This window comes from Neorhizobium sp. PAMB6716 (assembly GCF_058242805.1).
Map to the genome: position 1 here is coordinate 2,139,837 of NZ_CM177835.1, position 56,627 is coordinate 2,196,463.

Here is a 56,627-nt window from a genome sequence, read left to right on the forward strand (position 1 = left end):
GCGCAGCCTGCGGCTCGTCTCGGCGGGCCTGGTGCTGGTGGCGGTGCTGAAAGTGTTCCTCATCGACATGGCCAATCTCGAAGGCATTTTACGCGCGCTGTCCTTCATTGGTCTGGGCGGCGTTCTGATCGGCATCGGGCTTTTCTACCAGCGCATTCTGGCGCAGAAGAACCGCAAAGAGACCGTCTCCGAATCGGAAAAAGCGGCTGATGCCTGAGGGAAACGTGAACCCCATCGTGGCGCGTTTTGCGCCTTATGAAACTCTGGCCGATACGCTTCTGCACCATGCGGTGCAGGAGGAGGATGGCGCCCACGATATCGCCCATATCGTGCGCGTGTTCCACAATGCCCTTCGCATCCAGGCGCAGGAGGGCGGCGACGGCGAAATCCTTGCCGCGGCCGTTCTGCTGCATGATTGCGTGTCCTTGGCCAAGAACCATCCCGAGCGGGCACAGTCGTCCCGGCTTGCCAGCGAAAAGGCAAGCGACATCCTGGCTGGATTGAACTGGCCACCAGCGCGGATCGAGGCGGTGGCACATGCCATCCTCACCCACAGTTTTTCGGCGGGCCATGCGCCACAAACGCTCGAGGCAAAAATCCTGCAGGATGCCGACCGGCTGGATTCGCTTGGTGCCATCGGTATTGCCCGCACCTTCTATACGGCCGGCCGCATGGGCTCAAAACTCTACGAGCCGGCCGACCCGAAAGGAGAGCACCGCGCGCTGGACGACAAGGCCTTTTCACTCGATCATTTCGAGACAAAGCTGCTGCGGCTGGCCGATGGTTTCCAGACGCCGACCGGCCGGCACCTTGCCGGCGAACGACACCAGCGGCTGGCCCAGTTCCGCGATCTGTTTCTCGACGAAATCTGAGGATTTTCCATGCGCGTCTCCGCCCTCAACATCTTCCCCTTAAAGAGCGGGCGCGGCATCTCGCTCCGCGAAAGCCCGATCGATGCCTGGGGCCTTGGCCATGACCGACGCTGGATGGTGACCGATCCATCCGGCAGTTTCATCACGCAACGGCAGCTGCCGGCGCTGGCGCAGATTTCGGCAACACCCGGCGCGCATCTGACCCTGTCGATGGAAGGCCAGCCGCCGCTCGCGGTCACGCCGCCACCGGTTGATGATCGCATGGATGTGACGATCTGGGATCAGACGGTGAGTGCCGCCGTGGCCGACACCAGGGTCAACGACGCCCTGTCGGCCTTTCTCGGCCGCCCGGTCAAACTGGTCTATTTCGACGCGCAGTCGCGCCGAACCGCAAGCGCAGACTGGGCAGGCCCCGGCACGCCGGTCGCCTTTGGCGATGGTTATCAGGTTCTGGTGACGACGACCGGGTCGCTGACCGCGCTCAATGCCGACATGGCAGCCCATGGCGAGGAACCGGTCGGCATGGACCGTTTTCGCGCCAATGTGGTGATCGACCATGACGAGCCCTTTGCCGAGGATGGCTGGGGCTCGATCGAGATCGGCGGCGTCGTGCTTTATCTCGTCAAACCCTGCGCGCGCTGCATCATGACGACGCAGGACCAGCAGACGGGCTCACGCGACGGTGCAAGCCCGATGCCGGCCATGGGCCGCATCCGCATGTCGGCGGACCGACGGGTGCCGGGACCGCTGTTCGGCTGGAACGCCGTGCCGGTGGGTTCGGGAACGATTGCCGTCGGAGATGCCGCAAAAGTCCTCGACCGGCGCGACACCTGGCCGATCAAGCGCCGCTGACACCTTTCCCACCGCGCGTGCGGCCCGGCGGGAAAGGCGCATGAACGCCTGGACGTTGCCTTCAACCGATGTCGGCGATCAGGCCTCTGCCTGCTCGGGTGCCGGTTCCACCGGGCGCTGCACGCGCTCGGACGGATCGCGGCCGATTTCGGCCTTCAGCGAGATGAGGTCGATGAAGTGATCCGACTGGCGGCGCAGGTCGTCGGCGATCATCGGCGGCTGGGTTGCCATGGTCGAGACGACGGAGACCTTGCGGCCCTTGCGCTGCAGCGCTTCCACCAGCGTGGTGAAATCACCGTCACCGGAAAACAGAACCAGGTGGTCGACAGTTTCCGACTGTTCCATTGCATCGATGGCAAGCTCGATATCCATATTGCCCTTCACCTTGCGGCGGCCCAGGGAATCGGTAAATTCCTTGGCAGGCTTGGTCACGACCTTATAGCCATTATAATCCAGCCAATCGATCAGCGGCCTTATGGACGAATATTCCTGATCCTCGATCAGCGCCGTGTAATAATAGGCGCGCAGCAGATAACCGCGCTTCTGGAACGCCTTCAGCAACTTGCGGTAATCGATATCGAATCCAAGGCTACGCGATGCGGCGTAAAGATTGGCGCCATCAATAAAAAGGGCAATTTTTTCCCGTGGGTCAAACATGGTTTCCTCCATTCATTCTCAAAATGTTTTTGAACTGCCAGCCTCTCCCCAGGCGCCCCCATCTTAAAAAAAGGGGCAGGCTGCTCTCTTACATTACCATATCTTCATATACGAAGTGTTTAATTCACGATTCGGCTTTATCCAAGCGATTTCGCCTAGTTATCCATAGAGATTTGGTCGTAGACACCATCACACACAAGGGCAGACGAGGAAAAACTTGAATTCCTCGCCCATTGCCTGTATCCGGCGTCCTAATCACATGAATACCGATCGCAGAAGGACAGGCAATGGCCCGCGTCACCGTAGAAGATTGCATCGACAAAGTCGATAACCGTTTCGAGCTGGTGCTGCTCGCCAGCCATCGTGCCCGCCAGATTTCGCAGGGTGCCTCGATCACCATCGATCGCGACAACGACAAGAATCCGGTCGTTGCGCTGCGCGAAATCGCCGACGAAACCCTGTCGCCCGACGACCTCAAGGAAGACCTGATCCACTCGCTGCAGAAGCATGTGGAAGTGGACGAGCCCGAGCCCGATCCGTCGACGATGATCTCGGCCAATGCCGGTGCCTCCGCCGGCGCCGAAAAGGGCATGGACGAAGACGACCTGCCGGAAACGCTGACCTTCGACCAGATGACGGAAGAAGATCTTCTCGCCGGCATCGAAGGCCTGGTACCGCCGGAAAAAAGCGACGATTACTGAGGGATCAAAGACGATTACCGATCGTCAATGATCTCGCCATAATCTTGTTGTCTGCATAATGATGGCTGCGCCAATCTCACGGTTGGCGCGCCTTTTTCTTTTTGTTCCGGCTTGTTCAAAGGATCTTCCACAGCATGATGCGGCAATACGAGCTTGTCGAGCGGGTCCAGAAATACAAGCCCGATGCAAACGAGGCTCTGCTCAACAAGGCGTATGTCTATGCGATGCAGAAACACGGCCAGCAGAAACGCGCGAGCGGCGACCCCTATATTTCGCATCCGCTGGAAGTGGCCGCCATTCTCACCGAGATGCATCTCGACGAGTCGACGATTGCCGTCGCTTTGCTGCATGACACGATCGAGGATACGACGGCCACGCGGGCTGAAATTGACGAACTGTTCGGCGAGGACATCGGCCGCCTGGTCGAGGGGCTGACCAAGCTCAAGCGGCTGGATCTCGTTTCGAAGAAGGCCAAGCAGGCGGAAAACCTGCGCAAGCTTCTGCTCGCCATTTCCGACGATGTGCGTGTACTTCTGGTCAAGCTTGCCGACCGCCTGCACAACATGCGCACGCTCGAGCATATGCGCGACGACAAACGCGCCCGCATTTCCGAAGAAACCATGGACATCTATGCGCCGCTGGCCGGCCGCATGGGCATGCAGGACATGCGCGATGAGCTGGAAGATCTCTCCTTCCGCTACCTCAACCCGGAAGCCTATGAGACGGTGACCAACCGGCTGGCCGAACTGTCGGCTCGCAACGAAGGCCTGATCGCCAAGATCGAGGACGAGTTGCGCGACCTGATGGTGGCAAACGGCCTGTTGAACGCCACCGCCAAGGGACGCCAGAAAAAACCTTATTCCGTCTTCCGCAAGATGCAGTCGAAGTCGCTGTCCTTCGAACAGCTGTCGGATGTCTATGGCTTCCGGCTGATCGTCGATGACGTGCCAGCCTGTTACCGAGCGCTTGGCATCGTCCACACACGCTGGCGCGTCGTGCCGGGGCGGTTCAAGGATTATATCTCGACGCCGAAGCAGAACGATTACCGCTCCATCCACACCACGATCGTCGGCCCGTCGCGCCAGCGCATCGAGCTGCAGATCCGCACCCGGCGCATGCACGACATTGCCGAATACGGCATTGCCGCCCACAGTCTCTACAAGGATGGCGAGGGCGGCGAACCGGGCGAACTTCTGTCACGGGAAAGCAATGCCTATTCCTGGCTGCGCCACACGATTGAAGCGCTCGCGGAAGGTGACAATCCGGAGGAATTCCTCGAGCACACGAAGCTCGAACTGTTTCAGGACCAGGTGTTCTGTTTTACGCCAAAGGGCAAGCTGATTGCGCTGCCACGCGGGGCAACGCCGATCGATTTTGCCTATGCCGTGCACACCAATATCGGCGACACCACGGTCGGCGCCAAGATCAACGGCCGCATCATGCCGCTGGTCACCCGGCTTGCCAATGGCGACGAGGTAGAGATCATCCGCTCGGGCGTGCAGGTGCCGCCGGCGGCCTGGGAAGAAATCGTCGTGACCGGCAAGGCGCGCTCGGCCATCCGCCGCGCCACCCGCATGGCCATCCGCAAACAATATGCAGGCCTTGGCCACCGCATTCTCGAGCGTACCTTCGAGCGCGCCGGCAAGGCTTTTTCACGCGAGGTTTTGAAACCTGCGCTGCATCGCCTCGGTCAGAAGGATGTGGAGGATGCGATCGCATCGGTCGGACGCGGCGAGCTGTCTTCGCTCGACGTGCTGAAGGCTGTCTATCCGGATTTCAAGGATGAACGCACGACCATCAAGCCGGCTGCCGACCAGGGCTGGTTCAACATGCAGAGCGCATCGGGCATGATGTTCCGTCTGCCCGGTGCAGAACGCACGGCGCATGACGCAACGAAGGCCGCGGGCGAGATCGATGGCCCTGATCCGCTGCCGATCCGCGGGCTCTCGGGCAATATGGAAGTGCATTTCGCCCCCGCCGGTGCCGTGCCGGGAGACCGCATTGTCGGCATCATGGACGAGGGAAAGGGCATGACCATCTACCCGATCCAGGCCTCTGCGCTGCAGCGGTTCGACGACCAGCCCGAGCGCTGGATCGACGTGCGCTGGGATCTCGATGCCGCCAACAAGCAACGGTTCTCGGCAAAGGTCGCGATCAATGCGCTGAACGAGCCGGGGACGCTTGCCACCATCGCCCAGAAGATCGCCGGTCTCGACATCAATATCCGCACCATGACGATGGGACGGGTGGCGGCAGATTTTTCCGAGCTTGCGTTGGAAATCGAGGTCTGGGACCTGCGCCATCTCAACCAGCTTCTGACGCAGTTGAAGGATCTCGACTGCGTGTCTACGGTCAAGCGCGTCTACGATTGATCACCTGTTAAGCACTGCGGCAGGATGATGTCCTGCCGCTATGCACTACACGCACGGCTGATGAGGGAAGGTCGCGTTGGTGGAAAGGTCTGGCATCGACTATATGTTGTGCAACGCAACATTAGGAGATAACAATGTTCAAGCCGCTTCGCACCATCGCCCGCGCCCTTCGCGCTCCCTCTGTTCAGGATCGTGAAATGGCCTATCTGAATGAATCGCACGATGCGATCGAACTCGAATATCGCATGCGCCAGATCGACCGCGGTATGTTCCGTAAGGGCCTCTGATCGCGCAAGCGAAGCGCCGGGCCCTGCCGGCAAGGACCGGTAGTCACTCATGCGCGCTTTCATGCCGTTCAGTTTCTTGAAGAAAGCTCATCCCGCCCCTTCCCGCGGGTTGAAGAACAGACGACGCAAAGGCCTCTTGCGGACCCTGCGTTATGTCAGGGCAAGGGCCTTGCGGATGGGTGGTTCACCGCATGCGGTCGCAGCGGGTCTGTCTATCGGCCTGATGTCGGCCTGGACGCCGTTTTTCGGCTTTCACATTGCCATGGCGCTGGCCATCGCCTTCCTGCTGCGGGCAAGCCTGATTGCCGCAACGCTTGGCACCGCCTTCAGCAATCCGCTGACCATTCCCTTCATTCTGCCGATTACCTGGCAGATCGGCCATGAAATGCTTGGCCGCGAGCCCAGTGCCGCCACCTCCACGGCTGACCTTCTGCATCTGCTTGAAGGTTTTCACGTGCGCGAACTGTGGCGGCCGGTTTTCGAACCGCTGGCGATTGGCGCACTTCCTCCCGCGATTTTGACTGGCCTTTGCTGCTATATCGCCACTTTTGTGGGGATCAGAAGGTATCGTGCCGCACGACGGGCAAATTTCGTCGCGCGCCGCGAAGAAGCCGCAGCGGTCGATACGCAGAGTGCGCCCTGACATCTCGGTCAGACTGGCAGCAGGGAGAATGGGCATGATCATTGGCATGGGCAGCGACCTGATCGATATCAGACGGGTCGAAAAATCCATCGAGCGCTTCGGCGAGCGTTTCACGCACCGCTGTTTCACCGAAATCGAACGCAAAAAATCCGACGGGCGCAAGATGCGCGCCGCCTCCTATGCCAAGCGCTTCGCCGCCAAGGAGGCCTGTTCGAAAGCGCTCGGAACCGGCCTTGCGCAGGGCGTGTTCTGGCGTGACATGGGCGTCGTCAACCTGCCCTCGGGAAAACCGACCATGGCGCTGACAAATGGCGCTGGCGAGCGGCTGAAAAGCCTTCTGCCTCCCGGCCATGAAGCGGTTATCCACCTCACCATCACCGACGAATTTCCCTATGCGCAGGCCTTCGTGGTCATCGAAGCCCGTCCGGTCGTTGCGGCCTGAAAAGGCCCGCACGGTCAAGGCCATTGCCCGCATGGGGTTAAGAGTTTAGAGAAGCGCAAAACGCTGGAAACGAAAGACGCACACGTGGCAGAACGAACCGAAAAGAAGCAGAACGCCCTTTGGGAAAATATCAAGGTCATCATCCAGGCGCTGCTGCTTGCCATGGTGATCCGTACCGTGCTGTTCCAGCCCTTCACCATCCCCTCCGGCTCGATGATGCCGACCCTGCTCGTGGGCGATTATATCTTCGTCAACAAGTTCGCTTACGGTTATTCGAAATATTCGCTGCCGTTCTCGCCGAACCTGTTTTCTGGCCGCGTCCTTGAGTTTTCGCCGCCCAAGCGTGGCGACGTGATCGTCTTTCGCCTGCCGACAGATCCGGACGTGGATTACATCAAGCGCCTCGTCGGCCTGCCCGGCGATCGTATCCAGATGATCAACGGCGTGCTGCACATCAACGGACAGCCGGTGCCGAAAATGGCCGATGGCAGCTTTACCTCCGATTATCGCCTGGATCCGGGTGCCGACGTTCCGGTGTTCCGCGAGACCCTTGATAACGGCAAGACCTACGACACACTGGACCAGTCGCCCGTCTCGCGCGGCGATAACACCCGCGAATTCATCGTGCCCGAAGGCCATTATTTCTTCATGGGCGATAATCGCGACAACTCTCTCGATAGCCGCTTCGATGTGGGTTATGTTCCCGCTGAAAACCTCGTGGGTCGCGCCAGCGTGATCTTCTTCTCGCTCGGCAACGATACCTCGTTCCGCGAGATCTGGAACTGGCCGGCCAACATGCGCTGGGATCGTCTGTTCAAGGTGGTCAACTGATGAAGCCGACATCGCTATCCGGGGAAGAACGCCAGAGGCTTGAGAAAGTCATCGGCCATGCTTTCTCGGACAAGCAATGGCTGGACCGCGCGCTGACCCATGCCAGCACCGGCAGCGCAAAGGTCGCCAACTACGAGCGCCTGGAATTTCTGGGCGACCGGGTTCTCGGCCTTTGCGTGGCCGAAATGCTGTTCACGACCTTCCGCAATGCCACCGAAGGCGAGCTTTCCGTGCGCCTGAACCAGCTGGTCAGCGCCGACAGCTGCGCAGGCATTGCCGATGAGCTGGGCCTGCACGAATTCATCCGCACCGGCGCCGACGTGAAGAAGCTCACCGGCAAGCGCATGCTGAACGTGCGCGCCGACGTGGTGGAAAGCCTGATTGCCGCACTCTATCTCGATGGCGGCCTGGAGGCGGCACGCGGTTTCATCCTGCGTAACTGGCACGACCGGGCGACCCGTGCCGATGCCGCCAAGCGGGATGCCAAGACCGAGCTGCAGGAATGGTCACATGCCCGTTTCGGCACCACGCCGCTTTATACGGTTGACGATCGCTCCGGCCCGGATCACGATCCCCGCTTTACCGTGACCGTGTCAATCAAGGGCGTTGCCCCTGAAACCGGCGTCGAACGCTCCAAACGCGCAGCCGAACAGGTGGCGGCGACCAAAATGCTCGAACGTGAAGGCGTGTGGCAAAAGCCCGCCAACGAAGGCTGAAGGACTTTATGACCGAAGAAGACAACATTCCCGCCGAAGACGCCGTGGCCGAAGTTGAGACGCCCGTGGTCGAGCGCCCGACACGTTCCGGTTTCGTGGCGTTGATTGGTGCCACCAATGCCGGCAAGTCGACGCTGCTGAACCGGCTGGTCGGCGCCAAGGTGTCGATCGTCAGCCACAAGGTGCAGACGACACGCGCCATCGTGCGCGGCATCGCGATCCATGATCGCACCCAGATCGTTTTCATGGATACGCCCGGCATCTTCAAGCCGCGCCGCAGGCTGGATCGCGCCATGGTGACCACCGCCTGGGGCGGCGCCAAGGACGCGGACCGTATCATGCTGTTGATCGACAGCGAGCGCGGCATTCGCGGTGATGCGGATACGATCCTGGAAGGCCTGAAGGACGTTTATCAGCCAAAGATCCTGGTTCTCAACAAGATCGACCGGGTGCGCCCGGAAGACCTGTTGAAACTGGCGCAGATTGCCAATGAGAAGGTTGCCTTCGAGCAGACCTTCATGATTTCGGCAACGACCGGATCGGGCTGCACGCACCTCATGGATTATCTGGCCAAGGAATTGCCGGAAGGACCGTGGTATTATCCGGAAGACCAGATTTCGGACCTGCCGATGCGCCAGCTCGCCGCCGAAATCACCCGCGAGAAGCTGTTCCTGCGCCTGCACCAGGAGCTTCCTTACGCCTCCCACGTCGAAACCGAAAAGTGGGAAGAGCGCAAGGACGGTTCCGTGCGCATCGAACAGGTGATCTATGTCGAGCGCGACAGCCAGAAGAAGATCGCGCTCGGCAAGAACGGCGACGCGATTAAGGCAATTTCCACCGCATCACGCAAGGAAATTTCCGAAATCCTCGAGCAGCCCGTCCATCTCTTCCTGTTCGTGAAGGTGCGTGAAAACTGGGGCGACGACCCCGAGCGTTTTCGCGAAATGGGACTGGAGTTCCCAAAAGGCTGATCACCCGACCTTGCCGTGCCGATCTGGCTTCGGCGGTCAGGCGACCCTCACGTCATCCGATCCTTGAAGGGGCCCTGTGGCCCCTTCTCACTTCTGGCGATCCATCAGCGCCTTGACTTCGAGATAACGACGGCGCTGTTCCGGTTCCTGTTCCGTTGCCGAATAACAGGTGTTGGAAATGCAGAAGCGCGTCAGGCCGAACGGCGCTTCGGCCTTGTTGAACTCGCACTCGATCTGATTGGTGAAATCGACCGGCTGCGGATTGTCGCGCGTGGCATAGGTCAGCCGCGCGCCGGGCGGATCAAGCTCCGGGAAGGACTGCACGATACCGGTCGTCAGCTTCGGCGAAAGAAGGAAGTTTTTTGCCACGTTGACGCAGGCCTGCTCCAGGGCCGGCGATTGGGCGGAAGCCGGCGGCGCTGCAACAACGATCGTCGGGATAGCGAAAAGAAAGATGGCGGCAGCGGCGTGGCGCATGGGAACTCCCTCATTTGTTTCGCGCCAGCAACCCCCAAACCCGGCAGTTTGTTCCATTGGCGAAGAAGCAAGCGGATAAATCGGTTCATCAGCGCGTTTTGATGCGCTAACATGCGGATAAACTGACAGGAATTTGGCCAGAGCATGCAATGGCAGGACGAAGGCATCATCATCGGCGTTCGCCGTCACGGGGAAACCAGCGTGGTGGCGGAACTGATGACGCGTGCCCGCGGCAGGCATATGGGGCTGGTGCGCGGCGGGCGCTCACGCAGCATGCAGCCGGTGCTGCAACCGGGCAACCGGGTGGAGGCTGTGTGGCGGGCGCGGCTCGATGAGCATCTCGGCGATTACAAGCTGGAACCGGTCAACCTGCGTGCCGCCCGGCTGATGGAAAGCGCCACCGCGCTTTACGGCGTGCAGGCCATGGGCTCGCTCCTGCGGCTTCTGCCGGAGCGCGATCCGCATCCGCATCTGTTCGAGGCGCTCGATATCATCCTCGACCACATGGACGATCCGGCAGGGGCTGGAGAACTGTTCGTGCGCTTCGAGCTTGCGGTACTGAACGATCTCGGCTTCGGGCTGGACCTTGCCGAATGTGCGGCGACGGGGACGCTGGAGGATCTGGTCTACGTATCCCCGAAGAGCGGGCGGGCGGTCAGCCGTGCGGCCGGCGCGCCCTATGCGGATAGGCTTCTGGCTCTGCCGGCGTTTCTGGGCCCCCAGTCAAACCGCGGCGTCGATCCGCAGAGCCTGGCGGCTGCGTTCCGCCTTAGCGGTTTTTTTCTCAACCGCCACGTCTACGAGCCGCGCGGCATCACCGAAAACGCCGCCCGCGATGGCTTTGTGCAGGCGGCGCTGAAGGCGCTTTCGCGCCTTTCCACCGGGCCACAGGACTGAGGTTTAAACCGCAGGTGCCAGCGGCCGGTCCACCGGACGCTCGCGGATCGGCCAGTGAACCACGGCGGCAAACAAACCGAGCACCACGCCAAGCCACCAGACGGCATCATAGGAGCCAAAACGGTCATAGAGAAAACCGCCCATCCACACGCCCAGAAACGAGCCGATCTGGTGCGACAGGAACACCATGCCGCCGAGGAGGCCAAGATGGCGCGTGCCGAACATGATGGCGACCAGCGCATTGGTGGGCGGGACGGTGGAAAGCCACAACAGACCCATGACGATGGCAAAGATGATGACCGATAGTGGCGACTGCGGCAGGAGCAGGAAGGCCGTGACGGCAATCGAGCGGCCGATATAGATCAGCGCCAGAAAATACGGTTTCGAATAACGCTGGCCGATCACACCGGCGGCCAGTGAACCGATGATGTTGAAAAAGCCGATACAGGCCATGGCGATCACCGCATAACGGGCATCGATGCCGATATCGCCGAGATAGGCCGGAAAATGCGCGGTGATGAAAGCCACCTGGAAACCGCAGACGAAAAAGCCGCTGACCAGAAGCAGAAAACTCTGGTGGGCAAAGGCTTCCTTCAGCGCCCCCGCCACGCTCTGTTCGAACTGCGCCTTGCTCTGCGTGCCCGATGAGGCATTGCCGCGCAGCGGAAAGGCCAAGAGCGGCACGGCAAGCATCATCACACCCATGATGACAAGACTGTCCGACCAGCCGTAGGTGCTGATCAGCGTCTGGCTGATCGGCGCAAACAGGAACATGCCGGCAGATCCCGCCGCCGTGCCGATGCCAAAAGCCATGGAGCGCTGCTGCGGGGTAACGTTGCGGGCAAAGGCCGACAGGATGACACTGAACGAGCCGGCGCCGATGGCGGTGCCGACCAGCACGCCACCACCAATATGCAGCCAGAGCGGTGCTGCCGCATGCGCCATGACGAGAAGGCCGAGCGCATAAAGCACGCCGGAGGCAACCAGAACACGACCGGTGCCGTATTTATCCGCCATCGCCCCGAAGAACGGCTGGCTGAGGCCCCAAAACAGGTTCTGGAAGGCCATGGCAAGGCCGAAGGTGGATCGATCCCAGCCCTTGTCCGCCAGCATCGGCAGCTGGAAGAAGCCCATGGCCGAGCGTGGTCCAAAGATGAGCAGCACGATCAGCGATCCGCTGGCAATGATCAGCCAGGGCAGTCCCGGCGCGGTTTTCTCGGACATCAAGGTGCTCCCCCATTTAAATTGACAATAACGAAGCAAATGGAGAAGCCAAGCGCGTTTTGGTGAGGACACCTATCAGGCAAATTGATGCTGCGCCAAAAAGTGGCCTGCCTTTAATTGAACAGCGACAGAATGTTTTGCGGCTGCGTGTTGGCAATCGACAGGGCTTGGATGGCAAGCTGCTGCTGTGTCGTCAGCGCCTTCAGGCGCGTTGCTTCCTCATCCATCTCGGCATCGATCAGCGTGCCGATGCCACCCTTCATCCAGTCGCGCAGCTTGGACGTATAATCGAGCTGCAGCGCCACGCGCGATTGAACCGAACCGATATTGGCGCCGGCGTCCGCCATCATCTGCAACATCTCCTCGACCACGGTGATCATGTCATCCAGTTCATCACTGGTGGTCTCCCGGGTCAGCGCGATCTCGACACCTGATGTGCTGTTACTCTGGTTGACGACCAGCACATAATTGGCACTTGCTCCGGAATCGATGGCAAACTGGGTGTTGGTAAAGATGCCGGCGCCGCCATTGGTGCTGGTGGAACGGTTGTCGACAAGCGAAGTGATGGTGCCATCACTGGCCACCAGATCGAACTCGATCATGTCCATGAACACGCTGCGGTCGAGGTCGCGGTAAAACGAGGCAGCCACCTTGGCCGTGGTGTCAGACCCGTCATTGAGCTTCAGCCAGTTGACGCCGTTGAAGCTTGCCGCATCGGTGATGGAGACAAGTTGCTGTTTCAGCTGGTCGATTTCCTTGTCGACCTTTTCCTTGTCGACGCCGGGTTCGCGCGCGGCAATCAGCTTGGACTTGATTTCATCCACCACGTCGATGGAGGCACTCAAGCCCGCATAGGCGGTGTCTGCGGTGGCAGCGCCAAGGTTCATCGCATCCTGGACAGCGGCCAACGCCTTGTCATCGGATTTCATCGTGGCGGCAATAGACCAGTAAGCGGCATTTTCCGAGGACTGGCCGATGCGTACGCCGCTCGCCATACGCCCTTGGGTCGTCTCCAGGGCACGATTGATATCGCGCAGGGTGGCAAGCGCGGCCATGGCACCCGTGTTGGTGATAATACTCGTCATACTACGCTCTACTCGACACTAAACGCGAACGGACAGGCGGCGCCGGCATGAAAACATGGTTACCGGTTTCGTAAATTCCTGATGTCCAAATTTATGCCTTGCTAACCTTAATGGCCATTTAAGGCGCGGCTATAATTATGATGACCGGCGCAAACGGACACGCAACGCGCACCGTGCGCGGCGTCGTGGCGAGCGTCGCGCTGCGCCACGGACGGCGCAACTCGGCGCCCGCGGCGGCGGAATGCCGCGCCCGCTGCGATCAGTTGTCGTGATGCATGATATTCAAAACATTCACTGGACGAATGGCTTTGTCTGCGACAGTTTGCCGCCTGTCGCAGAGGCGACACCCCGGAAACCCCCAACCCATCACCGTTGCCCGCTGCCCGACCGGCAGAGCGGGAACACTATTTCGTGCCTCATCGACAAGGAGTGAGCCATGCGCACGATCGACCAGACCGTTGAAATCTCCGCCGTTACCGAAACGATGCCGGCAAGCCGCATCCTTCGCCTGTTCGGCCTTTCCGGCTTCCTCTCGATCGTTCGCCGTCGCGCCGCCCGCAATTCCACCGTGGCGCTGGATGATCATCAGTTGCGCGATATCGGCCTCATCGGCGGGCACAACGAGCCCTATGACGGACGCGGCCGCGCCGCCCGGCAGGATGAACTGCTGCGCGAGGCACATCGGGCAGCAGCGATGATGGCCATGGGCTTCAGCGGCCGCTGAACGAACGGCCGGCCGCACATCATGAAAAAGCCGTGGAGCCAAAATGCTCCACGGCTTTGAAAAAATCGCAGTGACGCGGCAAAATCCTCAGCCGGTTTTCAATAGCCGGCTCTTCTGCCGGTTCCAGTCGCGTTCCTTCTCGGTCTCGCGCTTGTCATGCAGCTTCTTGCCCTTGGCGAGCGCCAGTTCGAGCTTGGCGCGGCCCTTTTCGTTGAAATAGATCTTGAGCGGGACCAGCGTCATGCCCTCGCGGTTGATGCCGACACGCAGCCGGTTGATCTCGCGCTTGTTGAGCAGAAGCTTGCGCCGGCGGCGCGGCTCGTGGTTGAAGCGGTTCGCCTGCAGATATTCCGGAAGATGCGAGTTGATCAGCCAGATTTCCTGGCCCTCGTCGGACGCATAGGATTCGGCGATATTCGCCTTGCCTTCGCGCAGCGACTTCACCTCCGTGCCGGTCAGCATGATGCCCGCCTCGTAGGTATCGATGATCTCGTAGTTGAAGCGCGCCTTGCGGTTTTCCGCAACGATCTTGTTTACGACGCGCTGGCTGCCCCTGGGTGCCATGGAAGCTGGTCCGATCCGTCAAAAGTCTCAAAAAATTCGGCCGGCAAATGGCCGGGCTGTCACACTAATGTAGTGTGCCGCTGGCCAGATGGAAAGCCGGCAGCGCAAAACTGCCGGCGTATTCGTATTAAGGCGGCTGTCAGTTCAGCAGGCCGGCATGGCGCAGCGCCTGATCGATGGCCGCTTCCGTCGAGGCTTCAAGGCTCGACATCAGCGGCGAGCGAACGGTGCGGTTCAGCCCCCGAATACGCGACAGGGCATATTTTGCCCCGCAGACGCCGGGCTCCATGAAGATTGCCTTGTGTAGCGGCATCAGACGATCCTGATAATCGAGCGCTTTGGCGTAATCGCCCGCAAGCGTTGCCTGCTGGAATTCGGCGCAAAGCCGCGGCGCGACATTGGCCGAGACGGAAATACAGCCGACACCACCATGGGCGTTGAAGCCAAGCGCCGTTGCATCCTCGCCAGACAGCTGCACGAAGGACGGTCCGCAGGTCATACGCTGCTCGGAGACACGCTCGATCTTTCCGGTCGCATCCTTGACACCGATGATATTCGGATAGGCCTTGACCAGCGCCCCCATCGTCTCCGGCGTCATGTCGATGACCGAACGGCCCGGAATATTGTAGATGATGATCGGCAGCGACACAGCCTCGGCGATCGCCGAATAATGCGCGATCAGCCCCTTCTGCGTCGGCTTGTTGTAATAGGGGGTGACGACCAGCAGGCCATCGGCGCCGGCCTGTTCGGCGTGCTGGGCAAGCTCGATTGCCTCGCGCGTGTTGTTGGAGCCGGCGCCGGCAACGACCGGCACGCGCTTTGCCGCAACCTCGATGCACAGCTCGATGACACGCTTGTGCTCGTCATGGGACAAGGTTGGCGATTCGCCTGTTGTGCCGACCGGCACCAGGCCGGTGCTGCCTTCGGTGATCTGCCACTCGACGTGAGCGGCAAAAGCATCCTCGTCCACCGCCCCCGAATCGGTGAAAGGCGTGACAAGCGCGGGCATGGACCCCTTGAACATGCAATAACTCCCGAACGGCCGATCTTCATGCTTCGGCCGTATTGTCTGATAATGTGGCGGGCACCATAGTGCGGCCAATAGGTTGAAACAAGCAGGGTCTTTTCGGTTTCGCACCGGATCGTGATCAAGAAATCCGGTCACGACCGCCGTTCGGTAAGCCTCTGTTAATCATCACGTCAACTAATAGGATAGAAGAGTTCGTGCCGCAGGTTGAGGGATGAGAAAGTCGGTTCTGTTAAGCGGCCTGGGGCTTTCGCTTTGCGCGGGAAGCCTGTGGGCAGCCCCCGTGCCGGACGGCCCCGTGCCGCTTCCGCTCTCGCGCCCGGCACCGCTGGAACGCGTTTCCGTGCCGGAATATACCGGCTCCATTCCGCCTCGCCCCACCTCCCCCACAGAACCGACACTGCCGACCACACAGCTGAAGGCGGGGCTGGATTTCCTGTCGAGCAACGACGCAACCGATGCGCTGGCCGTGCGCGACCAGCTTGCGCCAGGGTCGCTCGACCGCCACCTCTTAACCTGGGCCATCGTCACCTCCGGCCTGCGCGACGTGCCCTCGCACGAAATTGCCTTGGCCGGTAGCGAGCTGCAGGGCTGGCCGGGCCTTGGCCGGTTGCGCGGCAATTTCGAACGGGCGCTTTTCCGGGAAAATCCGGCGCCATCAGAGGTGCTGGCAGCCTTTGGTCGCAGCGCACCGGAAACGCCGCAGGGCGCGATCATTCTTGCCCGTGCGCTGGTTGCCTCCGGAAGGACACCACAGGCGGGCGCCATTCTGCGACCGTTCTGGATCGGCACTGCGCTCGACAAGGATCTGGAGGACCGCCTCCTGCAGGAATTCGGCGGGCTCCTTACCGTAGCCGATCACCGGGCGCGGATGGATTATCTGATGTATCGCGGCCGCACCGCGCAAGCGAAGCGATTCGCCGAGCTTGGCCATGCGCAGCCGCTCCATACGGCCTGGAGTGCCGTTTCAGCCAAGGCCAGAAATGCCGGCGCGCTTCTCGATGCGGCTGGCTCTGCCTTTGCAAGAGACCCGGCCTATCTGTTTGTCCGCGTCGAATATCTGCGCCAGCAGGATCGTTATCCCGAGGCGGCAGCCCTAATGGAGCGGGCACCGCGCGACCGGTCGCAACAGGTAAATGCCACCGAATGGTGGAATGAACGGCGCATCATTGCGCGCGGCCTTGCCGACAAAGGTGATTTTCGCGAAGCCTATCGCATCACGGCCAGCCATGACGCCAAGAGCACGGTCGATATCGTCGACGCGGAATTTCATGCCGGATGGTATGCCCTGCGGGGGCTCAACGATCCGGCAACGGCTGCAAAACATTTCGAGCGGATCCTTGCCGCTTCCTCGCGGCCGCTTTCAGCCTCGCGCGCGCTCTACTGGCTTGGCCGCGCCGCAGATCAGGGTGGCCCGGGCCAAGCGGCGGAGTTTTACGCAAAGGCTGCCGGCTATCCGGCAACCTTCTATGGCCAGCTGGCCGCCGCCCGGCTGAAGACCAAGACAATCAATGTCTCCTATCCCGCCCCGACACCGAGCGACCGGCGGACCTTTGATGCCCGCGAGGCCGTGCGCGCCATTGACCGGTTGGATGCCGCCGGCCACAACGAGCGCGCAGACGCCCTCTACCGGGCGCTTGCAGACCAGCTGACGAGCCCGGGCGAACTGGCAATCCTGGCCGCCCGCGCCGAGCGCAACCTCAACCATGCGCTGTCGCTGCAGATCGGCAAATCGGCTTTCAACCGCGGGATCGATGTCGCAGCGCTGGCCTTTCCGGTCGGCGTCATTCCCGCCAGCGCCCATATCGAGGGGTCCGGCAAGGCGCTTGCCTATGCTATCGCGCGCCAGGAGAGCGCCTTTAACCCGGCAGCCATTTCGTCTGCCGATGCGCGCGGCCTGCTGCAGATCCTGCCGGGCACGGCAAAGGGTGTTGCAACCCGCCACGGCATGACATTTACGCCGGCACGGCTCACTTCCGACCCCGGCTACAACGCCACTCTCGGCGCACACTATCTCGGCGAGCAGATCGACAGCTTTGGCGGTTCCTATATCCTCACCTTCATAGCCTATAATGCAGGTCCGCGCCGGGTGCCGGAATGGATCGAGCGTTACGGCGACCCGCGCGGCAAATCGCTGGACGACGTCGTCGACTGGATCGAGCGCATCCCCTTTCCGGAAACCCGCAACTATGTGCAGCGGGTGATGGAAAACTATCAGGTGTATAAGACGCGCCTTGGCCAGAGCGCCGATATCGAGGACGACCTGCGATTCGGCAGGCGCTGACAGGCGACGTTCCAGAAGACGCTTTGCGCATTTCTGCCTGCCCTTCCCCGCGGTGATCGGCTACCCTGTCGAGGCAACCGGAGGGCAGCGCATCATGGAATGGCTTCAGCAATTTGCAACGGCAGGCGACGGCATCAGGCTCGGCTACCGGATCTATGAACCCGCCGATCCATCAACAGCGCATCCCGTCGTGTGCCTGCCGGGCCTCACCCGGAATGCGCGGGATTTTCATGAGATTGCCGGACTGATCGCCCATGACACCGCAAAACCCCGGCGGGTCATCGCGATTGATTATCGCGGGCGCGGCACTTCAGAGCGGGCAAATGACAAGGCGAGCTACACGCCGGGTCAGGAAGCGTTGGACCTGCTGATGGTGCTGGATGTCTGCGGTATCGACCGGGCCACCTTCATCGGCACGTCTCGGGGCGGGCTCATCCTGCATGTGCTGGCGGATCTCGCCCCGCAAAAAATGTCCGCCGTCATCTTCAACGATATCGGGCCGGACCTTGCCATCGAGGGCCTGCGGCAGATCCAGGATTATCTGCGCGCGCCGGATATGCCAGCCACGTGGCCGCAGGCGGTGGCGACGCTGAAACAGGTGCATGGCCCCGCCTTCCCGCTACTCTCGGACGACGACTGGACGGCTTTTGCACGGGCGATCTACCGGGAAAGCGACGGGCGGCTGGCTGCCGATTGCGATCCCGCCATCGGACAAGCCTTTGCCGCACTGGATCTGTCCCAACCCCTGCCGTCGCTCTGGACACAGTTCGATCAGTTCCCGCAGGGGCCGATGATGGTCATCCGGGGAGAAAACTCAAAGCTCCTGACATCGCAGACGGTGGAGCGCATGCGGGAAAAGCGCCCGGCACTCTTGTGCGTGACCGCCAAGGGTCAGGGGCATGCGCCGCTGTTGCATCTGGACGGATTGCCCCGGCAGATCCTCGACTTTCTGCGCGACGCCGACTGATCCATTCCAGGTGATATCCACGCACAGCCCAAATAACCCGTTCCATATCGAAAAACCCGCCCTTGTGAGGCGGGTTTCAAATTTTCAGACACTGAAGGCATCAAGCCTCCCTGAGGTTAACCTCAGAAACCGCGCTGCAGACGGAAGAAGCCGGTCCAGCTGTCGCCACCGCCGTTAGCCGACGAACCATCGATGTCCTGATAGTTTGCAGCGATCTTGGTGGTGAGGTTTTCAGCCAGCTTGTAGTCCAGGGTCACGCCAGCGCGCCATGCATCACGGCTGCCGGTGAAGTCGCCCGAGGAGTTGACGTCAACCGTGCCGAAATACTGGAAGCCGGGGGTGATGCTGAGCTTGTCGTTGACGGCAAGAGCGTATTCAGCAGCAACCGTCCACTCGGATTCTTCGTAGTAAGCGTTTGCGCCGCTGGCCCATACGCCGGCGATGCTTGCAGTGCCGGGGCCGATCTTGGCCGAAGCGATACCGCGCACAGCGCCGTTTTCAGCGTCGGTGTCGTAAGAGCCGATAACGTTTGCCGTAACCGGGCCCATGGCGAAGCCGATGGTGCCGCTTACGCCGACGTTGTTGTCGGATTCAGCAGCGTAGAAGCTTGTGATGCCGAGGTTATTGCCGCTACCAGCCAGCTGGCCTTCGAGTTCTTCAGCAGCGATACCAGCGTAGAAAGCGCCTGCCGTGTAGGTGTAACGGACGGCATTGTACTGGGTCGTGTGCGACGACAGGACATCGGTTTCGCCCGAGAGATCGTCATCCCACCAGCTGTAGAAGTAACCGACCTTCAGGCCGCCAACTTCGATGAAGGCCTGGTCGACGTTTACACCACGAGCGCCGGAAGCCGAGCTGTCAGCATTGCCGCGCAGGCCGATGAAGCCGCGCACAGCGCCCAATTCGGTGTCCGAACGTGTGTCGAGGTCGAGCTGAGCGCGAGTGAAGCTGTCCCAGTCAGACGAACCGGACAGAGCGCGGCCGAAGTCGGTTTCGAAACGAACGTAGCCGCCGATCTTGAGGCAGGTTTCCGAGCCCGGGATGTAGAAGAAGCCGGCGCCGAAAGCGTCGCAGACACGGACATATTCCATGGGCTCAGGTTCAGCAGCCACGATGGCATCAGCGGCGTAGGAGGCGGAGCCGAAAGACAGTGCGGCAACCGAGCTCAGGACGACAGCTCTAAAGTTCATGATTTTTCCTCGGGACGTTGTTTAGAAGACATCAGGTAACGAACCGTCGCCTGAATTGCTGTTATCTAACCACCGATCGCCGGACGGGGAAAATTAAAAATGTCACGAAAAGGGCAGCGGCGTGGTCGCTGGATCGCATGTGTTGCGCATTCGTGACAGGCCAAGGTCTTGCCGCTCCTTTTTTAGGCAGAACGACCCATTGCCGCGCAGAAACGGGACACAATCCCGCCTAACCCGTTAAAATTTATCAATATATTGTTCACCTTTCGGCGACTGTGCGGATCAGCCGTTCATCAATACCGGACGCATTTTGTCATTTTTGTCAGGAATTCCGGGGAACCCGACTCAGACTGCCGGACAATGTTGGTTATGATTCTCGGACAGAGAGCATTGCGTTTCGAGTCGCAGACCAAGCCCGCCGTATTTTTGGACAGCCGAGCAAATTTGGGGACGTCAGCCGATCGACCGCGGCAGCGGTCGGGGATGCCATCATCAATGCCGTTAAACAGACCGGCTCGATGCGGGGGCGTGTCCGCACGCCACCGACGATGTGATCGCCCGAGTCTTCCGCACTCTGTGAAATCCGTGCACTCCGGTAACAATTAGCCAAATCTTCTGGCCAATCGTCAAAGCAAGCAAGCGTGGAGAAATGCTCTCCGGAGCGGTCGTTCCAGCGTCCAGCGTTCCGAGGATCGATTCGCTGCAGCACCTGCATTTCTGTGGACCTTGATTGGCATCCGACTCGGCACATCCCGGACAATCTTCGGGTATTCCGCTCAATGGCCAAAAAGGCGCAAGGGGGTGGCGGGTGCGGCGTAACCTCTCCAGCACGGCAAGAAGGTGTCAGGCGACGGCATGACAAAGCCATATCCCGCCTTCCGGTTCCATCGGCCTGCGCCAGACCGCCGCATTTTGCCGGGATTCATCGGGAGCCATGAAAGGCCTTACACGAGCCCCGCACATATCCCCGCCAGCCATACCGCTGCCGGCGGCCGCTCTTAGCGACTACCAAACGCAAAAAGCCCGGCTAAGAGCCGGGCTTTCCGTCAATCCGATTTAAATCAGATCAGAATGCGCGCTGCAGGCGCAGGTAACCAGACCACGTCTCGTCAGCATTGTCCGGATCGTAGTACTGAACCGAAGCCTTTGCCGAGAAGTTGGTTGCCAGCTGGTAGTCAACCGTGAGACCAGCCTTCCAAGCATTTGCATCGCCGAAACCAGCAGTGTTGCTGGTCTTCAGACCGTCGAAGTACTGAACCGCCGGGGTGAGCTTGAGCTTGTCGGTAACCTTGACAGCGTATTCGCCAACAACAGTCCACTCGGAGTTATCGTAGTAAGCGTTAACGCCGCTGGCCCATACGCCAGCAAGACCGAGCGTGCCCGGGCCGAGGTCAGCGGTCGCGATCAGGCGAACTGCGCCTTCGCTCTGGTCCGTGTCGTAGCCACCGAGGAGAGCGAGCTTGGCCGGGCCAACTGCACCACCGATGATGGCTTCGATACCGACGTTGTTGTCGGTTTCGCCGTTGCCGCGCGAGAAGCCTTCCAGTTCGTCAACAGCTGCACCAGCGTAGAATGCGCCAGCGGTGTAGGTGTAACGAATGGAGTTCTGATGCGCTGCATCCGTAGCAAGAACGTCGGTTTCGCCAGAGAGACCATCGTCCCACCAGGTGTAGAAGTAACCGACCTTCAGGCCACCAACTTCGATGAAGGCCTGGTCGACGTTGACGCCACGAGCGCCGGATGCCGAAGAGTCAGCATCGCCACGCAGACCGATGAAGCCACGCAGTGCGCCGAATTCCGTGTCCGAACGAGTATCGAGCTCGAGCTGAGCGCGAGTGAACGAATCCCAGTCAGACGAACCCGAAGAGTCCTTGCCGATGTTCGTCTGGAAACGAACGTAACCACCGATCTTGAGGCAGGTTTCAGAACCCGGGATGTAGAAGAAGCCGGCGCCGAAAGCGTCGCAAACGCGAACGTATTCCATGGGCTCCGGCTCAGCAGCGACGATTGCGTCAGCGGCCTGTGCGCCAGATACTGCAGCGAGAGCTGCAGCGGAGCCGAGAAGAAGGCTCTTGATGTTCATATTGACCTCCAGTCAAAGTTTCGTAAGGGTCTGGGTTTTTTGGCTGAAGGACAGCATTCCCTGCCCCATCCCCGTCGGTTCTTTAGAAGACAACGATCCACCGCCGCTTCTGATTGTGAACATACAAGAGAGGGTCGTTCATGCAATCGTGAACTGGAGCGGTTTCGATCTGGCACAGGCGCTTAGGAAACCCCTGTTGCGAAAAGGACACAAAAGTATGAGGCGGAGCTAACGGAAATTTACTTTTGATTAAGAAAGCCCTTAAGCCACAGGATCTTACGCAGATGGCGCGTCAGCCTATGCTTTGCCTACAATCAGTGCTTGAAGTTTAGATAAGCGCGATGATCAAGAAGAACATCGGCGGCTCTGGCGGCGCTTGCCCTACAACCAGAACGTGGCGGAGAGGATGGGATTCGAACCCACGATACCATCTCTGGTATACTCCCTTAGCAGGGGAGCGCCTTCGACCACTCGGCCACCTCTCCGGTGGGGAGGTGATTATTGCGGACGGCTGGCGATTGCAAGGCATTTTGCGCTTTTTGGCGCATTTCCCTTGGGGAAAGCCTGCAAATGCCGGAAAAGCCCTGTCACAGGGGATGTTTTCAGGCCAGTAGCAGCTTCAGGTCCGCCGCCGCATCGGCCAGAATCGCTTTATCGGGCTGGCGTCCGAGGTCGAGCAGCTTCTTGCCGGTCACATAGGCTTTTGCGTCGTTGATGGCATCTACCGCGATGAACCGGCCCTTGGCGAAATACCAGACGGAAACGGCACCGTCGCGCGCGCCTGGCCGCACCAGCGTTTCGTCATAACCCTGGTTAAAGCCGGCGATCTGCAGCTTGACGTCATACTGATCCGACCAGAACCAGGGTTTGGGCTGATAGGCCTGCCCTCCCCCGGCAATGATTGCCGCTGCCGATTCGGCCTGGTCCACGGCGTTCTGCACTGATTCGAGACGAACCTGCGCACCTTCGTAAGGAAGGCTGACGCAATCGCCGACGGCAAAGATGTGGCGATCAGAGGTCCGCGCAGACGAATCGACGGTGATTCCGTTGGCCACATCAAGGCCGGCGGTCTTTGCCAGCATGTCGTTTGCCGTCACGCCAATGCCGACGATGACGAAATCCACCTCTATGACGCTGCCATCGGCCAATTCGGCGGCACAGACTTTGCCCTCTGCGCCGATGAGGCGGCGAAGCCCGGTCGATTCGCGGATCTGGACGCCGTGACCGACGTGAATGGCGCGGATGATATCGGCGGTATCCTTGGCGGCGACGCGGTTAAGGATGCGCTCGGCCATTTCGATGAGCGTTACCTCCAGGCCCTTGCCGCGGGCAACGGCTGCGGCTTCGAGACCGATGTAACCGCCGCCAATGACCAGAACCCGTCGCCCGGCGCGCATTTCGCCGGACAGACGATCGGCGTCGCGCTTGTCGCGCATCACGTAAACACCGTCGAGATCGCCGCCGATGGCCGCCGGCAACATACGCGGCGTGGCACCGGTTGCCAGAACAAGCGTGCCGTACGCAAGATGCGACCCATCCTGCAGACGCACCGTGCGGGCGGCCCGGTCGATCTCCTCGACAAAGGTCGCGAGCTTCAGTTCGACATTATTCTCGGCAAACCAGCTTTCCGGACGCAGCAGCAGGCGCGAAAACTCCATCTCCCCCATGAGATATTTCTTGGAAAGCGGCGGGCGCTGGTAAGGTGGCACGGCCTCGGCGCTGATCATGGTGATCGGGCGCTCGTCCTTGAGGGCACGCAGTTTGGCGACAAGCGAAAATCCCGCCTGCCCGCCGCCGATGATCACCACCCTGTCCGACACCTTATACACTCCATCCATGAGGCGTGCGGCGGCCCTTTCCGGCAGCCGTCGATAGCCATGGGGTAACCCTGGCCCGCAGCTTCGTCAACTGTGCCAGTTTTTCCGGCTCAAACGCCCGGAAAAACAGGAAAAACTCGCGATATCAGGTATTTTATCGTTCACTTTCAGGATGTATCATACTTGAGCGGTCAATATCGGATCGTAGCAGTCATGGGAGGGTTCCATGCCCTTGAACATCGTCAGAGATACAAAGCCGTTCATTCCTCATGACGAGGTGTTTGAAAAATTCGATATCGATCGCCCGGGCAAGATCATCTTCGTCGGGCATCGCCTCAGCACCAAGGACCAGTTGCGCTGCCTTGTGCGCAAGATCTCGCTTTATGGCGCAGAGCTGGATGTCAGCCCGCATCTGCCGGTGCCGAAAAACTTCTTCCTCGAAATCCTCGGCATCCGGGATGAAATCGGCTGCACGCTGATCCGCCGTCACGAGGAAAAGGTCACGGTTGGCTTCAACATGCTGATCGACGCGGATTTCCTGCATCACGTGATCCGGGTGAGCTTCGACACCAATCATTGATGCCGGGCACTGAAAGCTTGAACGGCAACCGGTGACCGAACCGGATCGCGCCGGACCCGCCTTGCGCCGACATGAAACGCACCTATGCTGAGACATGATTTTCCTCGCATCGGACGTACAGCATGTCGGCGTTTTCGCGTTTCACTCCCCTTGTCAGCCAATTGCCGGCCACCGTGCCCTTCGTTGGCCCGGAAGCCATCGAGCGTAACCGCGGTCTGGCGGTCATGGCGCGCATCGGCGCCAACGAAAGCGGTTTCGGCCCCGCTCCGTCCGTGCTCACAGCCATCGCCGAGGCTGCCTCCGACACGTGGAAATATGCCGATCCCGAAAATTTTGCCCTGAAACAGGCGCTGGCGGCACATCTCGGCTGTGGAGCGGAGAATATCGCTATCGGCGAAGGCATCGATTCGCTGCTTGGCCATATCGCCCGCATGATCGTTGAGCCGGGAACGCCTGTCGTGACCTCGCTTGGCGCCTATCCCACCTTCAACTTTCATGTGAACGGTTATGGCGGCCGGCTGGTAACGACACCTTATGTCGATGACCGGGAAGATTTGTCCGGACTTCTTGACCTCGTGCGCCGGGAAAATGCGCCGCTCGTCTATCTCGCCAATCCCGACAACCCGATGGGAAGCTGGTGGGATGGCGAAAGCGTGGCCGCCTTTGCCAAGGCTTTGCCGGAAAGCTGCCTGCTCATTCTCGACGAAGCCTATTGCGAAACCGCCCCTGACGGCACGACGCCGGATATCTCGGCTCTCATCGATCAGCCGAACGTCATGCGCACACGCACCTTCTCCAAGGCCTATGGGCTTGCCGGCGCGCGCATCGGTTATGTCATCACCACGCCCGCCAATGCAAAAGCCTTCGACAAAATCCGGCATCATTTCGGCATGGCGCGCATCAGCGTGGCCGCAGCGCTTGCGGCCCTTGCGGATCAGGATTACCTCGCGACGGTGACAGCCCGCATCAAGGCCTCGCGGGAGGAGATTTCCAGGATTGCGCGGGACAACGGGTTGTCGCCGCTGCCGTCTGCCACGAATTTTGTCGCGATCGATTGCGGCCGCGACGGCACTTACGCGCGCGCCATCGTTGATGGACTGATGGAACAGGGCGTCTTCATCCGCATGCCAGGGGTTGCCCCGCTTAACCGCTGCATTCGGGTCAGCACCGGGCCGGAGGCGGATATGGCCCTGTTGGCAAAGGCGCTGCCGCAGGTTCTGGCACGGCTTGCCTGAGCAAAGCCTGCACAGGCAAAAGCCGCGACGGTGCGCGGCTTTTGAAACATAGTATAGAGTGTGGGGATGACCGCCCTGCGGCTCAGTGCATGGTCATCCAGTCACGCGCGGCCCGAAGCGCCTCGGCCAGCTGCATCTTGGTCATTGATTGCGAAAGATCCGCCCGCAGTTCGGCGGCCCGGTCGGAACCCCTGATGGCAGCAATGTTCAGCCACTTGTGCGCGGCCACCAGATCGACCGGACAACCGCGTCCGGTCGCATATTTCAGGCCCATGTCGCAGAAGGTCTCGGCGCGGGCTTCGCCTCCCATGGAGGCCATTTCGGAAGTCTGCATGTCAAAGCGTGCCATCGTTAAGATCCCTGTTTCAGTGCCTAATGTAACGAACCCTGTTTTATCTGGCCCTCGAGGGGTACCCTCCGGATCTGCCATCTTAAAGCGGCTTTGCGATCCTTCCGGCCGGCAGGTTTTCCTGCTCGTCTGATGGCTTCACTATGCCGGACGGGCTTCAAAATTTGTCTAAAATGCATGCTTAATTTGCTGAAAACAAAATCTAAACGCTTGGTAAACCTCGCTTTTCGTTAAACATCACACCTCCTGAAAATTAAGGACTTTTGCGCCGTCTTTACCTCCCGTTCACCATGAAGCGTTCATTCTTTGCTCACCATGTTTGACCAAGACATCGAACAAGGATGCAAAAAGACATCTCCTGATCCCGGTTCTCAGACGGCAAATCCTGTTTACCTTTACGTGAACGTAAGCTAGATTTTGATGAGGGTGCGATCGATCTGCTGGAGGAGCAGAAGGCTGGCACTCGCACCATAGGGCGCATCAAATACGGCAGGATCAAACGGAGGAGTTGATGGGGATGTTTCGGAAAACGGTTTGGGCCGCAGGCCTGATGATGGCGCTGGCATCGGCTGCGGTGGCCGCCGAGCCGATCGAAGGCAACTGGAAAACCGCAAGCGGCGAGACCGCATCGATTGCCAAATGCGGACAGGCCTTCTGCGTGACCTTGAAGACCGGCAAGTTTGCCGGAAAGCAGATCGGCCGGATGGATGGCCAAGGCAATGACTACAAGGGCGAGATTACCGACCCCGAAAACGACAAGACCTATGCCGGCACCGGCGCCGTCACTGGCAATTCCCTGAAGATGAAGGGTTGCGTGCTGGCCGTCTTCTGCAAGGCGCAGACCTGGACGCGGCTTTAGGGCCAAGGCCTGCAGCGCTTCGCCGTTGATGGCCGCCAAGCCGGCGGAACAAACGATTGCCGCGTCGCTGCCGGCTGCCCTGCTGCCCACCGGCGACGCAGGGCTTCGCCAAAAGATCATTCAATTGACGGAAAAGCGTAATTTGCTTGTTAGCAAGAGCGCTTTATAATGCATCATGAGCAAACGAATCCTTCCTTTCGCATCCGCCCACTGCATCAGCCCGGAGCCTTACGAGGCGCAGAGCTTTGACGATCCCGTTAAGGCGGTCGATGCCCTTGCCGAGCTTTACGAGCGCAATACGGCGTTCCTCATCAGCGGTTTCGACGATCTGGCACAGGGTGGCGCAGTTCGCGGCCGTTACCGCGCCTGTTATCCGCAGGTCAGCATCGAAACGACGAGTTTCGGCCATGTCGATTCGCGCCTGTCTTATGGCCATGTGACGGCACCCGGCGTCTATACCACCACCATCACCCGGCCAAAACTTTTCCGTCATTACCTGAAGGAACAACTCGGGCTATTGATGCGCAATCATCATGTGCCGGTGACGGTTTCGGAATCGACCACGCCGATCCCGCTGCATTTTGCCTTTGGCGAAGGCGCGCATGTGGAAGCCTCGTCCTCGACGGTGCTGAACGACATGCCGCTGCGCGACCTGTTCGATACGCCAGACCTCAACACCACCGATGACCTGATTGCCAATGGCGAATATGACCAGGTGGCGGGCGAGCCGGCGCCGCTTGCGCCGTTTACCGCCCAGCGCATCGATTATTCGCTGGCGCGTCTCAGCCATTACACGGCAACCAGCGCTGAGCATTTCCAGAATTTCGTGCTGTTTACCAATTACCAGTTCTACATCGACGAATTCGCAGCCTTTGCCCGCGAACTGATGGCAAACGGCGGCGAAGGCTATACGGCCTTTGTCGAGCCCGGCAATCTCGTCACCCTGCCCGGCGCCGACAAGGGGCCGGAGCCGATTGCGCGCCTGCCGCAGATGCCGGCCTATCACCTGAAGAAAAAGGGCCATGCCGGCATCACGCTGGTGAATATCGGCGTCGGGCCGTCGAACGCCAAGACGATCACCGACCATATTGCCGTGCTGCGCCCGCATGCCTGGCTGATGGTTGGCCACTGCGCGGGGCTTCGCAACAGCCAGCGCCTTGGCGATTATGTTCTGGCGCATGCCTATATGCGCGAGGACCACGTGCTGGATGACGACCTGCCCGTCTGGGTGCCGATCCCGGCGCTGGCCGAAGTGCAGAAGGCGCTGGAAGATGCGGTGGAGGAAATCACCGGGCTCGAAGGTTTTGAGCTGAAGCGGATTATGCGCACCGGCACCGTTGCCACCATCGACAACCGCAACTGGGAACTGCGCGACCAGCGCGGACCGGTCAAACGCCTGTCTCAGGCGCGCGCCATCGCGCTCGACATGGAATCAGCCACCATTGCCGCCAACGGTTTTCGTTTCCGCGTGCCCTATGGCACGCTGCTCTGCGTGTCGGACAAGCCGCTGCATGGCGAATTGAAACTGCCGGGCATGGCGACGGAGTTTTACCGCACGCAGGTACGCCAGCATCTGAAGATCGGCATTCGCGCCGTGCAGAAACTGGCGGCCATGCCGACGGAGACGCTGCACTCGCGAAAACTGCGCAGCTTTTACGAGACGGCGTTCCAGTAGGCTCGCTAACGCCAACCCGGCTTGCGTCAGCCGGCGCGACCGGGCCGCCGTCGTCCGGCAACGATCATCGACAGCAACGTGCCGGCAACGGAGGTGACGATGACGAGGAGATGCGCATTGACGGCAGCCTTGCCAAGCGCTGCCACGGCACCTGCGTCGCGCCCACCACCAAAGGCCAGCGCGCCGGCGGTGATGCCGGCCGGATAGGTTCCAACACCCCCCGGCGCATGCAGGGGCAGGACCGAGGAAAGTTCGCCACCCAGCGCACCGCCGAACCCTGCCGTGACATCCAGTCCGCCGATCAGCACCAGCACCCAGGCGAGAACCGCGATCTTGACGAACCAGTTGATCAGCGTTGCGGCCCAGGCGCGCAGGAAGGCGCCCGCACTAAACGGCAGGCCTGACTCGATTTCGCCAAGCAGAGTTTCCAGCCGTGCCGGCAGGCTGCCATGCAGCAGGCGAAAGAGCGGCTTGCGCGCCGCAAAACCGGCAGCCGGCAAAAGCGCAAATAGGCACCAGACAAGCCAGGCCCAGGCATGTGCAGCCTCAATCGCCAGCCCGACACCCGCCGCGGCCATCAGCGCATGCAGGTCGAGCAGCCGCATGACCAGCAGCGCAGACGTGGCGCGCGTGATGGAAAGGCCGAATTCGCGTTTCATCAGCAGCGGAAAGCTCATCTCGCCGCTTCGAAACGGCAGCATGATGTTCAAGAGGTTATGCACCTGAACCAGGCGCAGCAGCAGCGGAAACTGTCCGGCCGTCTCGCGCGGGAAATAGTCGTGGATACGCCAGGTGCGCAGCACATAGGTGAAGATCAGCAGCACCATTGCCGCAAGCGGCGTCAGCCATCCGGTGTCCTGCCAGAGCTGAAATATCTGCTCCCAGCCCCAGAACCATTCGATGAAGGCGATATAGGCAAGGATCGCCAGTGCGGTGACCAGTGTCATCGCGTGGCGGATCATCCATGGCTTTTGGCTGGCAAGCCCGTCGCTGTTCATATAAAAACCGTCCAAACGGTGGATCGTGATAGACAGGCCGCGGGCTGGAACGCCATGGCCTGTCGTCTATCAGCGACGTTTAGGAGAAAGAACAGGCATCGACAACTGCCGTTGTGAACGGGCTGCGTGAAGATGCCCCTGACCTTTCGCTTTCCAACCAACGCTTTGCCCCCGCCGCTTTGCAAGGTTGCGGGCCGTTCGAACACTGGGCCGCCGCTTTTTCACCAATCAGAAGAACCCTGCTGATGAAACCTGACATGCCTTCACCACCGTTGCCTCCCGCCACGTCCTTAGAAATTGACACGGAGAACGCAACACGGTGGGACATCATACTTCCCGTCCTGCTCTTCTGCTATTTCCTGTTGAATTTTCTGCTGCGCCTGCTGGTCTCGGATTCGCTCGAGTTCGACGAAGCGGAGCAGGTTGTCGCGTCGCAGTGGTTCGCATTCGGCTACGGGACCCAGCCTCCCTTCTACAACTGGCTGCAATATCTTGTCTTTTCTGTCGCAGGCGTGTCGATTGCCTCGCTTGCCGCACTGAAGAACGCCATCCTCCTGGGGTTCTACCTGTTATCCTGGAGAACGGCGCGGCTTCTGCTGCCCCGACCTGAGCATGCCGTCATCGCGACGCTCGGGCTGCTGACCATTCCGCAGGTGGCCTTCGAATCGCAGCGCGACCTGACACATACCGTCGGCGCGATCTTCTGTGCCGGCCTGTTCCTGTACGGCCTGTTCTTCACGCTGAAGAAGCCGACGCTCGGGAGTTATGCCGTGACCGGCCTTGCGACCGGGCTGGGGCTGGTGGCGAAATACAATTTCGCGCTTTTGCCCGCCGCAGCGTTCCTGGTCGTGCTTCTTCATCCGCAATGGCGCAAACGGGTGTTCGACATCCGCTTCCTCGCCACGGCTGCACTGGCCCTACTCGCGGTCGCTCCGCATGCCACCTGGTTGCTCGGCAATCTCGACATGGCCTCGCAAAACACGCTGTCGAAAATGCAGGAAAGCGGCTCCCTGCCGGTGCGCTTTCCGTTTTTCACGGGCGTCACATCACTGATCATTGCCGTGATCGGCTTTGGCGGTCTGACAGTCCTGTCCTACTGGCTCGCATTCGGAAACGACTTCCTCAAAAGCCGTAGCGCCGGCAGCCCCTGGACACAGTTCATCGAATACATGCTGCTTGCCATGGCGGCCTGCATGCTGCTGGTGCTTCTCCTGACGGGAGCCGAGCATGTGAAGGATCGCTGGCTTGCCCCGCTTCTGGTGGTGTTGCCGCTTTATTTCACGCTCAAGCTTTCCTCTGCGGGGAGACTGACGGCAGAAGGGATGCGGCGCTTCATCACCCTTGCGCTTGCCGTCATGGTGATTGTGCCGACGATCCTTGGCGTGCGCCTCTATCTGCCGCAGTGGACGGGGGAGTACGAGAAGCTGAACTATCCCCATCACGCCTTCGTCGATCGGCTGCTTGAAGACGTGGGCAAGCGGCCGAGCCTGATCCTTGCGGGCGACACCCATCTCGGCGGCAATCTGCGCCTGTATCTGCCGGATGTGCCCGTCTACTCGGGCTTCCTGCCCTCATTCCAGCCAAACTACCGATGGGATGATGATCACCCCATCGTTGCGGCATGGCACAGCGATACCGACAAGATCGGCGAGATCCCGCCGGACCTGCGTGCCGCGATCGACCGGTTTGCCGGCCCGTCCATCCGGATCGAGAGGCACACCGTTGGCCTGCCTTACATCCACGGGGCGGACGGAGACCTGTATCACTTCGGTTACGCCGTTATCTATCCGGCGTATTGACGAGGCAGCGGCACTGGCAACGCCGTTGCTCTTGATATAACAGGTCCCTCACAGCATACACGGTAGGCGCCTGAATGGCGGCCTTGAGAGCAGGTCCGGACGCGCTGCGCGAGGAACCCAGCGAGGAGAAAACAGGTGCAGTCAGTTGTAACACCGGTGGAAGGCGTGCCGGAGGCCGTGCCGATGGAATTGTCGCTGGTCGTTCCCATCTTCAACGAAGAAGAAAGTGTGGGCCCGCTGATTACCCGCATCGAAGAGGCGATGGTCGGCTGTCCCTATCCGTGGGAGCTGATCCTTGTCGATGACGGCAGCACGGATGCAACGCTTGCCAGTGCCCGCAGCGCCATAAACCGCCCGGGCCTTGACCTGCAGGTTGTGGCTCTGCAGCGCAATTTCGGCCAGACGGCTGCCATGCAGGCAGGCATTACCCATGCCCGCGGGCGCCTGATCGCCACCCTCGACGGCGACCTGCAGAACGATCCGCGCGACATTCCAGACATGGTGAAAGAACTGGAGCGGCGCGAACTGGATCTGCTCGTCGGCTGGCGAAAGAACCGTCAGGACGGACTTTTCCTGCGCAAGATCCCATCCTGGATCGCCAACCGGCTGATCGGCCGCATCACCGGCGTGCGGCTGCACGATTACGGCTGCAGCCTGAAGATCTATCGCGGATCGGTGATCAAGCAGGTGCGGCTGATGGGCGAAATGCACCGCTTCATCCCTGCCTGGGTGGCCGGCGTTGTGCCGAGTTCACGCATCGGCGAAATGCCGGTGACCCACCATGCGCGCCAGCACGGCACGTCCAAATATGGCATCTCGCGCACCTTCCGGGTGATCCTCGATCTGCTTTCGGTGATGTTCTTCATGCGCTTCAAGGCGCGGCCGGGGCATTTCTTCGGTTCGCTCGGGCTCGCACTTGGCGCGCTCTCCGGCCTCATCCTCACTTACCTGTTCATCGACAAGTTCATCATGGGCAATGATATCGGCACGCGACCGCTGTTTCTGGTCGGCATCATGCTGTTTTTGTCGTCCATGCAGCTGATCACGACGGGCATCCTCGCTGAAATGCTGGCGCGGACCTATTATCGAGACGAAAATTCCCTGAGCTATATCGTGAGAGATGTTTTCAGCGGTGAGCACCCGAATTCATAAATTCCTCGTCCGCCATCCGGACGTCGTCATCTGGCTGATTCTCGGCTATTTCGTGCTGTGCGTGCTTCTGCGGGTCATCCGCTCGGAAAGCCTGCAGAACGACGAAGCCGAGCAGGCCTTTCAGGCGCAGATGCTGCTGATGGGTTATGGTCGCCAGCCGCCGTTCTACAACTGGCTGCAATATGGCATCGTCGAGCTCTTCGGCCTGTCGGTGGCAACGATATCGCTGTTGAAGAACGGGCTGCTGTTTCTCTGTTGCCTGTTTTATCTTGTTGCAGCCCGCATGGTGATCAACGACCGGCGCCTGCCGTTCGTCGCCATGCTGGGCGTTCTCGCCGTCCCCTCCGTGACCATCCTCGCGCAGCGTGACCTCACCCATGCGGTGGCAACGCTCTGTCTTGTCTCGCTGTTTCTCTGCGCGCTTCTGCACGTTCTGAAGCGCGCGAGCCTGGCAGGTTATCTGGCGCTTGGCGTCACTGTCGGCATCGGCGTCATCACCAAATACAATTTCGTCATCCTGCCGATGGCAGCCATTCTCGCCATGCTGCCGGATGCAGAATTTCGCCGCCGACTGTTTGACTGGCGGGTCGTCCCGGCAGCACTTGTGGCCCTCGCCATTGTCACGCCGCATCTGGTCTGGGTTCTCTATCACCTTGACCTGGCAACGGTGGATACAGTCAACGCCATGCACGAAGGTGCATCCGGCGATGCCGTGAAGGACACAATCCGGGGACTCATCTCCATTGTCGAGGCGACGGCCGAGGGTTCGGCACCGGTGCTCCTGCTGTTCGGACTGGTGTTTTATCGCGACATCGGCGCTGCCGTGCGGGCGCAAAGCCGCTGGACGCGCCTTGTTGGCGGCATGATCATCGCCTCGCTTGTCATCGTGGCGCTGATCGGCATCGGCTTCGGCGCCTCCAGCATCCGCCAGAAATGGCTTTCGCCCTTCCTGCTGCTGCTGCCGCTGTACCTAGTGCTGAAGCTTGACGCGATAGAAGGCGACATGCGCCAGTCAGTGGCACGCATGGCGCCGCCGCTTCTTGGCATCGTCACCGGTTTTTCGGTCTATCTGGCGCTGAGCAACCTTATCGGCCCGCTGATCGGCGACTACGGCAAGGAACACATTCCCTACCGCCCCTTCCTGGAACAGGTGGTGGCGGAACGTGGAGAACGGCCGTCCTACATCGTCAGCAGCGACCTGATGCTGGCTGGCAATGTGCGCCTGCCATTGCCAACGGTGCCGGTTTTCATACCGGGCACGCCGGAACCGGTATCCCTGCAGGCGGTGGCTCATCAGGGCGCGGGACTGGTGGCATGGCCGGCAAAACCCGGCGATACCGACCTTCCGGAGACGGTCACCCCATTCCTAACAGCACATGGACTTGTGGTTGACGAAAGCACCGGGCCGCGCCAGACGGCAGTGCCCTATCTGTTTTCAGGCGGACGCCAGGCCTTTACCTTCGGTTATGCCTGGGTGAAGCAGGCGCCCGCCCCGGCACGCTGAGCCTTACCGCAACAGCCTACCGAGAAACCGTATCACGCAGGTGATCGAGCCCGGCGCGCAACGTCTCCACCATCTGGTCCACCTCGGCGCGCGTGATGATCAGCGCCGGTGAGGCGAGCATCCGGTCTCCCGTCGCGCGCATCACCAGCCCGTTCTCCAGGCAATGGTTGCGCACGAGAGTGCCGGCATCATCGGGCTTTTCAAAGCGTCGGCGCGTTGCTTTGTCGCTGGCAATCTGTACCCCGGCAATCAGGCCGACCGCATCGACGGCACCGACGATCTCGTGATCCTCGAGTGTTTTGAGGGCGGCGGCGAAATAAGGACCGATATCGGTGCGCACCCGCTCCACCAGCCCCTCCTCCTCGATGATGCGCAGATTTTCGAGCGCTGCCGCCGCGCAGACCGGATGGCCGGAATAGGTGAAGCCGTGGTTGAAATCACCGGCCTCCTCGATCATCACGCGCGCCACGCGGCCGCTCACCAGCACACCGCCAATCGGCAGGTAACCGGAGGAAAGTCCTTTGGCGATGGGCGCCAGATCCGGTTCGAAACCGAAATGCTGATGGCCGAACCAGGTGCCAAGCCGGCCGAAGCCGCAGATTACCTCGTCGGCCACCAGCAGGATGTTGCGCGCCTTGCAGATGCGGGCGATTTCCGGCCAGTAGCTGGCGGGCGGCACGATGACGCCGCCGGCCCCTTGAATGGGTTCGGCAACGAAGGCTGCGACATTGTCCTCGCCCAGTTCATCGATCCGCGCCTCCAGTTCGCGGGCCATCTTCAGGCCGAAGTCATCGGGCGTCAGATCGCCGCCATCGGCATACCAATAGGGTTGGCCGATATGCGAAATGCCCTCGATGGGCAGATTGCCCTGCTCGTGCATGTGCTTCATGCCGCCAAGCGATGCGCCGGCAACCGTTGAGCCGTGATAACCATTGCGACGCCCAATCACATGGTTTTTTGTCGGGTGGCCGAGCGCCTTCCAGTAGACGCGGGCCATGCGAAACCAGGTGTCCGTCGCCTCTGACCCAGAATTGGTGAAGAAGACGTGGTTGAGGCTGCCCCCGGCATAACCGGTGATCTTTTGCGCCAGCAGCGTCGCTGGCTCATTCGTCGTGCCGAAGAACGTGTTGTAATAAGGCAGCTCGTTCATCTGCCTCGACACAGCGTCGGCGATCTCTTTGCGGCCATAACCGATATTGACGCACCAGAGGCCAGCAAAGGCATCAAGATACTGTTTGCCCTGCGCATCCCAGATGTGAACGCCCTCGCCCCGCGCGATGATCCGCGTGCCCTTGGCGTTCAACTGTTTCATGTCGGAAAACGGATGCAGGTGATGCGCCGCATCGATGGCAGAGAGGTTCGACAGGGTCATGGCGGCGGTCACGGCATCCCTTCTGCACATCGCTTTTCCCGCGCCGGTCGCGGAGGCCGATGTGCCTGATTGTAAGGCGGTTTCTGATCGGCTACGAACATGGCCTAACGACACCATGTTTGGCAAGGCTGAGCCTGTCCGACGAACCGGGGCACCGCATGACCGAAACGCCGTCATCTGTAACCACCAGCTATCCCGCCGAACCGCGCATCGAAATCCTGCTGGTCGGGATGAACGGCGACCTGCGCGGCAAGCAGATCCCGCTGTCGGCGCAGAAGAAGGTGTGGGACGGCACGGTGCGGTTGCCCTCGTCCACCCAGTCGCTGGACATCTGGGGCGACGACAATGACGACATCACCGGGCTTTCGCTGACGATCGGCGATCCGGACGGGCTCTGCATTCCCGATCCGCGCAGCAGCGCACCCATGCCCTGGGCACCGGAGGGCTCGCTGCAGGTTCTCGCCACCATGCACGAGATGGACGGCAGCCCGAGCTTCATGGATCCGCGCGCCATCCTGGCCGGGATGCTCGACCGCTACAAGGCGCGCGGCCTGACGCCTGTTGTGGCGACGGAGCTGGAATTTTATCTGGTGGAAGACGATTTTCGCGAGACCGGGCGCCCGCGCCCGCCTGCGCGTCTCACCTATCGCGGTGATCCTAACGGCTACCAGCTGTATGACATGGGGGCCGTGGATGCGCTCGCCGACTACCTGACGACGCTGCGCGCCTGGGCCAAGGCACAAGACCTGCCGGCCGATGCGACCACGGCGGAATTCGGCCCCGGCCAGTTCGAGATCAACCTTCTCCACCGCGCCGATGCGCTGGCTGCCGCCGACGACTGCATTTTTCTGAAGCGGCTGGCCGAACAGGCGGCCCGCCGCCATGGCCTCAGATCCACCTGCATGGCAAAGCCCTACGGCGATCATGCCGGTTCCGGCCTGCATGTGCATGCCAGCATCGTGGATGCCGACGGCCACAATATCCTCGATGCCAAGGGTGGCGAGCCGGTGCGGCTCAAATCCGTCTGCGCCGGCATGCTCGACACCATGCGTGACGCGCAGCTTATCTTTGCGCCCTTTGCCAATTCCTACCGCCGTTTTCAGCCCGGCTCGTTTGCGCCCGTCGATATCGACTGGGGTTTTGGCCATCGCGGCACGGCCATCCGCATTCCCGATAGCAACGGACCGGCGGCTCGCATCGAACACCGCGTCGCAGGTGCCGACGCCAACCCTTATCTGCTGCTGACGGCGATCCTGGGCGGCATGCTCAGGGGCCTCGATGAAACGCTCGATCCCGGCCCCGCCACTGAACCGGGCGGCCAACCGCCCGGCAATCGCCGGCTGACGCATGATTTCCTGACCGCCGTCGAGGAATTTTCCGCCTCGCCCTTCATCGCCGATATCTTTGGGGCTCGGTATGCGAAACTTTTTGGCGATACAAAGCGCAAGGAAGCCATCACTTTCCTTCGCACCGTATCCGATTTCGATTACCGCACCTATCTTCCCCGCATCTGACAGGGTTCAGAGGGACGCCTGCTCCTCTGCCCGGCCTTCCTGGGCCTGCACCTGAATATTGGGCTGTTGCGGCTTGCGCACCAGCACCTTCAACTCGCCGGCGTGGATCTTCAGCATGACGTCGCGGTCCATCGGCAGAAGTTCGCCGTCGATGACGCAGCGAATATCCTTTCGCGCGCGCGGAAAATGCAGTTCCAGTTCGGTGACAGTCACGGCCTGCACCGCCTCATTGTCCGTCATGCGTCCGCGCAGGATATCGAAAGTCAGACGCGCGACGCCCAGCGGCGTCAGCGCATCGGCGGTGTAGAACCCGAGATGCCCTCCGGTGACACTGTCGGCATACATCAGCGAATCACTGCCGAATTCATTATTGGAAACCGAGATCGCTGAGACCTTGCGCACGCCGCGCTCCCCTTCAGCGTTAAATTCAACCTCGAAGACCGGCGGATTGAACATCACTCCGAGTGCTGCCCGCGCACTGGCGCGCATTTTTCCGAGACGAGACGCATAGGTCATCTTGTTGCGGTAACGGATCATGCGCGCATGCAGGCCGGCGGAAAACTGGTGGACGAAGCTTCGACCGTTGGCGCTGGCAATATCCACCGCCAGAACCTCGCCTTCTGCCAGCACCTCCAGCACCTGCCAGATATCCAAAGGAAGCTTCAGGGTGCGAGCAAAGAGGTTCATGGTGCCGGCGGGCACGATTCCGAGTGCGAGCCCGCTTTTCCAGGCGATGCCGGCCGCCGCAGATATGGTGCCATCGCCGCCGCCGGCAATCAGCCCGTCGACGCCCGGGGTTTCGGCCACGGTCTTCATCGCGTCGACCACCTCGTCACCAGCGACGACCCGGCACTCGATGTCATGGCCTGTGTCCCGGAACGCCTGCACGGCTCGCGCGCAGTAATCCTCCATGTCCGTTGTCTTGAAGGTACCGCCGTCGCGGTTGAAGATGGCTATGAGCTTCATGACTGGGTTCCGAGTTGGCAGCGCCACAGAACGACGCAGCCTGTGAAATGGTTGCTTCTGATGATCCGGACAAGGGCTTTAGCGGTGTGAGCGTCTATCATCATTATTGCGCAGCCATCATTTCCGCTCTCCCGCACTGCAAAATAGTATGGTAACCTTAGCAAATAGAGCCGTGCCCCTCTCGGCTTACCCCCAATCACGGACAGCCCCCTGAACGCCATACTGGCGATCAGCTTATGCTTGCGAACACCATGACAGATGTGACTGCCTCTTCATCCGCCGCGCCAGACACGGCCCGCGTATCCACGCCGACCTCGCTGTCGCCTCTCACCGTCACGCTGATCGAATGCGCGCTGGCGGTCGGTGGCTTCGGCATCGGCACGGGTGAATTTGCCATCATGGGCCTGTTGCCTGACGTGGCCAATACCTATGGCGTCACGATCCCGCAGGCCGGCCATGTCATCACCGCCTATGCGCTTGGCGTCGTCATCGGCGCGCCGGTCATTGCCGCACTGGCAGCCCGCCTTAGCCGGCGCACGCTGTTGCTGATGCTGATGTCGCTGTTTGCGCTCGGCAATATCCTGAGCGCGATCGCGCCGGAATTCCTGAGCTTTACCCTGTTGCGCTTCATCTCGGGCTTGCCGCACGGCGCCTATTTTGGCGTGGCAGCGCTGGTGGCGGCCTCCATGGTGCCACCGAACCGGCGCGCGCGTGCCGTCGGCCGCGTCATGCTGGGGTTGACCATCGCCACCCTTGCCGGCACGCCGGTTGCAACCTTCGCCGGCCAGATGCTGAGCTGGCGGGCAGCCTTCCTGCTGGTCGGCGGCATCGCGCTTGTAACGATGACGCTTCTCTGGCTCTTCCTGCCGCAGGACAAGGTCGAGGAGGGTGCAAGCATCCGCCGGGAACTCGGTGCGCTGAAGCGCGTTCAGGTCTGGCTGGCGCTGGCCGTTGCCGCCACCGGCTTCGGCGGCATGTTTGCCATTTTCAGCTATATTGCGGCCACAACCACGCAGACGGCAATGATGCCGGTGGCCATGGTCTCCATCGTTCTCGCCCTTTTCGGCATCGGCATGAATGTCGGTAATGTCGTGGGCTCGCGCCTCGCCGACCTGTCGCTGACAGGCACGATCGGCGGCGTCATGGTCTTCAACATCGTTGTCATGACCGTGTTCGGGCTGACGGCCAGCAATCCGATCATGCTCTGCCTCTGCGTTTTCCTCATCGGCTGCGGTTTTGCCGCCTGCCCGGCCGTACAGACGCGGCTGATGGATGTGGCCGCGGACGCGCAGACGCTGGCTGCTGCCTCCACCCATTCCGCCTTCAATATCGCCAATGCGCTCGGCGCCTGGCTCGGCGGACTGGTGATCACCTGGGGTTACGGCTTTGCCGCAACCGGTTATGTCGGCGCCATCCTCTCCGTCATCGGGCTTGCGGTCTTCCTCTTCTCCGTTGCGCTGGAGCGGCGTCAGACAGCCTGAAAGGGCGGTTATTCGGGTTTTTCAGCCGGGTTGCGTGCAGATTCTCTTTTGCAAGCTGAACGATTGTCATTTACGATCTCCTCATAGAGCAGAGGGGGACACTGCCATGGCAATTTCAGAAAGTGGACGCATGCCGTCCGCAAGCGCGCTTTTCGCCAGCAACTGGTTCGGTTATCTGGCGCGAACGATCCTGACATTCATGTTCTGGGGAAGCGGCCTGTCGAAGCTGATCGACTTTCAGGGCGGCGTCGCCGAAATGGCGCATTTCGGGCTTCAGCCGGCGGCGCTTTTTAATGTCGCCGTCATCATCACGCAGCTGGGCGGATCGGCGCTGATCATTTTGAACCGGCACGCCTGGATCGGTGCCGGTGCACTTGCCGTGTTTACGCTGCTCACCATCCCCATCGCCCATGGCTTCTGGGCCATGGAGGAGCCGATGAAGACGCTCGAATTCTACGTCGTCGTCGAGCATCTGAGCATTGTCGGCGCCATGATGCTGGTTGCCTGGAAGTGCCGCTGAGGTGCCGGCAGAGCAGGCGCCTTCCAGCCTTTGTCAGGCCTGCGCTTCCTGAATGACCACCACGCGGTCGCCCACCTTGACGTGTTTGTAAAGGTCGATCACGTCGTGGTTCATCATGCGCACGCAGCCGCTCGACATGGCGTGACCAATCGACTCCGGCTGGTTGGTGCCGTGAATGCGGAAATGCGTGTCATTGCCGGCGCGGTAGAGATACATGGCGCGCGCGCCAAGCGGATTGTTGGGGCCGCCGGGCATGCCGGCTGCATATTTCAGGTTCTTGTGCGGCTCGCGGCGGATCATGTTGGCGGTCGGGGTCCATGTCGGCCATTCGGCCCGGCGCCCGACATAGGCATTACCGGACAGCGCAAGGCCGGCGCGTCCGACACCGATGCCATAACGCAGCGCGCGGCCGTTCTCGAGCACGTAGTAGAGCCGGCGCGCCGGGGTATCGACAACAATCGTGCCCGGCTTTTCGCTGGTCACGTAGTCCACCTCAGTGCGGCGCAGTTCGGGTCGGATCTTGTCGATCGGGACCTGACGCAAGGGAAATTTCTCCTCCGGCAGGGCGGCATAGTTCAGTTGCGGATTGAAGGTCGTTGCAGAGCAGCCGGCCAGAAACAGCGGCAGTCCGAACATCAGGCCGCGGCGTGAGATCGACATGAATGTGTCCTTGTTGCGGTGATTTCTTGATCACCCGCAACTTACGGACATTATGGTTAATGAATGTCTAACCCATGCCGGAACGCTGGCGAGATCGCCCCATTGCCGCAACAGGAAACTATTCGTCCGGGCAAGGCCAGCTGGCTGGCACCGTCAGCCCCTGCGGCAGCTTGGTGGTGTTGTCACCGCAGGAAAGGGCAATCTGCTCCTGCTTGAGGCCCGTCGCCCGCGTCAGATCGACGCCTTCGATGCGCGTCAGAAACATGAAGGCATCATTGAAGTCGACGGGGCCGGCAAAGCTTGCATTGTGAAACAGCGCCCGCGACAGATTGGCCATGGCGAAATGGGTGTTGTCGAACGTCGCCCGATAGAAGATTGCCCGGCCAAGCTCTGCCTTGGTGAAATCGGCGTTGCGCAAATCAGCGCTGCTGAAATTGCCGCGCTGCAATTCTGCCGCCACGAAGCTTGCCCCCGTCGCCTTCACGGCGGTGAAATCGCTGCGATATCCTTCCGCCTTGTCGAAATCGGCCCCAGTCAGGTCCGATTGTGCAAGCGAGGTGCGCACGAGACCCGCCTTTGTGACGTTTGCGCCCTTCATGCTGCTGCGGCCAAGATCTGTCATGCTGAAATCGGCATTGGCGAGATTGGCGCCGTCGAAATTGCTGCCATCCAGCATCAGCATGCGCTTCTTGCAATCGCTCCAGTCAACCGAGGGCCCGGCATCCTGACGGCATTTTCCCACAGCACTGGTCGGCTTTGCGGGAAAGATCACCAGTAGACCGCCGGCCGCGGCAACGACCAGAATGAGCGAACGCATGCGCGTGCGACGGCACGTTGCCATCCACACCCTGAACCGTCTGCCGAGCACCGCCTTTTTCACGCCAACCGCACCTTTCAGGTCCTTGCCGTTACCCCATATCCGGTCCGTATGAAGATCTTACGGCATTTTGGCCGATCTGCACAACCGCCTCACATTACATGCTCGGATAGACCGGCCCTTCGCCACCCTGCGGCGGCACCCAGTTGATGTTCTGGTTGGGATCCTTGATGTCGCAGGTCTTGCAATGCACGCAATTTTGCGCGTTGATCACGTAAACCTCCTCGCCATCCTTTTCCACCCATTCATAGACGCCGGCCGGACAGTAACGTGCCGACGGGCCTGCATAGACCCCAAGCTCCGAACGCTTCTGAAGTTCCATGTCCTTGACCTTCAGATGAACCGGCTGGTCCTCCTCGTGGTTGGTGTTGGACAGGAAAACCGAGGAAAGCCGGTCGAAACTCAGCACCCCATCCGGCTTCGGATAGGCGATTTTGCTGTGCTTGGCCGCTGGCTCCAGCGAAGCGGCATCGGTCTTGCCGTGCTTCAGGGTAAACGGCGAGGTGCCGAAAATCTGGTTGATCCACATGTCGAGACCGCCGAGCGCCACGCCGATGGCCGTGCCGAAGCGCGACCACAGCGGCTTGACGTTGCGCACCCGCTTCAGATCACGCCCGATATCGGTCGAGCGCCATTCGTTTTCGATCGCGACCGGCTCGTCATTGGCGCGTCCCGCGGCAATCGCTTCGGCGATCTTTTCCGCCGCCAGCATGCCTGAGAGAACCGCATTGTGGCTGCCCTTGATACGCGGCACGTTGACGAAACCGGCGGAACAGCCGATCAGCGCGCCGCCCGGGAAGGACAGTTTCGGCACCGACTGATAGCCCCCTTCTGTAATGGCGCGGGCGCCATAGGAGATGCGTTTGGCGCCCGCAAAGGTATCGCGGATGGCCGGATGCGTCTTGAAGCGCTGGAATTCCTCGAAGGGCGACAGATAGGGGTTCTTGTAGTTGAGGTGAACAACGAAACCGACAGCGACCAGATTGTCGTGCAGGTGATAGAGGAAGGACCCGCCGCCGGTCTTCATGCCAAGCGGCCAGCCGAACGAATGCTGCACCAGGCCTTGTTTGTGCTGCTCCGGCTTCACCTCCCACAGTTCCTTGAAGCCAATGCCGTATTTCTGCGGTTCGCGGTCCGCGTCGAGCTTGAATTTGGCGATCAGCTGCTTGGCAAGCGAGCCACGCACACCCTCGCCGATCAGCACGTATTTGCCGAGAAGTGCCATGCCGCGCGTATAATTGGGGCCGGGCTCGCCGTTCTTCTCGATGCCCATGTCGCCGGTGGCGACACCGATCACAGCACCGTCGTCATTATAAAGCACCTCCGTGGCGGCAAAACCCGGATAGATATCGATGCCGAGACCTTCGGCCTTTTCGGCCAGCCACCGACAGACGAGACCGAGCGAAACGATGTAATTGCCATGGTTGTTCATGAGCGGCGGCATGAAGCCGTTCGGCAGGCGAACGGACCCGGCAGGCCCCAGAAACAGGAACTGGTCGTCCGTCACGGGTGTCACGAAGGGATGCCCCTCTTCTTCACGCCAGCCGGGCAGCAGCCGGTCTATACCGATCGGATCGACCACGGCACCGGAGAGGATATGGGCGCCCACTTCGGCACCCTTTTCCAGAACGACGACGGAAAGATCCGGATTGACCTGTTTGAGGCGGATCGCAGCCGACAGACCTGCCGGCCCTGCCCCCACGATCACCACGTCGAATTCCATGCTTTCGCGCTCAGGAAGCTCCATATCGCTCATTCTTATGCTCCGCTTGACCTGTTCCCCATCATTCCCTCCTCCTTGTCAAAACAAACACGGCTTGTCGAGCCGGGTTGCGACGGCGGCTGGTCCTTGGGCACAGGCTCCTCCTCGATTTTCAGGAAAAGGTATATGACGTTTACGTTCACGTCAATATTTTCGCACTGACGAATAGGATCCGCCTGTTGCAGGGAACGGGTGCGCCTGCCGCTTGCGATTGCATCCTTAAGGTCAACCCTCCCGGTCTTTGACCCGGTCGAGCCAGAAAAAGTAGTGTCTTTCGTCTCCGGCAATGCTCATGGCGCCAAGCAGCCTGTTGTCATTGACCTTGCGGAAATGATCGATGATCGGTTGGCGATCATAGGCCATGCCAGAGCTTGTGACGCCGCGAAAACGGACGTTCCTGACCTCAGCCACCGTGGCCTTGGCGCGCATTGCCTTCACGAGATAGGAAAACAGGCTTTTGGCGATGCGCCGGCGTCCAATCCCGCCGAACCGCAAAGCAAACCGGACCGGAATGCCGGCCGGATCGACCGGGATCAGCCGATGCTCATCCCAGAAAAACAGAAGCGCATCGGCACGTCCATCCGGGTGGAACCGCTTGCCGTACCAGCCGAGATTTTCCAGCACGCCATCCAGCGGATGGCCGGTTGCAAGTCCACGGCCGCGCCAGAGCCCATGGATGGCCTCCGGTTCCACCGGTTGAAGACTGTCGAAAAGCGCAAAAGCGTCCTCTTCGTTTCCTGGTATCTGCATGCTCACCCCGTTTCCCGGCCGATGCCGGCCAGACCATCAAAGGCCCATTATGAACTGTGCCGAACGCATAGGCATCGAAAAAGATGCGCTATGCTCCACGCATTTGACGGCTGATAACCGGGTTTCGCTGCAGGTTGCGGCTTGCAATCGGCTGTCGTTTTGCCTTCTATCGCACCAAGACGACAGCGCAGGAACGCAAGCGACCATGGTCAAGGAACCGAAACTCGAACATTCCGAATTCTCCGGTGAATTCGAAGACGACGGCGTAACCGTGCTGGTCGATATCTTCCGCCCGGCCGGCACGCAGGTCGACTGGCAGATGGAAGTTGTCAGCCAGGATGATGACGTCACCTCCTGGGACGAACCGTTTGCCACCGACCGCGATGCCTGGGAAGAGTTTCTGGCAACTGTGGAGCGCGATGGCATTCGTTCGTTCCTGGAAGAACCACCCGCCTCAACCCACTGACGCACAAGCGTCCGCGGTGTCTCACGACACCTCCAGATGCGCACTCCCCCGTCTGCGGTGGCGGTCGCGTTGAAACCCAAGGCTCCGCTTGTTAACCTTGCGGCAGCAGACTGACTCTCAGGAAGGACTTTTTCATGGATTTCGGCATTTCCGGCAAGCGCGCCCTCGTGCTCGCCTCATCGCGCGGGCTTGGCCTTGGCATTGCGACGGCACTGGCGCGCGAAGGTGTGCATGTTCTTCTGTGCGGGCGAAGCGGTGACCGCCTGCAGGCCAATTGCGATGCGATCAACGCCGAAGGCAAGGGCAAGGCCGACTGGGTCTGGTCCGATCTTGCCGAACCGGATGCCGTCGCAAACCTTCAGAAAGCCGTTGCGGAAAAGCTCGGCGGCGTTGACATTCTCGTCAACAATACCGGTGGCCCGACGCCGGGCACGGCCGAGGACATGAACGCGGACAAGCTGGAACAGTTCTTCCAGAGCATGGTGCTGAGCGTGATTTCCGTCACCAACGCCTTCCTGCCGGCGATGAAGGACCAGGGTTTTGGCCGCATCCTCACGGTCGCCTCCTCCGGCGTCATCGAACCGATCGGCAATCTTGCGCTGTCCAACACGCTGCGTGGGGCTCTTGTCGGCTGGAACAAGACGCTGGCAACCGAAATCGCCGGCCATGGCGTCACGGCAAACCTCATCCTGCCCGGCCGTATCCACACCGACCGCATCGACGAACTGGACGGCGCCAATGCCAAGCGCCAGGGCAAGTCGCTGGAAGACGTGCGCACCGCCTCCATCAAGACCATTCCGGCCGGCCGGCTTGGAACGGTGGAGGAATTTGCCGCCGTTGGTGCCTTCCTCTGCTCGGCACCGGCTGCCTATCTCACCGGCTCGATGATCCGCGTCGACGGCGGTGCAGCAAAATCTCTTTGACCGAATTGACCGCCGCGAAAGCAAGTTTCGCGGCGGTGCTCCATCTTTAGGGGACATTACCGGAATTTAAGGTGATTTTGTCGCGCTTTGGGCGTTTTCTGCCAATCGACATTTTGCAGTGCGAAAATGTCGATTGTGGATCATCGACGCACCGGGCACCCCCATGAAAAAGCTCTGGACCTTCACCGGCATTCTTGCGATCGGCGCGGCCGGCGCCTGGTATTTTCAGGATGCGTTGCCATCCTATCTGCGCATCCCCAGCGTGAAGCAACTTGCCGCAGCCGCCGGCTTCGGCGGCATTCCCGCAGACGGCACGGTGGCCGCGCCGAGGGGCGAAGGCGGTGAGCAGGCGCAAGGCCAGCATCACAAGGGCGACCAGCCCCCCGGCCAGGGGCAAGCCGCAGACCAGGCCCAAGGTCAGGGCGGCGGAAAATCGGCCGGACAGGGCCGCCGCGGCAGCGGCCCATCGGTGGTCAAGACCATTCCCGCCACGGCAGGCGTCCTTGCGCTGGACGCCACGGCGACAGGCTGGGCGGAAGCCGATGAAACCACCACCATTGCAGCCCTTCAGCAGGGGCTGGTGGTCTCGGTGAGCGCCAAGGATGGCGACGAGGTGAAGGCCGGCACGCTGATTGCCAAGCTCGATGATCGCACCGCCGCCGCCACCGTTGCCAAGGACAAGGCCAATATCGCCAGCGACCAGGCAAGCCTTGCCGAGCTGGAAGCAGCCCTTCAGCGCGCCGAAAACCTCCTGAAGCAAAATGTTCAGTCGCAGCAGAGCTTCGAGCAGGCCAGGGGCGCCCGCGACCAGGCCGCCGCCAAGGTGGATGCCGATCGCGCAACGCTTGCCGTCGATCAGGTGGCGCTCGAACACACCGATATCCGTGCGCCGTTCGACGGACGCCTCGGCGATATCGCCGTCAGCCAGGGTGCCTATGTCAGTGCCGGTGCCACCATCGTCACCATCACCCGCTACGACCCGATCTCGGTCAGCTTCCAGCTGCCGCAGCGTTACCTGCCGCAGTTGCGGGCCGGCATAGCAGCCGGTGCGATCGTGGATGCCGACCCGGCAGCAACCGGCGGCGTGGTCGACCGCGGCAAGCTGGTCTTCTTCGACAATGCCGTCAACCAGAGTTCCGGCACCGTGCTGGTCAAGGCGCAGTTCAAAAATGATCAGGGGCTTCTCTGGCCCGGCCAGAATGTCAACGTGACGGCGCATTTCACCCCGAGCGAACGTTCCATCATCGTGCCGACGGTTGCCGTGCGCCCCGGCGCCGATGGTTCCTTCGTCTATACGGTCGATAGCGCCGGCAAGGTGCACGCAACGCCCGTCAAGGTGATCCGCGCCAACGGCGACCAGACGGCAATTGCCGAAGGACTGCGCGAAGGAGATCACGTGGTGGTGGAAGGCCAGGTTCAGCTTGCCAACGGCCAGTCGGTCATCGAGCAGTTTGAGGGAGATGATGCCAACCGGCCGCTGCCCGTGGCCGACGCGACCTCGATGACCGGGGGCATCAAGCCATGATCCCAGCCTTTTGCATCAACCGACCGGTCGCAACCATTCTTCTTGCCATCGGCCTTGTTCTCGCTGGCCTTGCGGGCTACCGGCTGCTGCCGGTGGCGGCCCTGCCGAAAGTGGATTTTCCCACCATCAATGTGTCGGCGTCCCTCTCGGGTGCCTCGCCGGAAACCATGGCCACCTCGGTTGCCACGCCGCTCATCAAGAAATTCGAGACCATTCCGGGCGTCACGGAAATCAGCGCCACCAATTCGCTCGGCAATACGTCGATCGTGCTGCAATTCGATCTCAACCGCAATATCGATGCGGCTGCAGCCGATGTGCAGGCGGCCATTTCCCAGGCGACCCGCCAGCTGCCGAGCAATATGACGACGGCGCCGAGCTACCGGAAGACCAACCCGGCCGATGCACCGATCCTGCTCTTGACAGTCAACTCCGATGAGATGCCGCGCTCGAAAGTCGACGAGATCGCGGAAAACGTCATCTCGCCGCTGTTGTCTACGCTGTCTGGCGTCGCCGAAGTCAGCATCTACGGCTCGCAGGCCTATGCGGTGCGTGTGGAACTCGATCCGGCCAATCTGCAGGCCCGCGGGCTCGGTGTCGATACGGTCACCTCGGCAATTTCCGGCGCCAACAGCCAGACCCCGGTTGGCTCGCTGCAAAACAGCAACCAGCGCCTGACGATCAATGCCAATACCCAGCGCACCAATGCCGACGAGTTCAAGTCACTGGTGATTGCCACGAAGAACGGTGCGCCGGTTCACCTGGGCGACGTGGCCGAGGTGAAGGACAGCGTCGACAATCTCGACGCGGGCAGCTGGTATGACGGCAAGCAGGCGATTGTTCTTGCCGTCCAGCGCCAGCCCGACGCCAATACCGTCGATGTGGTGAACGAGATCAAGGCCAAGCTGCCGGCGCTCCTGCAGCAACTGCCGCCTTCCGTCCACATCAACGTGATGAACGACGCATCAACGGCCATCAAGGATTCCATCAGCGACGTCCAGTTCACGCTCTTCCTCACCATCGCGCTGGTGGTGCTGGTGATTTATCTTTTCACCGGCCATCTGACGGCAACGCTCATTCCGGGTCTTGCCGTTCCCTTGTCGCTGATCGCCACGTTCGGCGCCATGTATGTCATGGGCTACAGCATCGACAACATCTCGCTTCTGGGGCTGACGCTGTCTGTCGGGCTTGTGGTGGACGATGCGATCGTCATGCTGGAAAACATCCTGCGCCTGTCCGAAGAAGGGCTGCCGATGCGCGAGGCGGCACTCAAGGGCGCTTCGGAAGTCAGCTACACCATCCTGTCCATGTCGATCTCGCTGGTCGCCGTGTTCATCCCGATCCTGCTGATGGGCGGCGTCGTGGGACGCCTGTTCAACGAGTTCGGCATGGTGGTGACGCTTGCCATCATGGCGTCTGCGCTCGTTTCTCTGACTGTTACGCCGATGCTCGGTGCGCGCCTGTCGCCCCATTCCGGTCGTCCGCCGATGATCATCCGCTGGTTTGATGCCTGCTTCAACCGCACACTTGCCGGCTATGGCGCAGCCGTCGGCTGGTGTCTGCGGCACCGGTTTATCGTGCTGCTCAGTTTCTTCGCCTCGCTTGGCGCCTCCGGCTGGCTGTTTGCTACCCTGCCCTCCAGCTTCTTCCCGCAGGAAGACATCGGCCGGCTATCGGTCTCCACCCGCGCGCGCGAAGACATTTCCTACACGGCCATGCGCGACCTGCAGGCGCAGGTGGCGGAGATCATCGGCAAGAACCCGGCGGTCAAACATGTCACCTCCATCGTCGGCGGCGGTTCCCGAAGCCCACTCAACAACGGCTCGATGTTCGTTGAGCTGAAGGACAAGGATGCCCGAGCACCGCTTGCCCAGACGATCGACGAGTTGCGCAAGTCAACCGGCAAGATCGCCGGGATCAAGACCTATATCACGCCGCAGCAGAGCCTCCGTTTTGGCGGGCGCAGCACCGCCAGCCAGTATCAGCTGGTCATCCAGGCACTGAACGCCAGTGCCACCAATGAATGGGCCGACAAGCTGCAGACGGCCATGCGCCGCGACGGCAGCTTTACCGACGTGACGTCGGATGCCCAGACCGGCGCGATCGCGGCCGACATCACCGTCGATCCGGAAAAGGCCGCCTCCTATGGGATCACCAACAACCAGCTGCGCCAGACGCTGGAAATGGCCTTCGGCGGTTATACGGCCGCCCAGATCCAGTCCACCGGCGACAGTTATGACGTGATTGTCGAATTCGACAAGGACAAGCCGTGGAACGATGAATTCCTGCGCGACATCAATGTCCTGTCGTCCAATGGCAGCCTTGTGCCTCTGTCCAACTTCGCAAGCGTCGAGCGCAAGCGGGCGCCGGTCACGATCAACCAGACGGGACAGCTCGTGTCCACCACCGTCTCGTTTAACCTGCCGGACGGCGTGTCGCTCAGCCAGGCGACCGCAAGGATCGACGAGATCAAGACAGGTCTTGCCATGCCTTCGGATGTCTTCACCTCCTATGGCGGAACGGCGGCGATCTTCAAGGACTCGCAGGGCAATACCGGCCTGCTCATTCTGGCCGCCGTGCTGACGATCTACGTGGTGCTCGGCGTGCTCTACGAGAGCTTCATCCACCCTCTGACCATTTTGTCAGGCCTTCCAGCCGCCGCCTTCGGCGCACTGCTGGCCCTGAAGATCATGGGGTTCGATCTTTCCGTCATCGCGCTCATCGGCTTGCTGATGCTCATCGGTATCGTCAAGAAAAATGCCATCATGATGATCGACGTGGCGGTGGAACTGATCCGCGACAAGGGAGAAACGTCGGTCGTCGCCATCAGGGAGGCCTGCGTGCGGCGTTTCCGGCCAATCATGATGACGACGTTTTGCGCATTGCTCGGGGCGCTTCCGATCGCGCTCGGCTCCGGCGCAAGTTCCGAGCTGCGCCAGCCGCTTGGCATTGCCGTGGTCGGCGGCCTTCTCGTGTCGCAGCTCCTGACGCTGTTCATCACACCGGTGATCTTCGTCGAGATGGACAGGCTGGGACGGGGCATCAGTCGCCTGTTCTCAAGGCGCAAGGATCACGCGCCGGCCAATTCGGAAGCCATGCCGCATCACGCCCCGGCAGCGGCGGCCGAATAGAAATTTCAGTCAATCCGCGCATTTCCTAAAATGCGCGGATTTTTGTTCAACGGCCTGCAGTTTTCCTAAAGTAGCAGTCTCTCGATCACCTTTCGAGTGGACCCCATGCTTGATTTCCTGACCGGCACCACCCCAGCCACGACCCCGTCCAGCCAGCCGGCATCTTCCGGCAGCGGCACGACCACCACCACGCCCTCTTCATCGACCTCTTCCCCAGCGGACACCACCGCGACCGAGGAGCCGGCTGCAAGCACGGACACTCCGGCAGAGGAAACCACAACAGGCGGGCCAGAGGAGAGCGGCGACGGCACCTATACCGGCACCGTGCCGCAGGCCGATCAGGACACGCAGCCCGCGACCGATACATCGGAGGAAACCCCGGCCGACACGGCGACAGGTCAGACACCATCGACGGGCGACACCACACCGTCGGCCACCCCGGCGGCCGATGACACAACGGCGGAAACCCCGACACCGGACGGATCGTCTTCCGAAGAGCCGGCGACCGGCGCCGGCGAAGAACCGGCAACCGACACGGGAGATAGCACGCCGGATCCCTCGACCGGCACCGACGCTCCGGGCGAAAGCGGGGGAACCGAGGAGACGGGAGAGGCCGAGGAACCCGCCGAGACCGGAGGAACCACCGAAACCGAGCCGGGCAACACCAGCGATACCGATACCGATACCGATACGGATACGGGCACCGATAACGGAACCGGTTCTGGTACCGTCATCACCCCGACACGCAAGTCATCGACCGACACCCATGGCAGCATTTCGCACAGTAGCGGATTGCCAAGCCCCCTAGAGCAGCTCCAGGGCCTGGTGGCCGGCTATAACAAGCAATACGGGTTCCTCGGAACATCAGGCCGCTCGGCCGATGTCTGGGGCGAGGCAAGCAGCCTGTCACCACTCGACAAGCTGCGCCAGCTGGTGGCCAGCTACCAGCTGCAATATCTCGGCACCACCGCGTCGTCAGGCGCCACGGCGGTGTCGGCCAGCAGCACGGAGCAGGACACGATGAGCGCCACCGAGCGTCTGCAGACCCTCGTTTCCGGCTATGAGAGCCGCTATGGCCGCTATCGCTGACGCCTGGTCGGGCCATTGCCGCCCGGGCAGCATGCGCGGCACGGCGAACGGCAAGGCTTGCCAACACCACCATCCTGTGCGATCAGCGCCCCCTCACCATGAAGAACGGGGCGCCGGTCGCCCTTTTGTGCGTTCGGTGCGCTGACGGCGCTCCGCCCCAGGGACATTTTTGACAGGAAGGACGATCGCCATGACACGTGCGCTCGGGCTCGACTTCGGCACGACCAACACCGTTCTGGCGCAGGCCGAGGCCGGGGCGACCACCACCCGGTCGCTGGATTTCACCAGCAGCGCCGGCGTGACGGACAGCATGCGAACCGCCCTCTCCTTCATGAAGGATGCGACCCTTGGCGCCCAGGCGCTGAAGGTGGAGGCGGGACAGGCAGCCATCCGCATGTTCATCGAAAATCCTGGCGATTGCCGTTTTCTGCAGTCGATCAAGACCTTTGCCGCCAGCGCCGCCTTCCAGGCAACGCAGGTGTTTGCCCGCCGCCAGCAGTTCGAGGATCTCATGGAGATCTTTCTGCGCCGGCTGAAGGCCTATGCGGGCGACGAGTGGCCGGACGACATCTCGCGCCTCGTGGTGGGGCGTCCGGTGCGGTTTGCCGGCGGTAACCCGGATGAAAAGCTGGCGATAGAGCGTTATCAGGCGGCACTCACCCGCTTCGGTTTTCCCGAAATCCATTATGTCTATGAGCCGGTCGCGGCCGCCTATTATTTTGCCCAGTCGCTGGAGCGCGATGCCAATGTGCTGGTGGCCGATTTCGGCGGCGGCACCACCGACTATTCGCTGATCCGTTTCGAGCGTCATGCCGGCCAGCTGCGCGCCGTGCCCATCGGCCATTCCGGCGTTGGCATTGCCGGTGACCATTTCGATTTCCGGCTGATCGACAATCTCGTGTCGCCGGAAATCGGCAAGGGCAGTCATTTCAAAAGTTTTGGCAAGCTCTTGGACGTACCCGCCGGCTACTACGCCAATTTCGGCCGCTGGAACCAGCTGTCGATCTTCAAGACCACGCGGGAATTTGCCGATCTGCAATCGCTGGTCCGCTCAGCCACCGAACCGGACAAGCTGGAACTGTTCATCGAGCTGATCGAGCACGACGAGGGTTACCCGCTCTACCAGGCGATCTCCGCCACCAAGATGGCGCTGTCGCAGCAGGAGGAAGCGGAGTTCAATTTCGCGCCGCTTGGCAAGGCCGGTCAGAAACTGGTGAAGCGGACCGATTTCGAACGCTGGATCACCGACGATCTCGCCCGTATCGAAGACGCGCTCGACGAGGTGCTGCAAAAGACCAACACCTCCGCAGATGCCGTCGACAAGGTGTTTCTAACCGGCGGCACGTCCTTCGTGCCGGCCGTGCGCCAGATCTTCACACGGCGCTTCGACGCCGGGCGCATCGAAAGCGGCGGCGAACTCCTGTCGATTGCCCATGGTCTTGCCCTCATCGGCGAAAGCGGCGACGTTTCGCAATGGGCCGCCTGAGGCAAGTTCGCACGGGAGAACAGCGGCCGCCCGGCTTTATCCGCCGTGGCGGATCGGCTAGAGTGCGACCATGATCGAAGCCACCCACCTCGCCCCGGCCGAACTTGCAGCACTTCTGCATTTCTACGCCGATTCCGGCGTCGAATGGCTGCTCGAAGATGCGCCCGTCGATCGCATCGCAGCCTTTGCCGAGCAGCAAGCTGCGCGCGCGGCCCAGATGCGGGATCGTGCGCCAGCAGCCCAGTCCCAGGCGCCCGCCGATACGGGCCGCCGCGCCAATGGATCGACGGCAACGCCGGTGCAGCGCTCTTCGGCACCGGCTGCAGCCGTTGCCATTCCGGATGCGGAAGCCGTTGCCGCTGCCCGTCTTGCGGCCGAAGGCGCCCATTCGCTCGATGCCCTGAAGGCAGCACTCGAAGATTTTTCCGGCTGCAACCTGAAGAACGGTGCCCGTTCGACCGTATTTGGCGCGGGAAACCCCGCATCCGGCATCATGGTCATCGGACCGATGCCGACCGCCGACGACGACCGCGACGGAATGCCCTTTGCCGGGCGACAGGGACAGTTGCTGGATCGCATGCTTCTGGCCATCGGTTTGTCGCGCGACAGCGTCTATCTCTCCAATGTCGTGCCGTGGCGTCCGCCGGGAAACCGTCCGCCGTCGCCCGCCGAAATCGAGATCTGCCGCCCCTTCATCGAGCGACAGATCGCGCTGGCCAAGCCTCAGCACCTGCTTCTCCTCGGCAATTTCACCGTGCGTTTCTTCTTCGGCGGCGATGGCACGATTTTCAGCATGCGTGGCGAATGGCGCGACATCGTGCTGAACGGGTTTTCGGTGAAGGCGCTGGCCAGTCTCCACCCCCAGGATCTTCTGACGGCGCCTGCCAACAAGGCACTGGCCTGGCAGGATCTTTTGGCCTTCCAAAAAGGCATGCCCGCCTGATCTGCCTAACGATTGCGCAATATTAACAATTTATGAAATAAGCCATGCGCAGTTCGCATGGCAGCGCACCGTTCTACAGCGTTGTCGAATCTATACCGCAGTGCAATATAAGCAATGTGTCTTGGGAGGAAAACGGTACAGGAACCAAGGCCATGACCACGCGCATTCGCCCCATACATTCCGGCTTCGAGACGCTGCGTCTCGCCGGCCTTTCGCCCCGCTCTACGCAGGGGTACCACAATTACGGCTCCGCCACGCATGAGCAGTTGACCGCCCGCGCCTTTTCGCGCCGCGGCAATCTCACGCGTCCCACGGCAATCTTTGCCGATTTCCGCGAGCGCTGAGCCCCGCTGCCGCAACAGTTCGCAGACAGAATTCCGGAGACAAGACGATGAAGCATTCGATCCGCCACCTGCGCAGCATGTGCGATGCCTTTGCATCGATCGGCGCTGCCGTTCGCGCCAGCCGCGAATTCACCTGCGCTGCCAGCATCCACGAGCGCGCCGGCAACCCGTCGAGCGCCATTCCGCTCTGACGGCACCACGCCTTTTAACTGTCATGCCGGCGGCGCGGATGCCTTTCGCGCCGCTTTGCGTTCCAGCCCCAGTTGATGTTCGCGGTAGATGATGAAGATGCCGGCTGACACGGTGATGGCGGTTCCGATCAGCATCGATGACGTCGGCACGTCGCCGAACAGGAAATAGGCGATGATGATGCCGAGGATGATCGAGGAATAATCGAACGGCGCCACTGTGGAGACGTCGGCATGGCGATAACTTTCAGTCAGAAAAATCTGGCCGAGACCACCGAAGAAGCCCGACGCGACGAGGAAGATCTTGTCTTCCGTCGGCAGAACCGCCCATCCGAACGGCAGGCTGACCAGCGAAAACACCGCCGCCGTCAGCGAAAAATAGACAACGATCGTGGACGTCTTTTCCGTGCGCACCAGCTGGCGGGTCTGCACCATGGCAAGACCGCCGATCACGGCAGAGGTCAGCACGGCCGCAGCCCCCATCGCCTGGGCATTTTCCATGCCGCCATGGCTGAACAGCGAAAGTTTTGGCCAGGAAATGATCAGCACCCCGAATATGCCGAGCGCCACCGCACTCCAGCGATAGACGCGCACTTTCTCTTTCAGGATCAGGGCTGCAAACAGAACCGCCATCAGCGGGGAAGCATAGCCAATGGCAATCGCATCCGGCAGCGGCAGGTGGATAAGCCCATAAAACCCGCAGGCCATGGCGGCAATGCCCAGCATGCCGCGCTTCAGATGCCCGAAAGGACTGTCGGTGCGAAACGCAGTCGTCAGATCGCCGCGCATCGCGAGATAGATGAGGATGGGAACCAGTGCGAAGGCCGACCGGTAAAACGTGATCTGGCCGGCCGGAATGCCGTCGCCCGCCGACTTGATGCAGGTCTGCATGCCAAGAAACACAATGACGGACATGACTTTCATCGCAATCCCCTTGAGGGGATCCTGCGCATCGGAACTCATTCTCTAGCTCGCCGCGAGATCGGCCGTCAGTTGGCCGAAGGAAACAAATACTGACTCATACCGTTCGGACAGTAGCGAAAACCGCCGCATTGATACATCAAGTCTTGTGATGAATCGATCAAACTCCGAAAAATCGGGGCTCGGCCTCTCGACATCATCCGACTTTTGGGATGGGTTTTAGCAATCGTTCAGTTTTGAATGCAATATTCGCAGCCTGAATCTCACTGCCAGCAAAACATTCGGCATCCTTGCCAAGTCAAGACCAGGAAACATCATGCGCACAGACACGGGTCAGATCGTCCACCTGGCAGACTACCGCCCCACTGATTTCGTTCTGGAACGCGTTGATCTGACATTCGAACTGGATCCCACGGCAACCCGTCTCGAATCACGACTGATCTTTCACCGGCGCCCGGGCGCGGACGGCACGGCTCCCCTGGTGCTGGATGGCGATGAACTTTCCCTCTCCGAACTGCGTCTCGACCAGAACGAGATGCCGGCCGCACAGTTCGACGTGACACCCGATAGCCTTGTGATCCGCGACCTGCCGGCATCGGCACCGTTCGAGGTGACGATCATCACCATCATCAACCCCGAGGCCAACACGCAGCTGATGGGTCTTTACCGCACCAGCGGTGTCTATTGCACACAGTGCGAGGCGGAGGGCTTTCGCCGCATCACCTATTTTCCGGACCGTCCGGATGTGCTGGCGCCCTACACCATTACCATCATCGCCGACAAGGCGACCAATCCGGTGCTCTTGTCGAACGGCAATTTTCTCGGCGGCGGCAACTATGACGAAGGCCGGCATTTCGCTGCCTGGTTCGATCCCTTCCCCAAGCCGAGCTATCTGTTTGCACTGGTGGCCGGTGATCTCGGCGTCGTCGAAGATACGTTCACCACACTCTCCGGCCGCGAGGTGGCGCTGAAAATCTATGTCGAGCACGGCAAGGAGCCGCGCGCCACTTACGCCATGGATGCGCTGAAACGTTCGATGAAGTGGGACGAGGAACGCTTCGGCCGCGAATACGATCTCGATATCTTCATGATCGTCGCCGTCTCCGATTTCAACATGGGCGCGATGGAGAACAAGGGCCTCAACGTCTTCAACGACAAATACGTGCTGGCCGACCCGGAAACGGCGACTGACCAGGATTACGCCAATATCGAAGCCATCATCGCGCACGAATATTTCCACAACTGGACCGGCAACCGCATCACCTGCCGCGACTGGTTCCAGCTCTGCCTCAAGGAAGGTCTGACGGTTTACCGCGACCACGAGTTTTCCGCCGACCAGCGCTCGCGCGCCGTCAAGCGCATCGCCGAAGTCCGTCATCTGAAGTCGGAACAATTTCCGGAGGACGCCGGCCCGCTGGCGCATCCGGTCCGCCCGACGACCTATCGCGAGATCAACAATTTCTACACGACGACGGTCTACGAAAAAGGATCGGAAGTCACCCGCATGATTGCCACCATCCTCGGGCGCGATCTGTTCAAGACCGGCATGGACCTCTATTTCGAGCGTCACGATGGCGAGGCGGCCACCGTCGAGGATTTCGTAAGATGTTTTGCTGACGTCAGCGGCCGCGACCTGTCGCAGTTTTCGCGCTGGTACCAGCAGGCCGGCACACCGATGGTCAGCGTCTCGGCGACCTATGACGCAGCGGCACAGAATTTCAGCCTGTCGCTGGAGCAGACGATCCCGGCCACCCCCGGCCAGCCGGTCAAGGAGGCGATGCATATCCCGCTTTCCTTCGCGCTGATCCTCGACAATGGCGCGATTGCCGAACCGGCTTCGGTGTCCGGCGGCGAGGTGACGGGCGATGTTCTGCACCT

At 60.9% G+C, this 56,627-nt stretch carries 53 protein-coding genes and 1 tRNA gene (2 of these 54 cut by a window edge); 35 read left to right on the forward strand and 19 right to left on the reverse strand.

Annotated features, from left to right (window positions below):
• The 3 genes in view from AC4CWH_RS10505 to AC4CWH_RS10515 are tightly spaced (at most 9 nt apart) and all read left to right on the forward strand, a layout consistent with a single transcriptional unit that may run on beyond the window.
• Positions 1-217, forward strand: the end of a protein-coding gene (locus AC4CWH_RS10505; protein ID WP_491318696.1) for a DUF2339 domain-containing protein. It extends 2,525 nt beyond the left edge of the window; only the last 217 of its 2,742 coding nucleotides appear in the window; the start codon falls outside the window, past its left edge; its stop codon occupies positions 215-217.
• Positions 210-872 carry an HD domain-containing protein gene (locus AC4CWH_RS10510; protein ID WP_491318697.1) on the forward strand — a complete coding sequence of 221 codons (663 nt, stop codon included), beginning with the start codon at positions 210-212 and terminating at the stop codon, positions 870-872. Before AC4CWH_RS10505 ends, AC4CWH_RS10510 begins: the two co-directional genes overlap by 8 nt.
• A gap of 9 nt (positions 873-881) precedes the next feature.
• Positions 882-1,724: an MOSC domain-containing protein gene (locus AC4CWH_RS10515; RefSeq protein WP_491318698.1), complete on the forward strand. Its 843-nt coding sequence runs from the start codon at positions 882-884 to the stop codon at positions 1,722-1,724.
• Between the two features lie 78 nt (positions 1,725-1,802).
• Here AC4CWH_RS10515 and AC4CWH_RS10520 read toward each other — a convergent pair whose 3' ends face one another.
• Entirely contained in the window at positions 1,803-2,381 is a 579-nt protein-coding gene (locus AC4CWH_RS10520; protein ID WP_491281977.1) for a LabA-like NYN domain-containing protein, read from the reverse strand.
• Between the two features lie 287 nt (positions 2,382-2,668).
• On the opposite strand from AC4CWH_RS10520, the gene rpoZ reads away from it, so the two are divergent.
• The 8 genes from rpoZ (at position 2,669) to era (ending at position 9,344) form a co-directional block, all read left to right on the forward strand.
• On the forward strand, positions 2,669-3,082 hold the full coding sequence (gene rpoZ / locus AC4CWH_RS10525; protein ID WP_491318699.1) for a DNA-directed RNA polymerase subunit omega: 414 nt from the start codon (positions 2,669-2,671) through the stop codon (positions 3,080-3,082).
• Positions 3,083-3,216: 134 nt separating this feature from the next.
• Complete coding sequence (locus AC4CWH_RS10530) at positions 3,217-5,454, forward strand: RelA/SpoT family protein (RefSeq protein ID WP_491281979.1); 2,238 nt, start codon at positions 3,217-3,219, stop codon at positions 5,452-5,454.
• A gap of 134 nt (positions 5,455-5,588) precedes the next feature.
• Positions 5,589-5,741 carry a DUF3563 family protein gene (locus AC4CWH_RS10535; RefSeq protein WP_491281980.1) on the forward strand — a complete coding sequence of 51 codons (153 nt, stop codon included), beginning with the start codon at positions 5,589-5,591 and terminating at the stop codon, positions 5,739-5,741.
• A gap of 61 nt (positions 5,742-5,802) precedes the next feature.
• Positions 5,803-6,384, forward strand: coding sequence for a DUF2062 domain-containing protein (locus AC4CWH_RS10540; protein WP_491321406.1), 582 nt, complete (start codon positions 5,803-5,805; stop codon positions 6,382-6,384).
• A 34-nt stretch (positions 6,385-6,418) separates the two neighbouring features.
• Positions 6,419-6,826, forward strand: a complete 408-nt coding sequence (gene acpS, locus AC4CWH_RS10545) for a holo-ACP synthase (RefSeq protein WP_491281982.1) — start codon at positions 6,419-6,421, stop codon at positions 6,824-6,826.
• An 84-nt stretch (positions 6,827-6,910) separates the two neighbouring features.
• The gene (gene lepB / locus AC4CWH_RS10550) at positions 6,911-7,657 is read left to right on the forward strand and encodes a signal peptidase I (RefSeq protein WP_491281983.1); all 747 of its coding nucleotides are present in this window, start codon (positions 6,911-6,913) and stop codon (positions 7,655-7,657) included.
• Entirely contained in the window at positions 7,657-8,373 is a 717-nt protein-coding gene (rnc, locus tag AC4CWH_RS10555) for a ribonuclease III (protein WP_491281984.1), read from the forward strand. The genes lepB and rnc overlap by 1 nt, the downstream gene beginning before the upstream one ends.
• A gap of 8 nt (positions 8,374-8,381) precedes the next feature.
• Positions 8,382-9,344 carry a GTPase Era gene (gene era / locus AC4CWH_RS10560; RefSeq protein WP_491318700.1) on the forward strand — a complete coding sequence of 321 codons (963 nt, stop codon included), beginning with the start codon at positions 8,382-8,384 and terminating at the stop codon, positions 9,342-9,344.
• A gap of 87 nt (positions 9,345-9,431) precedes the next feature.
• Here era and AC4CWH_RS10565 read toward each other — a convergent pair whose 3' ends face one another.
• Complete coding sequence (locus AC4CWH_RS10565) at positions 9,432-9,821, reverse strand: hypothetical protein (RefSeq protein WP_491281986.1); 390 nt, start codon at positions 9,819-9,821, stop codon at positions 9,432-9,434.
• 144 nt (positions 9,822-9,965) lie between these two features.
• Here AC4CWH_RS10565 and recO point away from each other — a divergent pair, with 144 nt between their 5' ends.
• Positions 9,966-10,718 (forward strand): DNA repair protein RecO, encoded by a 753-nt coding sequence (recO, locus tag AC4CWH_RS10570; protein ID WP_491318701.1) that lies wholly within the window; start codon positions 9,966-9,968, stop codon positions 10,716-10,718.
• 3 nt (positions 10,719-10,721) lie between these two features.
• On the opposite strand, the gene AC4CWH_RS10575 is transcribed toward recO, so the two are convergent.
• Positions 10,722-11,942 (reverse strand): MFS transporter, encoded by a 1,221-nt coding sequence (locus AC4CWH_RS10575; protein ID WP_491281988.1) that lies wholly within the window; start codon positions 11,940-11,942, stop codon positions 10,722-10,724.
• Positions 11,943-12,055: 113 nt separating this feature from the next.
• A complete protein-coding gene (locus tag AC4CWH_RS10580; protein WP_491281989.1) occupies positions 12,056-13,027 on the reverse strand; it encodes a flagellin N-terminal helical domain-containing protein in 972 nt (323 codons plus the stop codon).
• A gap of 436 nt (positions 13,028-13,463) precedes the next feature.
• Here AC4CWH_RS10580 and AC4CWH_RS10585 point away from each other — a divergent pair, with 436 nt between their 5' ends.
• Positions 13,464-13,751, forward strand: coding sequence for a hypothetical protein (locus tag AC4CWH_RS10585; protein ID WP_491318702.1), 288 nt, complete (start codon positions 13,464-13,466; stop codon positions 13,749-13,751).
• A gap of 87 nt (positions 13,752-13,838) precedes the next feature.
• Here the strand turns inward: AC4CWH_RS10585 and smpB are convergent, their stop codons facing one another.
• Both smpB and dapA read right to left on the reverse strand, forming a co-directional pair.
• Positions 13,839-14,315: an SsrA-binding protein SmpB gene (smpB, locus tag AC4CWH_RS10590; protein ID WP_491281991.1), complete on the reverse strand. Its 477-nt coding sequence runs from the start codon at positions 14,313-14,315 to the stop codon at positions 13,839-13,841.
• 139 nt (positions 14,316-14,454) lie between these two features.
• Positions 14,455-15,339 (reverse strand): 4-hydroxy-tetrahydrodipicolinate synthase, encoded by an 885-nt coding sequence (gene dapA / locus AC4CWH_RS10595; RefSeq protein WP_491318703.1) that lies wholly within the window; start codon positions 15,337-15,339, stop codon positions 14,455-14,457.
• Positions 15,340-15,556: 217 nt separating this feature from the next.
• On the opposite strand from dapA, the gene AC4CWH_RS10600 reads away from it, so the two are divergent.
• Both AC4CWH_RS10600 and AC4CWH_RS10605 read left to right on the forward strand, forming a co-directional pair.
• A complete protein-coding gene (locus AC4CWH_RS10600; RefSeq protein ID WP_491318704.1) occupies positions 15,557-17,626 on the forward strand; it encodes a lytic transglycosylase domain-containing protein in 2,070 nt (689 codons plus the stop codon).
• A gap of 94 nt (positions 17,627-17,720) precedes the next feature.
• Complete coding sequence (locus AC4CWH_RS10605; RefSeq protein WP_491318705.1) at positions 17,721-18,593, forward strand: alpha/beta fold hydrolase; 873 nt, start codon at positions 17,721-17,723, stop codon at positions 18,591-18,593.
• A 122-nt stretch (positions 18,594-18,715) separates the two neighbouring features.
• Here AC4CWH_RS10605 and AC4CWH_RS10610 read toward each other — a convergent pair whose 3' ends face one another.
• From AC4CWH_RS10610 to AC4CWH_RS10625, 4 genes are all read right to left on the reverse strand, one after another.
• Positions 18,716-19,783 carry a porin gene (locus AC4CWH_RS10610; RefSeq protein WP_491318706.1) on the reverse strand — a complete coding sequence of 356 codons (1,068 nt, stop codon included), beginning with the start codon at positions 19,781-19,783 and terminating at the stop codon, positions 18,716-18,718.
• 1,066 nt (positions 19,784-20,849) lie between these two features.
• Entirely contained in the window at positions 20,850-21,866 is a 1,017-nt protein-coding gene (locus AC4CWH_RS10615) for a porin (protein WP_491281996.1), read from the reverse strand.
• A gap of 395 nt (positions 21,867-22,261) precedes the next feature.
• A tRNA-Ser gene (locus tag AC4CWH_RS10620) sits at positions 22,262-22,351 on the reverse strand.
• A 117-nt stretch (positions 22,352-22,468) separates the two neighbouring features.
• On the reverse strand, positions 22,469-23,686 hold the full coding sequence (locus AC4CWH_RS10625; RefSeq protein ID WP_491318707.1) for an NAD(P)/FAD-dependent oxidoreductase: 1,218 nt from the start codon (positions 23,684-23,686) through the stop codon (positions 22,469-22,471).
• A gap of 223 nt (positions 23,687-23,909) precedes the next feature.
• On the opposite strand from AC4CWH_RS10625, the gene AC4CWH_RS10630 reads away from it, so the two are divergent.
• Positions 23,910-24,263 carry a hypothetical protein gene (locus tag AC4CWH_RS10630; protein ID WP_491281998.1) on the forward strand — a complete coding sequence of 118 codons (354 nt, stop codon included), beginning with the start codon at positions 23,910-23,912 and terminating at the stop codon, positions 24,261-24,263.
• A gap of 122 nt (positions 24,264-24,385) precedes the next feature.
• The gene (locus AC4CWH_RS10635; RefSeq protein WP_491318708.1) at positions 24,386-25,498 is read left to right on the forward strand and encodes a pyridoxal phosphate-dependent aminotransferase; all 1,113 of its coding nucleotides are present in this window, start codon (positions 24,386-24,388) and stop codon (positions 25,496-25,498) included.
• Positions 25,499-25,580: 82 nt separating this feature from the next.
• On the opposite strand, the gene AC4CWH_RS10640 is transcribed toward AC4CWH_RS10635, so the two are convergent.
• On the reverse strand, positions 25,581-25,847 hold the full coding sequence (locus tag AC4CWH_RS10640) for a sel1 repeat family protein (protein WP_491318709.1): 267 nt from the start codon (positions 25,845-25,847) through the stop codon (positions 25,581-25,583).
• A gap of 517 nt (positions 25,848-26,364) precedes the next feature.
• Here AC4CWH_RS10640 and AC4CWH_RS10645 point away from each other — a divergent pair.
• Together AC4CWH_RS10645 and amn are read left to right on the forward strand one after the other, a co-directional pair.
• A complete protein-coding gene (locus tag AC4CWH_RS10645) occupies positions 26,365-26,706 on the forward strand; it encodes a DUF2147 domain-containing protein (protein WP_491318710.1) in 342 nt (113 codons plus the stop codon).
• 175 nt (positions 26,707-26,881) lie between these two features.
• Positions 26,882-28,381: an AMP nucleosidase gene (amn, locus tag AC4CWH_RS10650; RefSeq protein WP_491318711.1), complete on the forward strand. Its 1,500-nt coding sequence runs from the start codon at positions 26,882-26,884 to the stop codon at positions 28,379-28,381.
• Positions 28,382-28,407: 26 nt separating this feature from the next.
• On the opposite strand, the gene AC4CWH_RS10655 is transcribed toward amn, so the two are convergent.
• Complete coding sequence (locus tag AC4CWH_RS10655) at positions 28,408-29,379, reverse strand: lysylphosphatidylglycerol synthase transmembrane domain-containing protein (RefSeq protein WP_491318712.1); 972 nt, start codon at positions 29,377-29,379, stop codon at positions 28,408-28,410.
• 362 nt (positions 29,380-29,741) lie between these two features.
• On the opposite strand from AC4CWH_RS10655, the gene AC4CWH_RS10660 reads away from it, so the two are divergent.
• The 3 genes from AC4CWH_RS10660 to AC4CWH_RS10670 all read left to right on the forward strand — a co-directional run bounded on the left by AC4CWH_RS10660 (position 29,742) and on the right by AC4CWH_RS10670 (position 33,834).
• A complete protein-coding gene (locus AC4CWH_RS10660) occupies positions 29,742-31,178 on the forward strand; it encodes a glycosyltransferase family 39 protein (RefSeq protein WP_491318713.1) in 1,437 nt (478 codons plus the stop codon).
• Between the two features lie 183 nt (positions 31,179-31,361).
• Positions 31,362-32,330, forward strand: coding sequence for a glycosyltransferase family 2 protein (locus AC4CWH_RS10665; RefSeq protein ID WP_491285388.1), 969 nt, complete (start codon positions 31,362-31,364; stop codon positions 32,328-32,330).
• Positions 32,311-33,834, forward strand: a complete 1,524-nt coding sequence (locus AC4CWH_RS10670) for an ArnT family glycosyltransferase (protein ID WP_491318714.1) — start codon at positions 32,311-32,313, stop codon at positions 33,832-33,834. The genes AC4CWH_RS10665 and AC4CWH_RS10670 overlap by 20 nt, the downstream gene beginning before the upstream one ends.
• A gap of 16 nt (positions 33,835-33,850) precedes the next feature.
• On the opposite strand, the gene AC4CWH_RS10675 is transcribed toward AC4CWH_RS10670, so the two are convergent.
• Positions 33,851-35,206: an aspartate aminotransferase family protein gene (locus AC4CWH_RS10675; protein ID WP_491321407.1), complete on the reverse strand. Its 1,356-nt coding sequence runs from the start codon at positions 35,204-35,206 to the stop codon at positions 33,851-33,853.
• Positions 35,207-35,364: 158 nt separating this feature from the next.
• On the opposite strand from AC4CWH_RS10675, the gene AC4CWH_RS10680 reads away from it, so the two are divergent.
• Positions 35,365-36,720, forward strand: a complete 1,356-nt coding sequence (locus AC4CWH_RS10680; protein WP_491318715.1) for a glutamine synthetase family protein — start codon at positions 35,365-35,367, stop codon at positions 36,718-36,720.
• A 6-nt stretch (positions 36,721-36,726) separates the two neighbouring features.
• On the opposite strand, the gene AC4CWH_RS10685 is transcribed toward AC4CWH_RS10680, so the two are convergent.
• Positions 36,727-37,686: a diacylglycerol/lipid kinase family protein gene (locus tag AC4CWH_RS10685; RefSeq protein ID WP_491318716.1), complete on the reverse strand. Its 960-nt coding sequence runs from the start codon at positions 37,684-37,686 to the stop codon at positions 36,727-36,729.
• A gap of 251 nt (positions 37,687-37,937) precedes the next feature.
• On the opposite strand from AC4CWH_RS10685, the gene AC4CWH_RS10690 reads away from it, so the two are divergent.
• Entirely contained in the window at positions 37,938-39,167 is a 1,230-nt protein-coding gene (locus AC4CWH_RS10690) for an MFS transporter (protein ID WP_491318717.1), read from the forward strand.
• 106 nt (positions 39,168-39,273) lie between these two features.
• Entirely contained in the window at positions 39,274-39,687 is a 414-nt protein-coding gene (locus tag AC4CWH_RS10695; RefSeq protein WP_491318718.1) for a DoxX family protein, read from the forward strand.
• 33 nt (positions 39,688-39,720) lie between these two features.
• On the opposite strand, the gene AC4CWH_RS10700 is transcribed toward AC4CWH_RS10695, so the two are convergent.
• From AC4CWH_RS10700 to AC4CWH_RS10715, 4 genes are all read right to left on the reverse strand, one after another.
• Positions 39,721-40,347 carry a L,D-transpeptidase gene (locus AC4CWH_RS10700; protein WP_491318719.1) on the reverse strand — a complete coding sequence of 209 codons (627 nt, stop codon included), beginning with the start codon at positions 40,345-40,347 and terminating at the stop codon, positions 39,721-39,723.
• Between the two features lie 118 nt (positions 40,348-40,465).
• Positions 40,466-41,164 (reverse strand): pentapeptide repeat-containing protein, encoded by a 699-nt coding sequence (locus tag AC4CWH_RS10705; RefSeq protein WP_491318720.1) that lies wholly within the window; start codon positions 41,162-41,164, stop codon positions 40,466-40,468.
• Positions 41,165-41,321: 157 nt separating this feature from the next.
• Positions 41,322-42,980, reverse strand: a complete 1,659-nt coding sequence (locus AC4CWH_RS10710) for an electron transfer flavoprotein-ubiquinone oxidoreductase (RefSeq protein ID WP_491318721.1) — start codon at positions 42,978-42,980, stop codon at positions 41,322-41,324.
• Between the two features lie 231 nt (positions 42,981-43,211).
• Complete coding sequence (locus AC4CWH_RS10715) at positions 43,212-43,736, reverse strand: DUF4334 domain-containing protein (protein ID WP_491318722.1); 525 nt, start codon at positions 43,734-43,736, stop codon at positions 43,212-43,214.
• Positions 43,737-43,941: 205 nt separating this feature from the next.
• Between AC4CWH_RS10715 and AC4CWH_RS10720 the strand changes: the two genes are divergently transcribed.
• From AC4CWH_RS10720 to AC4CWH_RS10760, 9 genes are all read left to right on the forward strand, one after another.
• A complete protein-coding gene (locus tag AC4CWH_RS10720; RefSeq protein WP_491282014.1) occupies positions 43,942-44,202 on the forward strand; it encodes a hypothetical protein in 261 nt (86 codons plus the stop codon).
• A gap of 134 nt (positions 44,203-44,336) precedes the next feature.
• Complete coding sequence (locus AC4CWH_RS10725; protein WP_491318723.1) at positions 44,337-45,125, forward strand: SDR family oxidoreductase; 789 nt, start codon at positions 44,337-44,339, stop codon at positions 45,123-45,125.
• Positions 45,126-45,288: 163 nt separating this feature from the next.
• The gene (locus tag AC4CWH_RS10730; RefSeq protein ID WP_491318724.1) at positions 45,289-46,650 is read left to right on the forward strand and encodes an efflux RND transporter periplasmic adaptor subunit; all 1,362 of its coding nucleotides are present in this window, start codon (positions 45,289-45,291) and stop codon (positions 46,648-46,650) included.
• Positions 46,647-49,778, forward strand: a complete 3,132-nt coding sequence (locus AC4CWH_RS10735; RefSeq protein ID WP_491318725.1) for an efflux RND transporter permease subunit — start codon at positions 46,647-46,649, stop codon at positions 49,776-49,778. Before AC4CWH_RS10730 ends, AC4CWH_RS10735 begins: the two co-directional genes overlap by 4 nt.
• 105 nt (positions 49,779-49,883) lie before the next feature.
• Positions 49,884-50,867 (forward strand): hypothetical protein, encoded by a 984-nt coding sequence (locus AC4CWH_RS10740; protein WP_491318726.1) that lies wholly within the window; start codon positions 49,884-49,886, stop codon positions 50,865-50,867.
• 190 nt (positions 50,868-51,057) lie between these two features.
• Positions 51,058-52,353, forward strand: coding sequence for an Hsp70 family protein (locus AC4CWH_RS10745; RefSeq protein ID WP_491318727.1), 1,296 nt, complete (start codon positions 51,058-51,060; stop codon positions 52,351-52,353).
• A 70-nt stretch (positions 52,354-52,423) separates the two neighbouring features.
• Entirely contained in the window at positions 52,424-53,296 is an 873-nt protein-coding gene (locus AC4CWH_RS10750) for a uracil-DNA glycosylase (RefSeq protein WP_491318728.1), read from the forward strand.
• Positions 53,297-53,448: 152 nt separating this feature from the next.
• Entirely contained in the window at positions 53,449-53,640 is a 192-nt protein-coding gene (locus tag AC4CWH_RS10755; protein ID WP_491282021.1) for a hypothetical protein, read from the forward strand.
• A gap of 47 nt (positions 53,641-53,687) precedes the next feature.
• Complete coding sequence (locus tag AC4CWH_RS10760) at positions 53,688-53,831, forward strand: hypothetical protein (protein ID WP_491282022.1); 144 nt, start codon at positions 53,688-53,690, stop codon at positions 53,829-53,831.
• 21 nt (positions 53,832-53,852) lie between these two features.
• On the opposite strand, the gene AC4CWH_RS10765 is transcribed toward AC4CWH_RS10760, so the two are convergent.
• Positions 53,853-54,791, reverse strand: coding sequence for a DMT family transporter (locus AC4CWH_RS10765; RefSeq protein ID WP_491282023.1), 939 nt, complete (start codon positions 54,789-54,791; stop codon positions 53,853-53,855).
• 274 nt (positions 54,792-55,065) lie between these two features.
• Between AC4CWH_RS10765 and pepN the strand changes: the two genes are divergently transcribed.
• A protein-coding gene (gene pepN / locus AC4CWH_RS10770; RefSeq protein WP_491318729.1) for an aminopeptidase N crosses the window boundary here: on the forward strand, positions 55,066-56,627 show its 5' portion. The gene runs 1,087 nt beyond the window's last position; the window shows 1,562 of its 2,649 coding nt (coding positions 1-1,562); the start codon lies at positions 55,066-55,068; its stop codon lies off the right edge, out of view.

Excerpts from the sequence above, each read along its gene's own strand:
- AC4CWH_RS10510 (WP_491318697.1), top strand. The coding sequence starts at position 210 with ATGCCTGAGGGAAACGTGAACCCCATCGTGGCGCGTTTTGCGCCTTAT.
- AC4CWH_RS10515 (WP_491318698.1), top strand. The coding sequence starts at position 882 with ATGCGCGTCTCCGCCCTCAACATCTTCCCCTTAAAGAGCGGGCGCGGC.
- AC4CWH_RS10520 (WP_491281977.1), bottom strand. The coding sequence starts at position 2,381 with ATGTTTGACCCACGGGAAAAAATTGCCCTTTTTATTGATGGCGCCAAT.
- rpoZ (WP_491318699.1), top strand. The coding sequence starts at position 2,669 with ATGGCCCGCGTCACCGTAGAAGATTGCATCGACAAAGTCGATAACCGT.
- AC4CWH_RS10530 (WP_491281979.1), top strand. The coding sequence starts at position 3,217 with ATGATGCGGCAATACGAGCTTGTCGAGCGGGTCCAGAAATACAAGCCC.
- AC4CWH_RS10535 (WP_491281980.1), top strand. The coding sequence starts at position 5,589 with ATGTTCAAGCCGCTTCGCACCATCGCCCGCGCCCTTCGCGCTCCCTCT.
- AC4CWH_RS10540 (WP_491321406.1), top strand. The coding sequence starts at position 5,803 with ATGCCGTTCAGTTTCTTGAAGAAAGCTCATCCCGCCCCTTCCCGCGGG.
- acpS (WP_491281982.1), top strand. The coding sequence starts at position 6,419 with ATGATCATTGGCATGGGCAGCGACCTGATCGATATCAGACGGGTCGAA.
- rnc (WP_491281984.1), top strand. The coding sequence starts at position 7,657 with ATGAAGCCGACATCGCTATCCGGGGAAGAACGCCAGAGGCTTGAGAAA.
- era (WP_491318700.1), top strand. The coding sequence starts at position 8,382 with ATGACCGAAGAAGACAACATTCCCGCCGAAGACGCCGTGGCCGAAGTT.
- AC4CWH_RS10565 (WP_491281986.1), bottom strand. The coding sequence starts at position 9,821 with ATGCGCCACGCCGCTGCCGCCATCTTTCTTTTCGCTATCCCGACGATC.
- recO (WP_491318701.1), top strand. The coding sequence starts at position 9,966 with ATGCAATGGCAGGACGAAGGCATCATCATCGGCGTTCGCCGTCACGGG.
- AC4CWH_RS10575 (WP_491281988.1), bottom strand. The coding sequence starts at position 11,942 with ATGTCCGAGAAAACCGCGCCGGGACTGCCCTGGCTGATCATTGCCAGC.
- AC4CWH_RS10580 (WP_491281989.1), bottom strand. The coding sequence starts at position 13,027 with ATGACGAGTATTATCACCAACACGGGTGCCATGGCCGCGCTTGCCACC.
- AC4CWH_RS10585 (WP_491318702.1), top strand. The coding sequence starts at position 13,464 with ATGCGCACGATCGACCAGACCGTTGAAATCTCCGCCGTTACCGAAACG.
- smpB (WP_491281991.1), bottom strand. The coding sequence starts at position 14,315 with ATGGCACCCAGGGGCAGCCAGCGCGTCGTAAACAAGATCGTTGCGGAA.
- dapA (WP_491318703.1), bottom strand. The coding sequence starts at position 15,339 with ATGTTCAAGGGGTCCATGCCCGCGCTTGTCACGCCTTTCACCGATTCG.
- AC4CWH_RS10600 (WP_491318704.1), top strand. The coding sequence starts at position 15,557 with ATGAGAAAGTCGGTTCTGTTAAGCGGCCTGGGGCTTTCGCTTTGCGCG.
- AC4CWH_RS10605 (WP_491318705.1), top strand. The coding sequence starts at position 17,721 with ATGGAATGGCTTCAGCAATTTGCAACGGCAGGCGACGGCATCAGGCTC.
- AC4CWH_RS10610 (WP_491318706.1), bottom strand. The coding sequence starts at position 19,783 with ATGAACTTTAGAGCTGTCGTCCTGAGCTCGGTTGCCGCACTGTCTTTC.
- AC4CWH_RS10615 (WP_491281996.1), bottom strand. The coding sequence starts at position 21,866 with ATGAACATCAAGAGCCTTCTTCTCGGCTCCGCTGCAGCTCTCGCTGCA.
- AC4CWH_RS10630 (WP_491281998.1), top strand. The coding sequence starts at position 23,910 with ATGCCCTTGAACATCGTCAGAGATACAAAGCCGTTCATTCCTCATGAC.
- AC4CWH_RS10635 (WP_491318708.1), top strand. The coding sequence starts at position 24,386 with ATGTCGGCGTTTTCGCGTTTCACTCCCCTTGTCAGCCAATTGCCGGCC.
- AC4CWH_RS10640 (WP_491318709.1), bottom strand. The coding sequence starts at position 25,847 with ATGGCACGCTTTGACATGCAGACTTCCGAAATGGCCTCCATGGGAGGC.
- AC4CWH_RS10645 (WP_491318710.1), top strand. The coding sequence starts at position 26,365 with ATGTTTCGGAAAACGGTTTGGGCCGCAGGCCTGATGATGGCGCTGGCA.
- amn (WP_491318711.1), top strand. The coding sequence starts at position 26,882 with ATGAGCAAACGAATCCTTCCTTTCGCATCCGCCCACTGCATCAGCCCG.
- AC4CWH_RS10655 (WP_491318712.1), bottom strand. The coding sequence starts at position 29,379 with ATGAACAGCGACGGGCTTGCCAGCCAAAAGCCATGGATGATCCGCCAC.
- AC4CWH_RS10665 (WP_491285388.1), top strand. The coding sequence starts at position 31,362 with ATGGAATTGTCGCTGGTCGTTCCCATCTTCAACGAAGAAGAAAGTGTG.
- AC4CWH_RS10675 (WP_491321407.1), bottom strand. The coding sequence starts at position 35,206 with ATGACCCTGTCGAACCTCTCTGCCATCGATGCGGCGCATCACCTGCAT.
- AC4CWH_RS10680 (WP_491318715.1), top strand. The coding sequence starts at position 35,365 with ATGACCGAAACGCCGTCATCTGTAACCACCAGCTATCCCGCCGAACCG.
- AC4CWH_RS10685 (WP_491318716.1), bottom strand. The coding sequence starts at position 37,686 with ATGAAGCTCATAGCCATCTTCAACCGCGACGGCGGTACCTTCAAGACA.
- AC4CWH_RS10690 (WP_491318717.1), top strand. The coding sequence starts at position 37,938 with ATGACAGATGTGACTGCCTCTTCATCCGCCGCGCCAGACACGGCCCGC.
- AC4CWH_RS10695 (WP_491318718.1), top strand. The coding sequence starts at position 39,274 with ATGGCAATTTCAGAAAGTGGACGCATGCCGTCCGCAAGCGCGCTTTTC.
- AC4CWH_RS10700 (WP_491318719.1), bottom strand. The coding sequence starts at position 40,347 with ATGTCGATCTCACGCCGCGGCCTGATGTTCGGACTGCCGCTGTTTCTG.
- AC4CWH_RS10705 (WP_491318720.1), bottom strand. The coding sequence starts at position 41,164 with ATGCGTTCGCTCATTCTGGTCGTTGCCGCGGCCGGCGGTCTACTGGTG.
- AC4CWH_RS10710 (WP_491318721.1), bottom strand. The coding sequence starts at position 42,980 with ATGAGCGATATGGAGCTTCCTGAGCGCGAAAGCATGGAATTCGACGTG.
- AC4CWH_RS10715 (WP_491318722.1), bottom strand. The coding sequence starts at position 43,736 with ATGCAGATACCAGGAAACGAAGAGGACGCTTTTGCGCTTTTCGACAGT.
- AC4CWH_RS10720 (WP_491282014.1), top strand. The coding sequence starts at position 43,942 with ATGGTCAAGGAACCGAAACTCGAACATTCCGAATTCTCCGGTGAATTC.
- AC4CWH_RS10725 (WP_491318723.1), top strand. The coding sequence starts at position 44,337 with ATGGATTTCGGCATTTCCGGCAAGCGCGCCCTCGTGCTCGCCTCATCG.
- AC4CWH_RS10730 (WP_491318724.1), top strand. The coding sequence starts at position 45,289 with ATGAAAAAGCTCTGGACCTTCACCGGCATTCTTGCGATCGGCGCGGCC.
- AC4CWH_RS10735 (WP_491318725.1), top strand. The coding sequence starts at position 46,647 with ATGATCCCAGCCTTTTGCATCAACCGACCGGTCGCAACCATTCTTCTT.
- AC4CWH_RS10740 (WP_491318726.1), top strand. The coding sequence starts at position 49,884 with ATGCTTGATTTCCTGACCGGCACCACCCCAGCCACGACCCCGTCCAGC.
- AC4CWH_RS10745 (WP_491318727.1), top strand. The coding sequence starts at position 51,058 with ATGACACGTGCGCTCGGGCTCGACTTCGGCACGACCAACACCGTTCTG.
- AC4CWH_RS10750 (WP_491318728.1), top strand. The coding sequence starts at position 52,424 with ATGATCGAAGCCACCCACCTCGCCCCGGCCGAACTTGCAGCACTTCTG.
- AC4CWH_RS10755 (WP_491282021.1), top strand. The coding sequence starts at position 53,449 with ATGACCACGCGCATTCGCCCCATACATTCCGGCTTCGAGACGCTGCGT.
- AC4CWH_RS10760 (WP_491282022.1), top strand. The coding sequence starts at position 53,688 with ATGAAGCATTCGATCCGCCACCTGCGCAGCATGTGCGATGCCTTTGCA.
- AC4CWH_RS10765 (WP_491282023.1), bottom strand. The coding sequence starts at position 54,791 with ATGAGTTCCGATGCGCAGGATCCCCTCAAGGGGATTGCGATGAAAGTC.